Origin of the sequence: Pseudomonas sp. NBRC 111140, from assembly GCF_001320885.1 — a bacterium.
GTDB classification, from domain to species: domain Bacteria; phylum Pseudomonadota; class Gammaproteobacteria; order Pseudomonadales; family Pseudomonadaceae; genus Aquipseudomonas; species Aquipseudomonas putida_P.
Map to the genome: position 1 here is coordinate 1 of NZ_BCBQ01000035.1, position 54,418 is coordinate 54,418.

The following is a 54,418-nucleotide window of genomic DNA, read 5'->3' on the forward strand; positions in this document are numbered from 1 at the left end:
GCTTCATGGGCACCAACGTGGTCAGTGGCCGCGCCCGCGCAGTGGTGGTCGCCACTGGCCCACGCACCTATTTCGGCTCGCTGGCCAAGGCCATTGCCGGCTCGCGCAGCCAGACCGCTTTCGACCGTGGGGTGAACAGCGTCAGCAGCCTGCTGATCCGTTTCATGCTGGTGATGGTCCCGGTGGTGTTCATGCTCAACGGTGTGGTCAAGGGCGACTGGGGCGATGCTTTCCTCTTCGCACTTGCCGTGGCCGTGGGCCTGACCCCGGAAATGCTGCCGATGATCGTCAGCGCCAACCTGGCCAAGGGCGCCGTGGCCATGGCCCGGCGCAAAGTGGTGGTCAAGCGCCTGAACGCCATCCAGAACCTGGGCTCCATGGACGTGCTGTGCACCGACAAGACCGGCACGCTTACCCAGGACCGTATCATCCTCGAACACCACGTGCGCTTTGACGGCCAGCGCGACAGGCACATCCTCGAGCTGGCCTGGCTCAACAGCCATCATCAAAGCGGCATTCGCAACCTGATGGACCAAGCTGTGCTGCATTTCGCAGGGCAGGACCGCCAGTTCCAGGCCCCCTACGCCTATGCAAAGGTCGACGAGCTGCCGTTCGACTTCATCCGCCGTCGCCTGTCCGTGGTGGTGAAGGATGCCCTGGGCGACCACCTGCTGGTAAGCAAAGGGGCGGTCGAGGAAATGCTCGCCATCGCCACCCATGTGCAGGAAGGCGACCGTGTCGTTAGCCTCGATCCGCGCCGCCGCCAACAGCTGCTGGCCAGTGCCGACGCCTTCAACCAGGACGGCTTTCGCGTACTGGTGGTCGCCACCCGCCAGATCCCGGCGGCCGAAGGCAAGGCGCAGTATCACGCCGACGATGAGCGCGATCTGGTGATCCAGGGCTTCCTGACCTTCCTCGACCCGCCCAAGGAAACTGCCGGCCCGGCCATTGCCGCTCTGCGGGACATGGGCGTGCGGGTCAAAGTGCTGACCGGCGACAACCCGGTGGTGACGTGCAAAGTCTGCCGTGAAGTTGGCCTGGAGCCAGGCCTGCCATTGCTCGGCCAGGACATCGAGCGCATGGACGACACCACCCTCACGCTGCAGGTCGAAGAACGCACGGTCTTCGCCAAGCTCACCCCGCTGCAGAAATCACGCGTGCTCAAGGCCCTGCAGGCCAATGGTCACACGGTGGGTTTTCTTGGCGACGGTATCAACGATGCTGCGGCCCTGCGCGATGCCGACGTCGGTATCTCGGTAGACAGCGGTACCGACATCGCCAAGGAATCGGCCGATATCATTCTGCTGGAAAAGAGCCTGATGGTGCTTGAAGAGGGTGTGCTCAAAGGCCGCGAGACCTTCGGCAACATCATGAAGTACCTGTGCATGACTGCCAGCTCCAACTTCGGCAACGTGTTCTCGGTGCTGGTGGCCAGCGCGTTCATCCCATTCCTGCCGATGCTGGCGATTCACCTGCTGCTGCAGAACCTGATGTACGACTTCTCCCAGCTGTCGCTGCCTTGGGACCGCATGGACAAGGAATTTCTCAGCAAGCCACGCAAATGGGATGCGCGCAACATTGGCCGCTTCATGCTGTGGATCGGCCCTACGTCGTCGATCTTCGACATCACCACCTTTGCCCTGATGTGGTACGTGTTCGCGGCCAACAGCGTCGAGATGCAGGCACTGTTCCAGTCCGGCTGGTTCATCGAGGGGTTGCTATCACAGACCTTGGTGGTGCATATGCTGCGCACGCGCAAGGTGCCGTTCTTCCAGAGCACCGCCGCGCTGCCAGTGGTGCTGGCAACGGGGCTGGTGATGGCGTTGGGTGTCTATATCCCGTTCTCGCCGGTGGGGGCGATGGTTGGCCTGGTGCCACTGCCGTGGGCGTACTTCCCTTGGCTGGTTGCCATCCTGCTGGGCTATTGCGTGGTCGCCCAGGCCATGAAGGCCCTCTATATCCGCCGCTTCGGGCAGTGGTTCTGAACCCTGTGCAGCAGCTCAGCCTGGCTGCGTCGCCAGGCTATTGCTGACGTTGCGTCCCAGCACCAGCACGGTGACGAAGCCACAGCCCACCAGCGCCGTGGCCAGGCTCAACAGCACTGCGGTGCCCATATGGTCGACCACTTGCCCGCCGAAGAACGAGCCCACGGCAATGATCACCTGGAACATGGCCACGAACAGCGGCATGCCGCGTTCGACATCCTTGGGCGCCACCACGAACATCCAGATATTGGCGCAGGCCGGGAACGCACCGAAAGCAAAGCCCCACAGTGCGATCAGCATCGCGGCGCCCGTCATGCTGGTGGCGAAGTGCGGGAACAGGGCGGTACTGACTGCGATCATGAGCGCGACCAGCATCAGGGTATGTCGCACGCTGCGGTTGGCGGCAAAACCGGCGAAGATGTTGCCCATGAAACCGGCCACGCCGTACAGCAACAGCAACGAGCCGATGGTCGGCCCGTCGAAGCCGGCATTCTGTTTGAAGAACGGTGCAACATAGGTGTACGCCGCAAAGTGCGCCAGGCCGATCAGCAAAACAGCGATCAAGCCGACCCGTGCTTGCGGGTTGACGAACAGCGCTGGCAGGTCGCTGATGCGAATGGCCTTTTCCGGCATCAGCCGTGGCAACAGCAATACCTGCGCCAGCAGCACGGGTACGCCGACCAGGGCGGTGACCAGGAAGGTCATGCGCCAGCCCATCAGGCCACTCAGCCAGGTGCCCACGGGTACGCCCACTACCGTCGCCAGGGTTACCCCCGCCATGATGATGGAGTTGGCCTTGGCTACGCCCATGCCGTCAGGTGCCAGCCGCCCGCTGAGGGCGATGGCGGTCGCCCAGAAGCCGCCAATACTGACACCCAGCAGCACGCGGCCGACCAACAGCAGGTTGAAGTCACCGGCGTAGGCCACGATGGCGTTGGCGATGATCATGATCAGTGTCAGGCCGATCAGCAGGTAGCGCCGGTCCAGCGCCCCCACACCCACCGAGATCAAAGGCGCGGCCAGCGCGGCCATGATACCGGGCAGGGTCACCATCAGGCCGGCAAGGCCGGCACTGATGCCAAGGTCGCTGGCGACATCGTTGAGTACCCCCACCGGGAGGAACTCACTGGTGACCAGGGCGAAGGCGCCCACGGCGACCGAGAGGATGGCCAGCCACTGCTGCGTGACACTCTGTTGATTATGTTCGGGAAGGCCACGAGAGGCCTGGCGGTTGCTTGGCATGGGGTTCGGTTCCATGAGGGATGTCGCCTGTAGCAGGCGCAGGAGCGGGGGATTTGCAGGCGATTATAGAGACGGCCTGGTCATGCCGACAGGCAGGCCGCTCGATAGTAATCATCAGCGCCATCGATGAAAGGCCTTGCGTAGAGCGCCCGCGCTCAGCGACCACGCCCTACCAGTGCCGCCCCTGCGCAGGCCAAGGCAATGGCTGTTATGCCCAGCCACTGGGTCAGTGCCAGCACTTCACCGAGGATCAACCAGCCTGCTATCGCCCCCGCAGCGGGCGAAGCGCTGAGCAGCACGCCAAAAATACTGGGCGGCAAGTGCCGCATGGCATACATGTCGAGCAGGAAAGGCACCGTGCTGGAAAGCAGCGCTACGCCCAACCCGACCATAAGCACCCATGGCGCCAGCAACTCGGCACCGGCGTGGTTGACACCAAGTGGTACGCCCAGCAGCGCGGCAAACAACATCCCGGTGCCGACTGCCTGTTTGCCGTGAACCGCCACTTTGCTGCCAAGCATCACATACAGCCCCCAGGCCAATGCAGCCGCGAGCGCGTACATCACCCCGCGCGGGTCGAGGCCCTGACTGCCCGTGCCCCATGGCAGCAAGGTAAGCCCGGCGACCGACAGGGCAATCCACAGCAGGTCGATCCGCCGCCGGGAAGACAGCAAGGCCGCGCCCAGTGGGCCGATGACCTCGATGGACACCGCGATGCCCACCGGGATATAGAGGAATGCCCGGTAAATCAGAATATTCATCAGCCCCATCATTACGCCATAACCCAACAAATGAAGCATGTTGGCCTGGCCCCAGATGCGCCAAGGGCGCAGCACCGCCAGCAAGATGACGGCGGACAAGCCCAGCCGCAGGGCGACAACGCCTTCGGGGCCGATCAATGGAAACAAGGTTTTGGCCAAGGCAGCACCGGTTTGCACCGAGACCAGCGCGGCGATGGCTGCGCCGACAGGGGCGAAGGTTCCAGCAGTTTTTGCGTCCACGCGTGGCTCCAGCATCGGTCGAGGCGACATTTTAGTGCTCGGCCTGCGAAGCAATTACTGTGAAAATGGGCCTCTGACGAGTGAACTGCTTTCTTTGGAACCCGAAAATGAGTGACTGCGCCAACCGTCCGCTGGACGGCTTCGATCACGCGATTCTGCGGCTGCTGCAGCAAGACAACAAAACCTCGCAGCGCGCCATTGCCGAGGAAATCGGCCTGTCCACACCGGCTGTACAGCGGCGTATTGCACAGATGGAGGCGAGCGGAGTGGTCACTGCCAACACCGCAGTCATTGCCCCGGAGTGTGTTGGCCAGATGATCACGGCCATCGTCGAATCACGCTTGCGGGACGATCGCTCGCAGGTGATGGACCGCGCCAAGCGTTATTTCGCCAATGTGGCAGAGATACAGCAGTGTTACTTCGTCAACGGCGGGGTGTCGTTCATCATCGTCATGCTTGCCCGTGACGTGGCGCATTTCGAAAAGCTGGTGAGGCTGCATTTTGCCGATAACGAAGACATCCTGACTTACCGCACGTTGATCGTTCTGGACAAGGTCAAGGTCGGGTTGTCTGTGCCGCTTTGAATGTTTCGCGCGACTGAAATCACTCAGCGCGGCAAACCAATGTTCCGGGCGGCGTCCAGTACCAGGCTGCGCAGCCACTTCTGGTCCAGAGGAAATCGCGTGGGGCACGATTTGCAGGTGCTTTGGGGCTCTTCCAACGCATGACGCAGTTAAAGGCCGATGGTGCCCAGCGGCAGCATCCTGGCAGGCAATCGCGGTCGTGGACACGTCAGTTCTCCTTGCTATGGATGCGGCATCGTCGGCGCAAGACCAGGCCTCTACCTGGCATCACGGCAGCACCTGCTTGCTGCCAGGTTGCCGGTCATGCCGGGACGATACCGCCCAACACCATTTGGGTGACCGTTCGGGTGGCGCGGTCAAAGTCAGCCTTGTCAGGTTCGGCTACGCCTCTGAGCTGCGACATTTGCCAGGCCAGATTGGTGTAGGTGCGTGTCGACGACCAGATGAAGATCATCAGGTGCTCAGGATCACAGGGCGCCAGCCGGCCATGGTCGATCCAGTTGCGCAGGCAGGCGACGTTGCGCTGGGCTTCCTCGTGCAGCAGGTTCTTGCATGCCTCTGGCAGATGCTTGCCCCCTGAGAGCAACTCCTGGCTGAACACGGCGGCGCTGAACGGGTGCTCGCGAATGATGCGGATGCGGGCTTTGATATAGGCCCGCAGGCCTACTATCGGGTCGTCGCTTTTGCGCAGCGCTGCCGAGGCCCTCACCAGCGGATCAACGAAGCTCATCAGCACCTGCACGTACAGGTTCTCTTTGGATTGAAAGTAGTAGTAGAGGTTGGCTTTAGGTACCCCGGCACGTTCGGCAATATCATGCGAATGAGTGGCGGTGAAGCCGGTCGTGGCAAACGCTTCGCTGGCAGCCTGCAGAATCAGCTTCTGATTCCTGCGCCGAATGCCGGCATTTCCCACGGTGTGATTGGTTGCGCCGAGCAGAGCGTCAGCGCCGTTGTCGGACTCGTTCAGCATTTCGATTTGCAGGCACATCACGGCTTCATCTGGCTTTACGGGTATCGGTGTATATAAAAGTATATAGCGATTGACGTGCTTTTTCCCGGTCCTTTACGCACGTAGCCATTGAAGTGGTGCGATGCTGTCTTTCTCACTCGCGAGCCTGGATGCTAGAGTTGCCGGCCATGGATCGCTGCACCGGTAATCGGCCCCTCATTGCCTGGGCATTGTATTTCAGTGTCCTGTTCAACGTGCTTTGCTGTGGCCTGGGTCACGGGCAGGCATTGGGCTTGGCGCTCAATGGCTTGGGCGGCGGCTTCTGCAGCCTGGCCAATGACATCTCCACCTCACAGGCCCAGCAACACGGCACATCGTCCACGGCGGACTGGAGCAACCTGTTCGCCTGTCCAACGTGTACGGCGAACTTCCTTACCTTGGTGTTCCTCCTGGGGGTCGCCTGGTTGCTCAGCTGTGCGAACCCAAGGCGGTTTTGCAGCGAGGTGCGCAGCCAGGCGCCTCCACGCTATTGCTGGCCCACGGCCAACCCCCGAGCTTCTCCTTTTTGACGTTGCCGGCGCCTAGGCGCTGATGCGGGCTCGCGCCTGCGTATCGAGCACGATGCCTGGCTGCGCATGCCCGCAGCAGGCGCTGCTATCTGCAACGTCGGTCAAGGATCAACCCTCTCATGACGGTACTGACCTGCGCCAGCCATGCGCCTCGGCATCGCTGGCTTTCGCTTTATCCGCGTGCTCCCCCCTATCTACCTGTCAGAACGGTCCCGAAACGCACACTACCCGCCAGGAATCAAGGCGGGGCCTGTTCAAGGCTATCTGATGCATGGAGCACATGATGTCTCGCCCTTTGGCCACTTCACGCTTTTGCCCCCCGGCTCGCGCTGCACGCTTGAGTGAGTCTCGCTTGCCGTTTCCCGATTACCCCTGCAACGCCCGTACGTTCGTCAAGCTGGACGCGCGACTACTGCCGTACTGGCACACGTTGTTCGACGTGTGCCCAGGCTTGCTCAAGCTAGACCCGCCGGAAGGTCTGGAACTGTTCCGCTGCTTCATGACCTGGGCTTATCGACATCACCCGGCCTTGGATTGGAGCTATTACATCAGCGTCTGCCGTTGGCTGCTGGGCTCACCCTACAAGGCACAGGTAACCGAGACGCACATCGAGGCATTCATGGTCGCGGCGGCTGCCTTATGGATAGCTGCCGACATGTCTGAGGCGCGTGGCCTGGTCCTGGCGTGGCAGCCAATGGCGGATGTGGTGGTGGAATGGAAGCCGGGCATGCGGCCAACCCCCTTCACAGTGGAGCAGACGAACTGCTTGCCCCCTCCGCCCTGGGAGTTTTCCTGGAGCCCACTCAGTGGTAAAGGCCCGGACAGTTTTCGCCGGTGGTTGCCCGTCCCGGGCGCACTAGCGGGGTCAAGGGGGTGATGCGGCTGCGACAATCTACCGCAGCATGGCAGTGGCGCCTGGCATGGCGGACGGCAGCCCTGGGCTTGGTTTTCAGGGTGCGACAGCCTGTCGCAGTTCGGGGGTGCAAGTGGCAAGTGTTAAGTTCAAATCTGGCGTGAAGCGGGTGGCTGAAAAGTTTCAATACAGGCACGCCCCACGACCAAGCCCGGTAACTGCAAGGGCGATATCAATGCATGAAAAGGATATTTTATGCTACAGCAACGAATTACCAGCGATGCCATCGTCACACCCCTGCGCGTTGCAGACGCGCAGGCGGTATCGCAGTATAAAAATGAAGACGTTGTACTGAAGTTTTGCAAGGAGTGGGATGTCACGCGCGAGGAGGCAGAAGAGCTCTTCGAGGAAACCAAGAAATTCCTGTTGCTGGCTGCGCAGTGCCAGCGAGAGTGTTTCAGTGTGTCCATTTACTATCAGTTTCAAGTGATTGATGAAATGTGGCATACCTTTCTTCAGTTCACCGACCACTATTATGCGTTTTGCAATGAATACATGGGTGGGTTTCTTCATCATTTTCCGTTCTCGCGGAACATGCTGAAAGAGGAAATAAAGCACCTGGCCAAGCACAACATGACCTTTGCAACGCAGAAACAACAGGATTTTGCTTTCCAGTTGCGCAAAACCCAGCAAGTGCTGGGCGACGATACGGTCATCAAGTGGTACGGCGAGTATGCGCAGAAGTTTAGCATCGAAAGCCTCAATGCTCGACGTAAGCCGCTGATGCTGGACGACCTGCAAACCGACGAGCAAGGGCGGGTGAACGCAGAGATGCTGAAACTTCCGAAGGAGCAAATTCTCAAGTACATACTGGATCGCAATGTCGTGCTCAACAATGTGTGCGGTTGCTCCGGCAAGGGCTGTGGCGCCGGTTGCATGTGCAATTCCAATCGTAACCATTGATTGACGGGTCGCCCACCCTTGGGTGGGCGATCGACGACAACGAGTGCTACCGTGACCGAAATCGAAAAACGTACACTTAAAACCGGTATTGCCAGGCAGGTGGGGATCGCTGGCCTGACATTGCTCGCCTCGCTGCTGTTCGTGTCATTCGGTTTGATGATGCGCTTTGCAATCGATCATCCTGAATCAGTCGCGAGCCTTGCCGGCCTGGTTGCATTCTGCGCGGGCTTCCTGGCCATTCGCCTGGCGATGCCCTGTAGCTTTGCCCTCGTGGAGTGGTTGTCACACGGCTACTGCATCAGGGTTGAGTCGCTGCTCAGGGCGGCGTACCTCGACAAGCTTGGCCGCATCTACCTTGAACAACTGGAACAGCTCAACAGGAGCGAGATGGTGGCTACCTATGAAGCCGCCATGTCATCGGTCAGTGCTTATATCAGGGTTATCTGGGGTGAGGCGTTGCCCATCTTATTTCAAACCGTGTTCGTCATTGGCTGTGTCATCTTCTATTTTGATGGCGTGATTGCAGGCAGTTTCACTCTGGTGGTTGCCACCTATATGGCGGTGGTCATCAAGATGACCAGTGCACGCTTTCCGTTGATCAAGCGAGTTGCAATCACGCAAAAGTATTTGAATGGCGTGCTCCACAGTGTGATCGCGGCAGGGCTCTGCGAAAAACTGTTCAATGCAGGTGGCAGGTTGAAGCATAGGCATGGGGTGGCCGTAGACCGCTACCTCTCAGCGCAGCAGCGTGTTCGCCAGGTATTCTTCAGGTTCGGCATTGTCACCACCCTCGTATCATTTACCGGGAGTGCAATGGTATTGGCGGGGGCCGCATTCAGATTCAACCAGGGCTACGCCACGATGGGCAGCCTGATCATGCTGGCCACGTTTCTTTTTCAAGTATTTCTGCCCTTGAACCGTATCGGTGTGCTGTGGCGCACACTTAACAAGGCGCGCATCGATTTCGTCGTACTTGAGGAATCGCTTGGCCGTATGGCAATGCACGCCGCCGCGGTGCATCACGATCAGCCCGCCGACCCTGCAAGTATCGACATTTCCCTGCACCAACTTTGCAAGAGCAAAGGCGGCAGGCCCATCCTGCAAGGCGTCAGCGCGAACGTGCCTTGCAAAGCAGGCCTGCCCACTTTCGTGACGGGTACCAACGGCACGGGGAAAACGACGCTTGCGCGCCTTATCGCCGGGGTTGACCGCCCTGACAGCGGGTGCATTCGTTTCAATGGCGTCACCCGGCAGCCTGAGCGTTATGGTTTGACGCCCGACTGGATCGCCATGACCAGCCAAACCATGGTCTTTATCGGTGGTACGGTTGCCGAGAACCTTGAGACCTTTCTGGGCCCCGTAGACCTGGACGCATACGCCGTACTGGCAAGTACCCTGTCATTCGACAAGCCGCTGGCGTATGAGGTGGGTGAGCAAGGGCAGAACTTGTCAGCGGGCGAGCGACAGAAGCTTGGCATTATCCTGGCTTTGTTGAAGAAGCCCGCGTTGCTCGTCATGGACGAGCCCACCACCCACCTTGACCCGGCGTCGGTCACAGGCTTGCAACGCCTGGTTGAACAAAAGGCCTTGATCTCCCGCGTACTGATTGTGACCCATGACAGCCATTTCATGAGGCATTTTGACTGCGCGCCGAGATTCGGCTTGACGCAAGGCACCCGCACCACAGATGCTGAAAAACTGATATAGGGAATATTAATGGACCGCATGGATTTTGCGTTACCTGAAATGGACTTCTTCATTCGCTCGGCCTTTCAGAAGAAACCCTTCGTATTCGAGTCGGTCACGGGCCACCAGCTGGTGGGCTGGGGTGAAATCAACAACCTGCTTGAGAAGGATATTCTCGATTACCCCAGAATACGCCTGGCGAACGATGGCATCCCCTCCGAGCGTGGCTTCAAGGGGTTTGTAACCTATACCCTGACGGTGACAGGTGAGACCTCGCCGCATATCAACCGTTACAACCTTCTGAAGCGTTTGCAAACCGGTAGCACATTGATCATTGATCGCTGCCAGGCATTTTTTGAGCGCGCTCAACAAGCGGCAAGCTACTTGTCTACACACCTGCGTTGCCGGTCCGGGGCAAATCTTTATTGTGCCTGGAGTTCAACGCCAAGTTTTGGTGCGCACTTCGACAACCACGATGTAATTGCAGTGCAGATCGAAGGTGTGAAACGGTGGGAAGTCTATGCGCCCACACGTCCCTATCCACTGTTGAATGACAAGAGTTTCGACCAAACGCCTCCCGCCGGCGAGCCCATGCTGTGCCATACCTTGACGCCAGGCCAGGCCATCTATGTACCTGCCGGTTATTGGCATAATGTGTTCACTGAAACTGAGCGTTCGATGCACATTTCCTTCCCTGTTGTACGGCCCCGTAAGATTGACCTGATCAGGATGGTCCTGGAGCGCCTGGAGGCGTCGGCGGAACTGCGCGAACCCATTGCCCACGGCAGTGATGCTATTGGCAATGCCAGGTTGAGTGGGGTGCTTTACGCCTGCCTTGCGAATATTGACATTGATGAGTGGGAGGCGGCGGTTGTCGAAGACTGTATGCAGGGAAGAGATATAAAATTCAACCTGCCTGATATAAGGACCCGAGATGCCTGAAATTTCACTTTCACCGGAAGCGCGAGCGCTCATGATTGGCAAGTTGAAGGCGTATTGTGCCGATACCTTTGAGTTGCAGTTGGGGCAGTTTGAGGTTGAGTTTTTCCTCGATTTCATCGAAGAGGTCTGCGGTCCGGCGCTTTACAACAGTGGCGTTGAGCAAGCGATAAAAACCTATGCGGCATGGAGCGAGCGGGTTCAGGAAGAAATGGACCTGAAGAGGATACTGTGAAGATCTCATCAAATTTGTCGTTGATGCGCAAAGAGTGGTACAACGCTTTTTATACACTGAATATCGAGCAGTTGGATTACTTGGAAGCGGACTGGTTCTTCTCGACGAACGGCATAAAGTTCATGTACAAGAAAAACCAGTTACATAAACTTTCTGTGCTCCGTGGCCAGGACGCGTCAGCTTTTTCTCAGCACAAACGAACGGAGTCGAATGTCGAAGTGCGAGAGCTGGGTAACCTTGCAGCTGTCAGTGGTGTGGCATTCATTGTCACGCCGCAAGGGAGCAAGCAGATAAATTTCGTCGAGAGCTGGATCAAAATCAACGACAGTTGGAAGTTGCAATTTCAATCATTCGAAGGTGAAGGCTGACGCAACAGATCAGGCCAGCACAGCGTGTTCAAGCCTGTGCTGGCAAGATCGTTGCGCACTACTCCGTCAGCGCAAATACGGCGAGCTAAGGCGTTACCAGCACATCACACTGCGATTCGTCCAGTACATGCTTGGTGACGCTACCCACCAACAGCTCTTCCAGCGCGCTCGTACCCTGCTTGCCGACCACGATCAGGTCGCATTCCAGCTCCTGTTCCTGCTCGGCAATGCGCCAGCCAGGGTCACCGTGCACCACGATCTGCCGGGCATCGGCTACGCCGGCAGCTTCGCTCAATGCGGCCAACTGTGCCACTGCATCCTGGCGGATGACATTGCGGTAGCGGGTGAGGGTGTCCTGGTCGATATGGGCGAAGCGCACGCTGCCTTCGAACGGGGCTTCGTACGCATGCAGCAGGATGATCTCGGCCTGCGGGGCAATGGCCTTGGCCAGTTGGATCGCGCGCAGCGAAACAGGTGAAAAATCGACGGGAACCAGCACGGTGCGGTAGGCGTCACGAGGTGCCGGCTTGACGACCAACAACGGGCAGGGCATGTGGTTGAGCATTTTTTGCACGGTCGAGCCCAGCAGCAGGCGCCGCGCCACGCTCTGGCCCTTGGCTCCGCACACCAGCAGGTTGCTGTGTTTGTCCTGCACTACCCGGGTGATTTCCGTGATCACCGAACCACTGGCAACCTGCACACCCGCAGAAATGTCGTAGCGCTGGAACAACATGGCGGCCAGTGCGCGGGTTTTTTCGCCGGCGCTGTCCAGTACCCGTTTCAACAGGTCGTCATCAGGCGCCACCAGTTGCTTGAGGCGCTCGAAGGGGGCCGGGTTGGCAACGTACAGCAGGTCCAGTGCGGCCTGCTGCGTGTTGCTCAGGTAGGCAGCGCGCTCTGCTGCGTTGCGGGCATGGGGGGACAGGTCGGTGGCGACCAGTATGTGTTTCAGCGGGCTCATGTGGGGCTCCTTTTCCAAGGCCGCGCACAGTGGTCGAAGGCAAACCTTGAACAATGTGCGCCTGGCGGTGCTTGAGTCATTCCTTGCGTGCAGCCATCGTCGCGCGAACCCGGCGCGAGGGCTTGATTTGGGTCAATGGAGTGTAGGTGCAGCGGCGGATCATGCCAGCAACAGCATCCGCAGCACCCCGGTCACGACAATGGCGAACACCACCACCGGCAAGAGCGAAAACCGTGTGGCTGCGTACACCGTGAGCCCCAGCGCAATCAGGTCGGCCGGCTGCCCGGAAACGAACTTGGGAGCGATCACGGCAATCAACACGCAGCCGGGCGCGGCGTTCAGCACCTGGGTCAGCTGTGGCCCCAGGGTGCGCTTGCGCAGCAGCAAAAAGCCCAGCGCACGGGTCAGGTAGGTGGCCACGGCCATGCCCAGGATGGTGACCAGCGTCGAAACGTCCATCATGGCTTGGCCCACAGGTAAGCGCTCACCAGGCCAGCCACGGTACCCGCAAGCACGTACCAACCACCGGGGATCAGCAGGTAGAACAGCGCTGCGGTGAGCAGGCTGAACAGCCATGGCACGGCGGCATGTACGCCTTTCCACATGCCTTTGAGAAGTACCAGGAAGACTGCCGCGAAGGCCATGTCGAAGCCATAGCTGCGAAGGTCGCCGAGCAGCGGCCCGGCCTGCGCGCCCAGGCTGGTGAACGTGACCCAGGTGGCCCACAGGCTCAGCGACACGCCCATGAAATAGCGCAGGCTGAAGCCACCGCGCTGGCGCGCATCGGCCAGGCCCATGGCCCAGCTCTCGTCACACATGAAGAACAGCGCCCCCAGTGCCTTGGGTAATGGCAGGTGGCGCAGGTACGGCGCCAGTGTCGCGCCCATCAGCAGGTGGCGGCTGTTGACCAGCAAGGTCATGGCGACAATCACCAGGATTGCCGGTGGTGAGGTCCACAGCTCGATGGCGGCGAACTCCGAGCCGCCACCGAAGTTGAGGCCGGTCATCAACGCCACTTCGCCGGCTGCCAGCTGGTGCTGGGAAGCTTGCGCGCCCAGTACCAGGGCGAAGGGGATGAAGCCCAGCAGCACCGGCAGGGCGGCAACGGCGCCCCGGCGCAATTCGCTTTGCGGTGTGGTGGCAGGGGGATCGTTCAGTACAGGTTCAAGGGTATTCATGGTCACCTCCAGTAGAGGAAAATTATTCCAATGAATCGCTGAAATTGGCTTGCGTAGTTGCACTGATGCGCAGAGCATTTGGCATCTGCTACCGAATACTTAAAAAAAGAGAACGTTCAATGCCAATCAAGCTCGATGCCATCGACCGCCGCATCCTGCGCGCGCTGCAGCGCGACGGCAGGTTGCAGAATCAGGAACTGGCCAAACAGGTGGGGTTGTCTGCTTCGCCGTGCCTGCGACGGGTGCGGCTGCTGGAGGAGGCTGGGGTGATCGAGCGTTATGTGGCATTGCTGGACCCGGCCAAGGTCGCGCTGGGCCTGACCCTGTTCGTGCGCGTATGGCTGAAGCGTCAGGACCAGGACACCACCGATGAGTTTGTCGAGGCCGTGCGCCAATTGCCCGAAGTGGTGGAGTGCCATGTGATGGCGGGCGACTGCGACTTGTTGTTGCGGGTGGTGGCGGCTGACCTGGAAGCCTATCGGCGTTTTCAGATCAAGCACCTGACCAGCCTGAGCGTGGTGCAGAACGTGAAGACCGAAGTACCGATGGAAAAGATCAAGCTGACCACCGAGCTACCGGTGTAGCTGCGCGGGTGCCAGCCATCACAGCCCCGCGCTGGCGCGCACCATCGCGTAGGCCTGGCGCACCAGCGGGTTGACGGTGTTGGCCCGCACCCACAAGTGGTAGGTGACATCGGGTAGCGCCGGCAGGCCGTCGCTTTGGCCGAGCACACGCATGTCGGGGCCGACCATCTCCTGGCTGCGCGCAGTAATGCCCAGGCCGGCGCGCACCGCTGCCTTGACGCCGATCAAGTTGGACGCCAGGTACGCCTGGCGCCAGGCGATACCGGCCCGTTCCAGGGCCTCCAGGGCCAGTTTGCGGTACAGGCTGGGCTCGTCCACCAGCACCAGCGGCAACGGCTCGCTGGGCAGGTGCTGATACTGCGCCGCGCATATCCACCACACCGGCGAGGTACGCAGCGCAAAGCCTTCCAGGCCCGGTGCGGTGCGGGTTGAAATGACCATGTCGACCTTGCCGCGCTGCAAGTCTTCCATCAGGAACGGGCTGCGGCCAACGTCGATTTCCAGGCGCAGGTTGGGCGCCGAGCGGGCGATGTGGCTGAGCAGTGGCGGCAGGATGGTGTCGGCGATGTCGTGGGGCGAGCCGATCCGCAGCACGCCGCTGGGGCCATCCAGCCGCAGGCCGGCGAGCGCCTCGTCATTGAGCGCGAGCATTTGCCGGGCGTGGCGCAGCAACTGACGGCCAGCGTCGGTCAGCGACTTGTGGCGGCCTTGCTTGCGCAATAGCGGTACACCTACCTGTTGTTCCAGGCGTTGCATGTGTTGGGTGACCGAGGCCTGGGTGCGGCCCAGGTTGCGGCCGGCTTCGGCGAAGCTTGAATGGTCGGCGATGGCGACGAACGTACGAAGCAGGTCGAGGTCGAGGGTGCTCATGGAGTGGGCCAGGCAGAGTTGGGGGAGAGGGGCGCACAGTGCTTTTACATTAATGATGCACGGCTAAAGATAATGAATATTTATCTATTGTTGGGTGCTTGATCAAGAGGCTATCTGTGTGACCCCTATTTTTCGGGGCTTATACCCATTTTGAAAATTTTCCGTTCATTCAGTGTTATAACGATAGGCGATATTTGAATTTCCCCTCATCCCTGCAACTTTCTAGCATGCGCGCTCATTGGCCGGGTGTTCCGGCTGCCGGGACGAGGAACCCCCATCATGTCGCTGTCCACCATTGCCCGTCGCGGGCTGCTCGCATCGTTGCTGGCCACCACCACGGTGGCCGCCAGCGGCCTGGCCCAGGCCGATGCCACCCTGGACAAGGTCCAGCAACGCCACAAGCTGGCCGTGGGCGTGGTTTTGTCCGGTGGCCCGTTCGGGGCCATCGACCCAGCCACCCGCGAACCGGTCGGTTTCAGCGTCGACCTTGCGCGTGACCTGGCGCGCCAGCTGGGCGTGGCGGTCGACCTCGTTGCGGTGCAGCCGGCCAACCGTGTGCAGTTCCTGCAGCAGGGCAAGGTCGACCTGCTGATCGCCAACATGGAATGGACCCCCGAGCGCGACAAGTTTCTGGGCCACGTGCCCACGCCGTTCTACCGCGTGGGCGGTACCGCGGCGCTGGCCAAGGACAGCCCGATCAACACCTGGGCAGGGCTCAAGGGCCAGCCGGTGTGCACTTCGCAGGGCAGCAGCTACACCCAGGCGCTGGTGGAGCTGGGTGCCGACATCAAAGCCTTCAAGACCTCGGCCGAATCGCTGCTGGCCCTGCGTGGCAACAACTGCGTGGCTGCCGTGCACGATGCCACGCTGATCAACCCGCTGCTGGCCAAAGGTGGCGAGTGGAGCGGCTACCGCGCCCTGGCCCCCGAACTCAACCCGGCGCCATCGGTGATCTGGACGCGCCTGGGTGAGACCGACACCCAGCAGCGCCTAGACCCGTTCGTCAAGCAGTGGCACCGCAGCGGCTGGCTGATCGAGCGTGAGCAGGCCAACCACATCACCCCGGCCTCGCCGGCGTTGGTGGAACTGCGTGCCAAGTTGCAGGGCGAAGGCGCCTGATGAGCGAGGTTCTGCACGGGCTGGTCGGGCAGCTCGCCCGGCTTGGCCTGAATTACGGCTTTCTGTTCGACACCTACGCCAGCGGCAAACTGCTCGAGGGCGCGTTGACCACGGTCTACCTGTGCCTGTTCAGCGTGGTCGGCAGCCTTGTGGTTGGCGTCTTGCTGGCGGCGGCGCTTACGTCCGCACGTCGCTGGTTGGCCTGGCCGGCGCGGGCCTTTATCGAGGTCACTCGTAATACGCCGACGCTGGTGCAGTTGTACTGCGCGTTCCTGGTGCTGAACATGCTGATCAACCAGAGCCTGGGCAACGCCAACCCGATGACGCCCTTTGCCTGGGTGGTGCTGGTGATATCCCTGCACAAAGGGGCGTTTCACGCCGAGGCCTTGCGCGCCGGCATCGAGGCGGTGCCGGCAGTGACCCTGGAGGCGGCCAGCTCACTGGCCTTCAGCCGCCGCCAGCAACTGCTGCAGGTACAGCTGCCGCTGGCCGTGCGCTTTGCCTTGCCGGCGCTGGTCAACAACCTTATCGACCTGGTGAAGATGACCGCCGTGGCGTCGGCGATCGCTGCCAACGATATTACCTATGCCTCGATCATGATCTGGACCCAGGGCGACAACGTCATCGAACTGATGATTCTGATCCTGGCGTTCTACGGCCTGCTCAGCTTCGCTGTCAATTGTGCCGGTCGCGCCGTGGAAGCGCGCCTGAGGATGCCGGGTTATGGCCATTGAGAACCTCGCCACACTGTGGCATTGGTCACCGACCCTGGGGGCGGGCCTGTTGCAGAACATCCAGATCAGCGTTGGCGCCATTGGCCTGGGCACGTTGCTGGGCTTGCTGATAGGCGTTCTGTCGCTGTCGCCCTTGGCGCCACTGCGCGGTGTCGCACGGCTGTGGGTGCAGGTGTTCCGTAACGCGCCGTGGCTGGTGCTGATCTACTTCACCTCGTATGTGTTCCCGTTCGAAATACAGGTGGCCGGCACCTGGCTGGCCTTTCCCGACTGGCTCAAGGTCACGATCGGCCTGGCCCTGCCTGCCAGTGCCAACGTTGCCGAGATTTTCCGTGGTGCGGTGGCTTCTATCCCGGCTACCCAGTGGGAGGCTGCGCGTTCGCTGGCCTTCAGCCGCGTGCAGATCTTCCGTTCGATCATTCTGCCGCAGTGCCTGCGGCGCATGTTGCCGCCCTGGATGAACCTGTACGCGGTAGTGACCATGGGCACCGCGCTGGCTTCGCTGGTGGGGGTGCACGACCTGATCGACAGCGCGCAGATTGCCGCCAACACCGTCAACCGCAGCGGCTTCACCGTGCTGGTGTACTTCAGCGTGCTGGCGTTGTTCTTCGCCTACTGCTACCCCATTGCCCGCCTGACCCAACGCCTGGAGCGCCGCTATGCCTTCTGAACCCTTGATCCAGTTGCGCGACGTGCACCTGGCTTTTGCCGACAACCCGGTGTTGCGTGGCATCGACCTTGATGTGCAGGCGGGCCAGGCGGTGTCGATCATCGGCCCGTCCGGCTCGGGGAAGTCGACCATCCTTCGCTGCATGACCGGCCTGCTGCGGCCGCAGCGTGGCAGCATCTGCATTGGTGGTACCCAGGTCGAGCGTTTGCGCGGCGAGGCGGAGCTGATTGCCCTGCGCAAACAGGTGGGCTTCGTCTTCCAGCAATACAACCTGTTTCCCCATTTGAGTGTGCTGGACAATTTGCTGATCGCCCCGACCAAGGTGCTTGGGCGCAACCGCGCCGAGGCCCGCGAGCAGGCCCTGGCGCTGCTCGACAAGGTGCGCCTGGGCCACAAGGCAGCAGCCTTCCCAGGTGAGCTGTCGGGTGGCCAGCAGCAGCGTGTTGCCATTGCCCGTGCCTTGGCGATGCGGCCCAGGTTGATCCTGTTCGATGAAGTGACCTCGGCGCTGGACCCAGAGATGGTTGGCGAAGTGCTGGCGGTGATCCGTGAGCTGACCGAGGAAGGCATGACCTGCGTGCTGGTCACCCATGAAATGCGCTTTGCCGAAGAGATCAGCGACCAGGTGTATTTCACCGAGCATGGCCGGATCGTCGAGCATGGCAGCGCCGAACAACTGTTCCGCGCCCCGCAACACGAGCGTACCCGTGCCTTTCTGCAGCATGCGCTAGGTGAGGGCGGCCAACGCCCGAGCCGCCCGGCGCCCGATGTTTTCAGCAACCTGGGGCGCTACAGCCTCAGCGTGTGACCTCCGCTAGCCAAGAAGAGAAACCGATAATGTCCCGTGAATCCGTGATCCAGCCGTTTCTGGCGCAAGTGCGCGCTATCCATGAGCGTGGTGTCGACCGCGCCGCCCTGCAGCAGATCGTCCGCTTGCTCGAAGGCCTTGCCGAGCGCCGCGAACTGTTCAATTTCGAGCGCTTCCCGGCACCGGACGCGACCACCGGCGAGACCCAGTTCCGCTACCGCCTGAACGATGATGGCGAGTCGCCGACCCTGTACGTCAACTCGCTGCTGCCGGGCAAGGCGACCCTGCCACACAACCATGAGACGTGGGCAATCATCGTTGCCGTCGAGGGGCAGGAACTGAACCGGGTGTATCGCCGCGAAGATGACGGCAGCGACCCGGCCCGTGCACGCCTGGCGCTGGAGCAGGAGATCGTGGTGCAGCCAGGGACCTCCGTGGCGTTCCTGGGTGAAGACCTGCATGGCATTCGTGTGGAGGGAGATCAGCCGACCTTGCACTTTCACCTTTATGGTCGGCCGCTGGAGTCGCTGGAGAACCGTTACGGGGTCAAGGACGACGGCAGCGTGGTGAACTACAACAAATCACAGATGGCGCCTTCGATCGCGGCATACGGCCTTTGATCCGTATTGCCTGAGCTCAACCCTGTAAACGACCACGGACTGCGTCCCATGACTCCCAGCATCACCCCCGCGCTACTGCATGACTGGCTGTTCGACGGCCACGAAATCGCCCTGTTCGACCTGCGCGAGCACGGCCAGTACGGCGAAGCTCACCTGTTCTACGCCGTGAACCTGCCGTACAGCCGGCTGGAAATCGAGGCCCCGCGCCTGGCGCCCAACCCGCTGGTGCGTCTGGTGGTCTACGACGCAACCGGCGGCGAACTGGCGCAGCGCGGCGTGCAGCGCCTGCAGGCGCTGGGCTACAAGGCCGTGCATTGGCTCGAAGGCGGTAGCCAGGGCTGGCAGGCCGCTGGCTTTGAATTGTTCGCCGGTGTGCACCTGCCCTCCAAGGCCTTTGGCGAACTGGTCGAACATGCCTGCCACACCCCACGCATCAGCGCCCAGGAGCTGGCCGAATGGCAACGCCAGGGCAAGCCGCTGGTACTGCTCGATGGCCGGCCACTGGACGAGTTCGCCAAGATGAACATCCCCGGCGCCACCTGCTGCCCCAACGGTGAACTGGGCTACCGCCTGGAGGACCTGGTGCATGACCCCCAAACACCGGTGGTGATCAACTGCGCAGGGCGTACCCGCAGCATCATCGGCGCGCAAACCCTGATCAACCTCGGCATCGACAACCCGGTCTATGCCCTGGAGAACGGCACCCAGGGCTGGTACCTGGTCGACCTGCCACTGGAGCACGGGGGGCGACGCGGGTATCCGCCGCATAGCGGCCAGGCACTGGGGCGGCAACGGGCACGCGCCACGGGGTTGGCGCACAAGGCCGGGGTGCAGTGGGTGGCAGCGGCGCAGGTACAGGCCTGGCAGCAGGATGCACAACGCACGCTGTTCCTGTGCGATGTGCGCACCCCGGAGGAGTTCACCGCTGGCAGCCTGCCCGGCGCGCAGCATTGCCCAGGCGGGCAACTGGTGCAGGGCACCGACTTGTACATTGGCGTGCGCAAGGCGCGCGTGGTGCTGTTCGATGGCGACGGCGTGCGTGCCCCGGTGGTGGCCAGCTGGCTGCGGCAGATGGGGCATGATGCGTACGTCCTCGAAGGCGGCCTGGGCAGTGGCTTGGCATTGCCGGCACAGCCGCCGCTGGCGGTAACCTTGGCCGAAGCCAGCGCTGCAGAACTGGAGGGTGCCTTGCTGCTGGACCTGCGCCCGAGCACGGCCTACCGCCAGCGCCACCTGCGCGGCGCGCAGTGGGCGATCCGCCCAGGGCTGGCCGAGCAGGTGCGTGAGCAGTCTGGGCGCCTGGTGTTCATTGCCGACGACCCTCGCGTCGCCGAGTTGGCTGCCAGCGAACTGCCAGATACACAACGTCGCGCTGCGCGCCTGTTCCCCCAGGCGTTGCTGGCCGAGTGGCCGCAGGCCGCGGACGACACCTCGTTGCCAGACGCCGCCTGCATCGATTTCCTGTTCTTCGTCCATGACCGACACGCCGGCAACAAGGAGGCGGCACGCCGCTACCTGGCCTGGGAGACCGGGCTGATCGCACAGATGAGCGCCGCCGAGGTTGCCAGCTTCACACCCCTGACGCACAGCGACCCGGTCGCTACACGGCTGGTGCATGCCGGGCGTGGCGAATCGGGCCAAGGGGCCCACGGCGTCAACCCACCGGTCAGCCGCCTGAGTACCGTGCTGTTCGACAGCGTCGCCGAACAGCGTGAAGCGCGCAGCCATCGGGACCAGCAACGGGTGCTCAGCTACGGTGCCCGTGGCAACCCCACGGCCTTTGCCCTCGAAGACCTGGTCAGCGAACTGGAAGGCGGCTACCGCTGCAAGTTGTTCGTTACCGGGCTGCAAGCCATCACTCAGGCCTTTCTCGCCTACTTGCGCCCCGGCGACCATGTGCTGCTCAGCGATGGGGTGTATGGCCCGGTGCGGCGCCTGGCGCGCGAGCTGCTGCAGCCGTTCGGTGTGCAAGTCAGCTATTTCGCCGCCGATGGCCACGGCCTGGAGGCCGCGTTGCGCCCGAACACCCGCATGGTCTACAGCGAGAGCCCGAGTTCGTTGCTGTACGAGCTCATTGACCTGCCGGCCATGGCTGCGTTGTGCAAGCCGCGCGGGATCCTGCTGGCGGTCGACAACACCTGGGGTTCGGGTTACTTGTACCAGCCGTTGGCATTGGGCGCAGACATCTCGGTGATGGCCCTGACCAAGTACGTGGGCGGGCACAGCGACGTGATGATGGGCAGCGTGTGCACCACCCAAGAGGCCTTCGCCGCGTTGTCGCGCAGCAGCGATACCTGCGGCTGCACGGTCAGCCCGGACGATGCTTGGTTGGTGCTGCGTGGGGCGCGCAGCCTGGCCAGCCGCATGGCCGTGCACGCGCGCCAGGGCCTGGAGATCGCCCAGTGGCTCCAAGCTCGCGAGGATGTGGCGCGGGTGTATCACCCGGCGTTGCCGGAGCACCCGGGGCATGCCCTGTGGCGCCGCGACTTCAAGGGCAGCAATGGCCTGCTCAGCCTCGAACTGGCCGACGCCAGCCTGGGCCGGGCAGAAGCGTTCATCGATCGCCTGCGCCTGTTCGGCATCGGTGCCTCCTGGGGTGGCTACGAGAGCCTGGTGACCCTGGCCGAGCTGGGTGAGCGCAGCTTCGCAACCCCGGTGCGTGGTGCTTTGGTGCGCCTGCACGTGGGCCTGGAAGAGGTCAGCTCGCTACAGCGCGACCTCGACCAGGCGCTGCGCTGATCAGGCCCAGTCGGCGCGGTCTGCCAGCAACCTGGCCTGGCGCAACAGCTCGTCGTCTGGCGTCGCGCTGGCGATGGCCAGGCGCAGTTGCCCAAGGAACCGCCCCTGGATAGGGGCGATCGTGCCCGAGAACAGGCTCACCCCATCGCCCAGCGCGGCACCGATGGCCGCCAGATCGGGCTTCAGCCCTTTGCCGCCGGTGTAGTGCAGGTCGAGGTAGCGTTTGTCGGCAGCAATGGCCTGTGCTGCAGGCGCGGCCTCGCCGAGCAACGTGCGGCTGACGGCGTGCTGCGGGTTGCCGAACACTTCCCACACCGCGCCCGTTTCGACGATGCGGCCTTGTTCCAGTACGGCTACACGGTCGCACAGATCACGGATTACCTGCATTTCGTGGGTGATCAGGACGATGGTCAGGCCCAGCCGCTGGTTGATGCTGCGCAGCAGGTCGAGGATCGCCTGGGTGCTTTCCGGGTCCAGCGCCGACGTCGCTTCGTCGCACAGCAGAATCTGCGGCTCCAGCACCAGCGCCCGAGCAATGCCGACGCGCTGCTTCTGGCCGCCGGACAGTTGCGCGGGGTAGGCGCCGCCACGGCCGGCCAGGCCAACCAGGCGCAACAGCTCCGCCACCCGGGCGCTGCGCTGTGCTTGCGGCACCCCGGCCATGCGCATTGGCAGCTCGATGTTCTGGGCGACCGTGCTATTGGCCAGCAGGTTGAAGTGCTGGAAGATCATCGCCACCTTGCGCCGCAGCGCGTGCAAGGGCTTGCCTTGCAGCCCGGCGATGTCCTGGCCGTCGATCAGTACCTGGCCGGCGCTGGGTGCTTCCAGGCGGTTGAGCATGCGAAGCAGCGAGGACTTGCCCGCGCCGCTGCGGCCGATGATGCCGAACACCTCGCCCCGGCGCACTTGCAGGTCGATGGCGTCGAGCGCGCTGACGGCGCCATAGCGTTTGTGGATGCCGCGCAGGCACAGGTGCGCGTCGGTTGGCTGGATTTGCTGCTGGTAACGGCTCATGTTCGGGTTCCATGCCCTCCGTCACCAGAGGGCATCAGGGGTCAGAAACCAGGGGCGATCTGGCCTTTGTAGCGGGTCAGGATGAAGTTGCGCACTTCAGGGGAATTGAGTGCCTTGGCCAGCTTCTGGATACCCGGGTCCTGCAGGTTGTCGGGGCGGGCGACCAGGTATTCCACGTACAGGTCCTTGCCTTTTTCAACGATCAGCGCGCTGTTGGTGTCGATGCCGGCCTCCAGTGCGTAGTTGGCGAAAACGAAGGCCAGGTCGACCTGTTTCACCGAGCGGGCCAGCATGGCGCCTTCCAGTTCGCGGATCTTCAGGTGGTGGGGGTTGTCGGTAATGTCGCGCTGAGTGGACTGCGGGTTGGCTGGGTCTTTCAGCGTGAGCAGCCCGGCCTCGGCCAGCAGTACCAGGGCACGGCCAGTGTTCACCGGGTCGTTGGGAATGGCGACGCTGGCGCCATCGGGCAGCTCGGCAAGGGTTTTGTACTTGGCCGAATAGGCGCCGAATGGCTCGATGTGCACGCCTACCACCGGCACCAGGTCGGTGTGCCGGGTCTTGTTGAAGTCGTTGAGGAATGGCCGGTACTGGTAGTAGTTGGCGTCCAGGTTCTTCTGCGCCAGTTGCAGGTTGGGCTGGATGAAGTCGTTGAACACTTTGATGTCCAGGTCGACCCCTTGCTTGGCCAGGGCCGGTTTGACGAACTCGAGGATTTCCGCATGCGGTACCGGCGTGGCGCCAACCACCAGGTGTTCGGCGGCCTGGGCACTGAAGGCGAGGAAAGCGGCGAGGGCGGTGAGGGTCTTTTTCATGGTCAGTACCTGAGAAGAGTCGGGGTTCAGCGGCGGGTGAAGTGTCTTACCAGGCGGTCACCGCTCATCTGCAGCACCTGCACCAGCAGGATCAGCAGCAGCACGGTGACCACCATCACATCGGTCTGGAAGCGTTGGTAGCCGAAGCGGATCGCCAGGTCGCCCAGGCCGCCGCCGCCGATCACACCGGCCATGGCGGTGTAGTCGACCAGCACGATGGCGGTGACGGTGACCGCCGCGATCAGCCCGGTGCGCGCTTCGGGCAGCAAGGTGTAGCGGATGATCTGCGCGATGCTGCCGCCCATGGCCTGGCTGGCTTCGACCAGGCCACGGTCCACTTCGCGCAGCGCGGTTTCTACCAGGCGGGCGAAGAATGGCGTGCAGCCGACCACCAGCGGCGGGATGGTGCCCTTCACGCCCAGCGACGTGCCGGTCAGCAGGGTGGTCAGCGGAATCAGCACGATCAGCAGGATGATGAACGGCAGCGAGCGCAGCACGTTGACCACCACCGACAGGCTTCGGTACAGCGGGCCGTGCGCCAGTAACTGGCGCTGCCCGGTCAGGTACAGCAGTACGCCAAGGGGCAGGCCGAAGAGCACGGTAAAGCCCAGTGCGGCGCCCAGCATGCTGAGCGTTTCCAGGCAGGCCTGGGCGATTTCCGCCCAGTCGACGTTGGTCAGCAGGTCATTCATTGGCGTGGCCTCAGTTCCAGTCATGGCGAGGCGGCTTGACGCCGTTCAGTGCCCAGTTACCGACCAGGTGGTACTTCCAGCGCACCGGGTCGTGCAGGGTGTGCACGCGGGCGTTGCGCCAGTGGCGGTCGAGATTGTGCCGGGTCAGCGACGAGCGCGTGCCGCCCAGTTCGAACAGGCGGTTACTGGCTTCGATGGCGGCCTCGGTGGTCAGTACCTTGGCCTTGGCCACTGCAATCGAAGCCAGGGCCACGTTGTTTTCATCAGGGGCGGGTTTGGCCGCATCCAGGGCCTGGCCTGCACGTTCGAGCAGGGCTTCGGCGGCTTCCTGACGAATCTCCAGCGAGCCGACCTGGATGATGGTCAATGGGTCTTCGCTGGCCTTGTCGACCTGGGCATCGATCCACGGCCGGGCATGCTCACGCACGAACGCGAGGGTGTCGTCCAGCGCTGCGCGGCCGATGCCGGCGTCGATGGCCGCTGTGGTCAACTGAGCGAAGGGGCCGGCGAGGGTCGGGCTTTCGTAGGAGCGGTAGCTGGGGAACAGGTTGAATGCCGGCACCCGCAGGCCGTCGAGCAGCACCGTGCCGCTGGACGTGGTGCGCTGGCCCATGCTGCTCCAGTCATCGACGATCACCAGGCCGGCGCTGCCTCGTTGCACGAAGGCCAGTTGGGCACGGTCCTGCTCGTCCAGGGCCAGCACGCCGAGCCAATGGGCGTACAGCGAGCCGGTGCAGTAGCCTTTGCGCCCGTCGATGCGGTAGCCATCGCCCTCGGCGACCAGGCGTGTGCGAATGTCCTGGACGGTTTTGCCGCCGGTTTCCGACAGGGCGTTGGCAAATCGGTGCCCTTGCAATACCAGGTCGTAGAAGTAGCGTTGCTGCTCTGGCGTGCCTTGCAGGCGTATGTCTTCGAGCAGGCAATAGTGGTTTTGCGGAATTTGCCCAAGGGATGGGTCGGCAGCGGAGACGATGGCGATCACACGGGCAAGCGTGGCGAACGATACTTCGGCGCCACCGTAGGCCCGCGGCACGGTGATGCCCCATAGCCCGCTGTTGGAAAAGGCGTCGACGATGTCGGCCGGTACTTCGCGGTTGCGGTCGCGTTCGGCTGCGCCCTCGCGCAGCAGTTCGGCGACTTGATGGGCGACGGCAAGCGCCTCGGCGTCATCGCGAATGATGTGCGCCGCTGGCGTGCGGATTTCGTAGTTGGCGGATACGGTAGGGGCAGGCATGAGCAACTCGTCGTGTAGGCGGATACCTTCACGTTGCAGCTGCTGTGCCAACCTTTAAAACCAATGAAATCAGGCTTTTAACTTAGGGTTTCGAGGGGTTTCTGCCTGAAAACCCAACTAACTGTTGTTGCACTGTCGGCCCTGCAACAGCAGCAGTTCACTGAGCTTGTCCATGGCCGGTGTCGCCTGGCTGCCTTTACGGGTAACCAGCTCGTAGGGGTCGCTGACCGAGCCCATGCTCAGGGGCAGAATGCTGACCTGTTGATTCATCGCACATTGCCGGGCCACGTCGATCGACACCAGTGCGACGAAGTCAGGGCGGTTTTGCAACAACGACAAGGTTGCCAGGATTGAGGTGGTTTCAACCAGGTGCAGCGGGAAGCGCAGCCCGGCATCGTGGAACTCGCGCTCCAGTTGCACGCGCATCGGCATGTTGGCCCGGTACACGATCCAGCGGCTCTCGGCCAGCTCGGCAAGGCTCAGGCTTGCCGCATGCTTTAACGGGTGGTCGATGTTGGCGATGACCGCCAGCGTCTCATCCTGGACAAAGGTGCTGGCGAACAACTGTGGCGTGTTGCTGACGCTGGTGCGGCACAGGGCGATGTCCAGGCGGCCGCTCTCGATCTGCGCCAGCAATGACTGGCTGGTGTCCTCGATGATTTCGAACGACATCTGCGGCTGGATGCCGGCCAACTGAGACACGGCTTTCATCAGCAACGGCACGGCGCCCATGATCGCCCCCACCGCCAGCCGGCCGCCAACCCCACGCAGGATGGCATCCAGGTCATGCCGCAGGTTGGCGATATCAGTCTGTACCACGCGGGCGTAGCGGATGGCGCAGTGCCCCGCGGCCGTAGGCTCCAGCCCGCGGTTGGTGCGGTTGAACAGCACGGTGCCGAAGGTGGTTTCGATTTCCTGCAATGCCTTGCTGGCACCAGGCTGGGTAAGCCCGACGCTGCCTGCTGCACCGAGCAGCGAGCGGTGCTCGTCCAGCTCGATCAACAAGCGCAGGTGGCGGGCGTGCAGGCGGGACATGATCGAATTGAGCGAGGGGGTCATCGGGTATGCGTCCTGGTTATACCGATATGGATTGTTCTCAATACCATGGCCAGCCGTGCATTCCTATACTGGCGCTGCACAGCGTCGCTTCCCTTGCGGTTGAGACGCCCAGAACAATAAAGCCAGGAGCCTGCCAAGCCTTATGTCCCTGATCAACTACGTCACCCAGATTCAATTCGAAATCGGCGCCATCGCCCGCTTGCCTGCCGAGTGCGAGCGCATTGGTATAACCAGGCCTTTGATCGTGACCGACCGAGGCGTGCGCGCTGCCGGTATTGTCGATACGGCGTTGAACACCTTCGGCGACAGCACCGCGCAACTGCCGATCTATGACGGTACGCCACCCAACCCCAACGAGAATGCCATGCGTGAAGCCGTGGCCATGTTCAAGGAGTGCGGCTGTGACGGCATCATCGCCATTGGCGGCGGCTCGGCGATCGACCTGGCCAAAGGGGTGGCGGTGTGTGCCCGACACGATGGCCCCTTGAAAAGCTTTGCGGTGATCGAGGGCGGCCTGGCCCGCATCACCCCGGCAACCGCGCCTGTGATTGCGGTACCGACCACCGCCGGCACGGGCAGCGAGGTAGGGCGGGGCGCCATCCTGATTCTGGATGACGGGCGCAAGGTGGGGGTGATCTCGCCCCATGTGGTGCCCAAGGCTGCCATCTGTGACCCGGCGTTGACCCTTGGCCTGCCGGCACAGCTCACGGCTGCCACTGGCATGGATGCGATTGCCCACTGCCTGGAAACCTTCATGGCCCCTGTATTCAACCCGCCTGCCGACGGTATTGCCCTTGACGGCCTGTGGCGCGCCTGGCGCTTCATCGAGAGCGCCACCCGCGAACCGGGCAACCTGGACGGGCGCATCAACATGATGAGTGCTTCGCTGCAAGGTGCGCTGGCTTTCCAGAAGGGCCTGGGCTGCGTGCACAGCCTTAGCCATGCGCTGGGCGGGATCAACCCGCGCCTGCATCACGGTACCCTCAATGCGATCTTCCTGCCTGCCGTCATCACCTTCAACCGCCAGGCCGAAACGGTGCTTGACGAGCACAAGATGCAACGCATCGCCCAGGCGATGGGGTTGGCGGACGACAGCCAGATCGAAGAGGCCATCCGCAACATGACCCGCACGCTGGGCCTGCCGACCGGGCTGCGCGAGCTGGGCGTCAGCGAGGACCTGTTCCCGCGGATCATCCAGGGCGCGCTGGCCGACCACAGCCACCGCACCAACCCGCGCGAAGCGTCTGCCGAGGACTACCAGGGGTTGCTTGCAGCGTCCATGTAAGCCGTTACTTGCGGTTCTTCCAATAACAACAAAAGTGAACGCCCATGAATAGCAAATATGCGCAAGCCGAGCTTGCAGGTTCGCCGGAAGCGGTCGCCAGCGCGAACCCCTTCAGAAAGTACCAGGTCATCACCGTTAGCCTGTTGCTGGTGATTGGCATCATCAACTATGTCGACCGCAGTGCGCTGTCGATCGCCAACACGTCGATCCAGCGCGACATGGGTATCACGCCGTCACAGATGGGCATTCTGCTGTCGGCGTTTTCCCTGGCGTATGCCTTTTCGCAACTGCCCCTGGGCATGATCATCGACCGCCTGGGCAGCAAGATCTCGCTGGGGGCGGCCTTGTTGGGCTGGTCGGTGGCGCAGACGGCTTCCGGCCTGATCAACAGTTTCTCAGCGTTTATCGGGCTGCGGGTGGTGCTGGGGATTGGCGAAGCGCCGATGTTCCCGTCGGCGGCCAAGGCGCTGGCAGAATGGTTCGAGGCCGAAAAGCGGGGGACGCCGACCGGCATCGTACTGTCATCGACCTGCATTGGGCCGTGCCTGGCGCCGCCGTTGCTCACGTTGCTGATGGTCACCTGGGGCTGGCGCGGCATGTTCATCGTCACCGGGGTGTTTGGCATCTTGGTCGCCGCCTGCTGGTTCGCCTTCTACAAAAGCAAGGCGCGCTACCTGGCCGAACTGCCTGCCGAAGAGCGTGAGCGGCTGCTGGCGACCCAGGCGTGTAAACAGCCGGAGGCAAGTGCCAGGCCGAGCCTGCGGGCACAACTGGCGGCGTGGGCCGAGTTGTTCCGCCACAAGAGCACCTGGGGCGCTGTATTGGGCTTCATGGGGGTGATCTACATGCTGTGGCTGCACCTGACCTGGTTGCCGGGCTACTTCGAACGTGAGCATGGCTTGAGCCTGTACCAGACGGCCTGGGTGGTTTCGCTGGCCTATGTGTTCGGTGCGCTGGGCACCATTGTCGCGGGACGCATCTGCGACCGCCTGGTGAAAAACGGCGCCAGCGTGCTGGGTAGCCGCAAGCGGGTCGTGGTGACGGCGTTGTTCGCGGCAGCGGCGTTCACCGTTCCGCTGTCGTTCGGTAGCGGTTTCATGCTCAGCGTGGCGCTGCTGTGTTGCGCGCTGTTCTGCGTGAACATGGCCAGCTCCACCGCCTGGATGATTGCCAACACCGTGGTCGACAGCCAGCGTGTGGCCTCGTTTGGCTCGATCCAGAACTTCGGGGGCTACCTGGCGGGCTCGGTGGCACCGATCGTGACCGGGTTCAGCATCCAGCAGACCGGTTCGTTCGCTTCGGCATTTCTGATCAGCGCCGCGGTGGCGGCGGTGGCGGCGATGGCTTACGTACTGCTGCTGAAGCAGCCGGTTTCAACGGATCACTGATTGCCAGGTCGATTCATAACGGCTTGTTATGCCAGGCATCATGACAATATATTTACCCTCATCAATTTCAGGCCCTAGCATCTGTTGCCCGCCATCGCCCATTTCCATGAGGTTTTGATGAACAGTTCGCTCTTCGTACACCAACGCACCGCAGCCCTGTTAATGCAGCACTGGCGCAGTGGTGACCTGCTGACGGAACTGCCCGCCAGCCTCAAGCCTGAGACGTTGAAGCAAGGTTATGACAGCCAGGACCAGTTGTTTGCCGCTGCCGCTGGCCAGCGCGCAGGTTGGAAGCTGGGCGTCGGCAGCCCCGCAGCCATGCGCGCAGCCAACTTGTCGCGGCCATTGATTGGCCAGCTGGAGGCGGGGCGTTGTCATGCGGATGGCGCACACATCCAACTGCCGGCCATTACACCGGTGACCATCGAGTGCGAGATCGCCTTCGTGCTTGACCGTGATATCCCGCCACAAGCTGGGCGGGCCCCGGTCAGTGAGGACATCCGCGCTACCTGCGTCACCTTCGAAGTGGTGCGCTCGCGCTTTGTCGACCGCAAGGCGGTCGGCTGGCCGAGCTTTGTGGCAGACAACGTAGGCTTCGAGGCGCTGGTGGTCGGCAGCAGCCTGGGCGCAGGCATCGCTGTACCGCTGTTGGCCGACCTGGCCGAAACCACCGAGGTGCACGTAGACGGTGAATTGCGGGCGCGTGGCCTGTCGGGCGAAGCGGCGACCGACCCGCTGGTGTCACTGGCCCACCTTTATGCACATGCCGCCGAACGCGGCGAGACCTTGAAGGCAGGTGATGTGGTGACCACGGGGGCCATGTGCCAGCCCTTTGACCTGGATGGAACCGGGTATCGGATAAGCGCCAGGTTCCTTGGCCAGGTGCTGTCGTTCACGCTGTAACGGCCGACCATTGCTCGAACGCCGCCTGCATCCTCTGCCGGGTCTGTGGATCGGCGGGGATCAGGTGTTCGATGCGCAGTGATTCCACCGTGATATCCAGCGGCATGCCGAAGGTGGTGAACGTGGACAGGAACCTCAGCTCGCCATAGGGGCTATGCACACGCGTCAGCAGCACTGGTGTGGCAGCCGTTTCGAGCGGGCTGCCCGGAATCGGCAGTTTGCCCAAGCGCTCTGCCAGCGCCGGGTTGCCTGCCGCCTCCCTGGACGCACGTTGCCAGGCAGCGCTGCGAATTTCTTGCGCATTGGCCAGATGATCGCCCAGGCCGCCGGGGCAGAGCAGTGTCTGCAGCAGGTTGAGGCCTGTGGCAGGCTGTGCTGTAACGCCGGCCATCGCCAACAAGAGCCCGGTACTGGTATTGGCGGCGATGACGTCCCAGTTGCTGTCGATGACGATCGCAGGTGCGGGGTTGTTGACCTGCAGGATGTGTTCAATGGCGGCATGCACCAGCGCCAACTCGGGCGCATCGAGTGGCGAGGCCGCGTAGCGGGGCGCGTAGCCGGCAGCGACGAACACTTCATTGCACAGCTCCAACGGCGCGCCAAGGGCCGAAAGCAGCGCATGCAAGGTGCTCGGGCTGGCCCTGGCGCGGCCGGTCTCCACGCAGCTCAGATGGCGCTGCGACAGCCCCGCCAGCAGCGCCAGGTCCAGCTGGCTGAGGCTGGCCTGCCGACGCAGGTGGCGTAGATGCTGGCCTGCCGAAGTATGTGGGGCAGGGCTATTGCGATGGAACAGGTGCTGATTCATGCGTGGCCTGATCGTCCTTGAGTGCAATGTACATGACCTCACTGGTCATTGAGCGCCAACAACCCTACCACTACTGTGCCCGCAAACCCTACCAAGGAGAACGATATGGGCTTGCGTATCTGCGCGCTGGCAGTGCTGATGCTGTTTTCGCTGTATACCGGCTGGACGATGCTGATTGCCGAGCAATCACTGCTGGCGTTCGGGCTGGCGCAGTTGTCCCGGCCGGACACTGCCCAGGTAGTCATCGACCTGTACCTCATGGCGGGGCTGGCTTGCCTGTGGATGGTCAAAGACAACCGACTACGGGGCAGTGCCGGCGTCGCGGTGCTGCCTTACCTGCTGCTGACCGTTGTCTTCGTTTCGCTGGGGCCGTTGTTGTACCTGGTGATACGAGGCGTTGCCGGAGGGCGACAGCCATGAGCGGTGCCTTGCAGGTGTACGCGTTGTGCGTGGTCGTACTGTTTCTCAAGATGTTGTTGGTTTCCTGTTATCAGGGCTATCACCGCTTGCGTTTCGTGGCCTTCACCAACCCGGAGGACGCCGCTGTATTCAAACGCGCCGCACAGGCCACGGAACGCCCGCAGGTGTTGCGTGCAGCCAAGGCATGGGCCAATGACCTGGAAAATATCCCGTCCTTCTTCGCCCTTGGTGGCTTGGCCATCGCCCTCGACACACCGGCGGCGCTCGGTGCCTGGTTAAGCATCGTGTTCACCTGCGCCAGGGCCCTGCACACTTGGGCCTATCTGGCGGGGGTGCAGCCCTGGCGAACGCTGTTCTATGGCGTCGGGGTGGTCTGCCTGTTGGGCTTGTGCGCAATCATCGTGCTGAAGGTACTGAAGGGTTTGCTTCACTGAGTCTGGCGAAAGAGCAAAGTTTGCATGAGTCAACTTGATGCTTTCCCGCATTGCTACTAATACTTAGGTACTGCCGGGAGAGGGATGATCATGCAGACGCGCTTTGTGGTGGTTCCAGCGGTGCCGCTCAAGAAAGAAATCTATCCACGCAACCTTGGCTTTCCCGCCACATTGGCAGCGGGCTATGACTTGTATGACACGCAAGAAAAGCTGCGTCTGAGCCTGCACTACCCGACACGCGCCGAAGCTGAGTTTCAATGTGCATGCCGCAACCGTTGTCGGGATGCCGACGAGGCGGATATCGCGGGAATTGGTTGAGCCCAGTGCAACATTGATACATGCAGAAAACCAAGGGCCGCCAGGCGGCCCCAATGCGTTGGGCTGACAGGCGTCAGTAAATCTGCGGCACGATGATATCCATCGGCGTCGGGTTGCGAATGTAGTCCTCCTTCCTGACCCGTTGCGGCAGCTCGATCATCGGCACCTCCACTTCTTCATAAGGCATTTGCCCCAGCAGGTGGTGGATGCAGTTGAGCCGGGCTTTTTTCTTGTCGTCGGCCTGTACCACCCACCAGGGTGCCTCGGCGATGTGGGTGCGTTCGAGCATGATTTCCTTGGCCTTGGTGTAGGCCTCCCAGCGCCGGCGTGACTCCAGGTCCATGGGGCTGAGCTTCCATTGCTTGAGCGGGTCGTGCAGGCGGCTGAGAAAGCGCAGGTGTTGTTCCTGGTCGGAAATGGAAAACCAGTACTTGATCAGCTGGATGCCTGAGCGGGCGAGCATGCGTTCGAACTCCGGTACCGTGCGGAAAAACTCCTCGTACTGGTCGTCGTTGCAAAAGCCCATGACCTTTTCCACGCCGGCACGGTTGTACCAGCTGCGGTCGAACAGCACGATTTCGCCTGCCGCCGGCAAATGCGGAACATAACGCTGGAAGTACCATTGCGTGCGTTCCCGATCATTGGGGGCGGGCAGGGCGGCCACCCGACAGACACGGGGGTTGAGGCGCTGGGTGATGCGCTTGATCACGCCACCTTTGCCAGCCGCGTCACGGCCCTCGAACAGGATCACCACCTTGTGGCCGGTCTTGACCACCCAGCTTTGCAGCTTTACCAATTCCCCTTGCAGGCGGAACAGCTCGCGAAAGTAAGTCCTGCGTGCGGCTTTTTCGCTGCCATCCTCGACATGTTCATCAAACAGCGCATTCAGGTCATGGCCGTCTTCGGCCAGTTCCAGTTCCAGTTCTTCATCGCTGTGGTCAAGCAGTTCGCGGTGGATGCGCCGCATCAAGGCGTGTTCTGTGGCGGTCATGGCAAAGGCTCTCGTTAGCGGAAATGGCCAAGTGATAGTCCGCTTCGGTTACCAAGGCATGACATCAAGTTGCCGTCATGGCACAGGTAAAGCGCTCTAACACGCGGATGCCATTCAACAGTCACAAAGCTGTAACACAGCTGATGCAAAGTGTGCCGGCCATCACACGGAGCACTTTTTGATGAAACGCCTGATGAAGTCTGCTGCACTCGCCGTTGCGGTTTCCCTTTGCGCCACTTCGGCAGCCTTTGCTGCAGAAAACGTCCGCCTGACTGGTTCCGGCGCCAGCTTCCCTGCACCGATCTACCTGACCTGGTTCAAGGACTTCAGCAAGAACACCGCTGGCGTCACCGTTGACTACCAGTCCAAAGGGAGCGGGGCGGGTGTTCAGGACTTCCTGAACAAAACCGTCGACTTCGCCGCCAGCGACTCGGCCATGAGCGAAGCAGACATTGCCAAGGTTGGCGAAGGCGTGCAGTTGCTGCCAATGACCGCCGGTGAAATCGTACTGGCTTACAACCTGCCGGGCAACCCGAAAGGGCTGAAGCTGCCACGCGATGTGTACTCCAACATTTTCCTCGGCAAGATCACCCAGTGGAACGACCCGCAAATCGCCGCGGCCAACCCTGAGCTGAAACTGCCTGCCACCCCGATTACCGTGGTCGTGCGTGCCGACTCCAGCGGTACCACTGCGGTCTTCACCAAGCACCTGTCGGCCATCAACGCTGACTTCAAGCAAGGGTTGGGTGAAGGCAACACCGTCAACTGGCCGGCCACCGACAAGTTCATCAAGTCGCCGAAAAACGATGGCGTAACCGCCACCGTCCGCCAGACCCCAGGTGCCATCGGCTACATCGAGTACGGCTTCGCCAAGCTGGCCAAGGTCGACTTCGCCGTGCTGCAGAACAAGGCTGGCCAATACGTCGTGCCGAATGCCGAGAGCGGTGCCGAAGCACTGGCTGCGGTGAACATGCCGGAAAACCTGGTGGCTTGGCTGCCGGACCCGGATGGCGCCAAGTCCTACCCGATCACTTCCTACACCTGGATGATCTTCCGCAAGGACAACGGCAACCCGGAAAAGGCCAAGGCCATGCGTGAAATGGTCGAGTACAGCCTGACCAAAGGCCAGACCATCGCCGACTCGATGGGTTACATCCCGCTGCCTGCGTCGGTCGTCGACCAGGTGCGTAAAGCGTCCGCCAACATCCAGTAATACCCAGGCGCTCCCGGTATTGGCATGACGCCATGCCGGGGGTGTTTGTCCCTTGTCCCGGAACTCGCCAATGAACACACCCTTTGCCATACCGGATAACCCAGACTCCGCGTGCCAGCCACCGTCTGCGAAAGACTTCCTGGTCGATCGCACCTTCCGTGCGCTTGCGCGCATTGGTGTGGTGCTGGTGCTGGCGCTGGTCTTCGCGCTGGTCTACGAAGTGGGCCGCAAGGCACTGCCTGGCATCGAAAAGCACGGCTTTGACGTGCTGTTTGGCAGCGTCTGGGACGTCAACCAAGGCAAGTACGGTATTCTGCCAGCGATCTGGGGTACGCTTTACAGCGCCTTGATCGCCCTGTTGATCGCCGGTTTCTTCGGCGTCAGCATGGCCATTTTCCTTACCCAGGATTTTCTTCCAGCCAAGCTCGCCGCGGTGTTTCGCACCATCGTCGAGCTGCTCGCCGCCATCCCCAGCGTGGTCTATGGCCTGTGGGGCATCTATGTGGTCATCCCGGCAATTCGCCCGCTGACCGCCTGGTTGAACAGCGAGCTGGGCTGGATCCCGTTTTTCGGTACCTCCCTCAGTGGCCCCGGCCTGCTGCCAGCGGCGCTGGTACTGGCGATCATGATCCTGCCGACCATCGCTGCGGTTTCCCAGGATGCGCTGACCAGCGTGCCGATGAAAACCAAGCAGGCTGCCTATGGCATGGGGACTACCCATTGGGAAGCCATCCTCAAGGTGATGGTGCCATCGGCCGCTACCGGCATCTTCGGATCGCTGGTGCTGGGCCTGGGCCGTGCGCTGGGTGAAACCATGGCGCTGGCCATGCTGGTCGGCAACGCCAACACCATTTCCCTTTCCTTGTTCGCCCCGGCCAATACCCTGGCGGCGCTGTTGGCGCTGAACTTCCCGGAGGCCGGCCCCAACGAGGTCGAAGTGCTGATGTACGCGGCACTGGTGCTGATGTTCATCACGCTGCTGGTGAACGTGCTCGGCTCGATGATCATGCTCTACGCCCAGCGGGGTAACAAACAATGACTGACTTGACGACCCCTGTGGCCGCGTTGCCCAGCCTGCAGCGCAAGCTGGAAGGCCGTGCCCTGCGCAGCCTGGTATTGACCACCCTGGCCTGGCTGGCGGCGCTGGTGGCCAGCGTGCCGCTGATTTCCGTGCTGTACATGCTGATCACTCGTGGTGGTGCACGCCTTAACCTGGAAGTGTTCACCGAGTTGCCGCCCACCGGCTTCGAGATGGGTGGCGGTTTTGGCAACGCCATGGCCGGCACGTTCGTCATGGTCGGTATTGCCGCCGCCATCGCGGTACCGGTCGGTATCCTGGCCGCGGTGTTCCTGGCCGAGCTAGGCCCGGACAGCAAGCTGGCCAACGCCGCGCGCTTTGCCGCCAAGATGCTCACCGGCCTGCCGTCGATCCTGGCCGGCGTGTTTGCCTACGCCCTGGTGGTGATGACCACCGGTACCTACTCGGCACCGGCAGGCGGTGTGGCCCTGGCGGTGCTGATGCTGCCGATCGTGGTGCTGACCGCCGAAGAGTCGATGAAGATGGTGCCCAAGATCATGAAGGACGCTGCCTACGGCATGGGCTGCACCCGCGCCCAGGTGATCTGGAAGATTGTTTTGCCCACCGGCCTGCCGGCCATCCTCACCGGCGTGATGCTGGCCGTGGCCCGCGCCGCTGGTGAAACCGCGCCACTGCTGTTCACCGCACTGTTCAGTAACTACTGGATCTACCACGACGGTAGCCTGGCGGTCATGAACCCTACGGCCTCGCTCGCCGTGCTGATCTACAACTTCTCCGGCATGCCGTTCGACAACCAGCTCGAGCTCGCCTGGGCGGCCTCGCTGGTGCTGGTAATGATCGTGCTGGTCATCAACATTCTGAGCCGAGTCTTCGGCAAGCCCAAGTATTGAGAAAGGGAGCATCCAACTTGAACGTATCCACTGCGCAAAGAGCCGCTCCCATGGTCAGTGAAGCTACCCCGATCGTCATGGACTGCAAGCTGGACAAGATTTTCTACGGCAATTTCATGGCCGTGCGTGACAGCCATGTACCGATCCGCAAGAACGAGATCACCGGCTTCATCGGGCCGTCGGGCTGCGGCAAGAGTACCGTGCTGCGTAGCCTGAACCGCATGAACGACCTGGTGAAGGGCTTCCGCTTCGAAGGCCATGTGCACTTCCTGGGCCAGGACGTTTATGGCAAGGGCGTTGACCCGGTGGTGGTACGCCGCTACATCGGCATGGTGTTCCAGCAGCCCAACCCGTTCTCGATGAGCATCTTCGACAACGTCGCCTTCGGCCTGCGCCTGAACCGCTACAAAGGCGACTTGGGTGACCGCGTGAAGCACGCCTTGCAAGGCGCCGCGCTGTGGGACGAAGTGAAGGACAAGCTCAAGGTCAGCGGCCTGTCGCTGTCCGGTGGCCAGCAACAGCGCCTGTGCATTGCCCGTGCCATTGCCACCGAGCCAGAAGTGCTGTTGCTGGACGAGCCGTGCTCGGCGCTCGACCCGATCGCTACCCGCCGGGTGGAAGAGCTGATGGTCGAGCTGAAGAAGGACTACACCATCGCGCTGGTGACCCACAATATGCAGCAGGCGATTCGTGTGGCCGACACCACGGCGTTCTTCTCGGTCGATATCTCCCAGGGCACGCGCACCGGCTACCTGGTCGAGATGGGCCCTACCGCGCAGATTTTCCAGAACCCGCGCGAACAACTGACCAGCGACTACATCAGCGGCAAATTCAGCTGAGCCATGCATGCCCAAGGTGGCCGGGTGTCGCAGCCAGGGAGGTTGCAACACCTGGCCGCGTTACCTTCCGTTAAAGTGTTACCCAGGATTTCCAATGCGAGCGATGCGTCGTCTTGATCTGTCAGCGGTAGAGCGCGCACTGCGCGAGGTGCAGGGCCGCTTTGCAGAACTCAGCCAGCATTTCACCGAACCGCGCGACCCGTTCACCGACGAGGTGCTGCTGAATGTGCTTGAAGGCTATGCCCTGATTGACGACTATGTCGCTCGCGGTATCGACCTTTTCGACCTGCAACAGCTGAACCTGATGCTGGAAATCAATGCCACCGTGCTGTGCGGCAGCGACCCGGCCCGCCGCCTGGAGTTCGCCCCGCACCTTGCCGCAACCGAGGCGCACTTTTTCAACAACGTGGAAGGTGGCATCAAGGATTTGTACAACTGGTACTGCTCGTACCGCAGCGATTCGATCTGGAAGCGGGCAGCCGGTGTGTATGTACGTATCCTCAGCAAACCGCAGCTGTTCATCGAAGGCAACAACCGCACCGGTTCGCTCATCGTCAGCTACTTGCTGATGCGTGCCGGGCTGCCGCCATTCGTGCTGTCGCTGGATAACGCCGAGGGTTACTTCAACCCGTCCTCGGTCATACGCAACTCCGCTAAACACGGTGTCAAGGCTTTGTACGAACTCCCCAAGATCAAGAAAAAGTACGCCGCTTTCCTTGAAGCGAAGGCGCCTGAGCCCGGCAAGTTCTTCCTGAGCGGCACACCCGTGCCCGCCTGTGAGGGGCGCCGCTGATGCAACGGTCATCCATGTTCGCACGCGGGCGCCAAGCTATCGAACGCAAGCTCAAGCGTGGCCAGGTGCGCATTTCGTTCGATATCGACGACACGCTCGCCTGCCTGCCCGAGCACGCCGCCGCCGAAGACAGCAAGCTGCCAACCTTCGTCCACCGCTGGCTCGGCGAGCCCCTGCGCAGCGGCACCCGTTCGCTGATTCGCGACCTGCGCCGCCAAGGCTGCAGCATCTGGATCTACACCTCGTCGGGGCGCACCCCGGCTTACATCCGCCGCTGGCTGATGCTGTACGGCATCCATGTCGATGGCGTGGTCAACAGTGACCGGCACCAGCACATCCTGGCGCAGAAAGGCCTGGAAAATTCGCCGTCCAAGCTGCCATCGGCGTTCGACATCGACCTGCATGTCGATGATTCCGAAGGTGTGCGGCTGGAGGGCGTCGACCACGGTTTTCGCGTGGTGGTGGTGTGCCCGAAGGATGAAAACTGGGCGCAGAAGGTGATGGACGCGGCGGCCGATGTGCAGGCGCGGCTGGCCTGGCAACAACCGCACCGTTATGAGATGCCCGTGCGCCAACGCTCGCAGGCGCTGGCTTCCTGAAGTAACGCGATAAGGGGGCCGCAAGGCGGCCCCCAGTTCGTTCAGGCGTATTGATACCCGCCTGCTACTGATGTGTACACCCTAAGTCTTGCGTCCCGGCCCAGGCAGGTACTGGGTCCGAATCATCACGCCATACCCGCCGCTCCAAAGCACCCACCCAATCGCGCCAAAGCAGCGTATCTGGCAATTTGCCCACTTCTGATAATCGCCTCCGACATCCAGTCCCCGTTTGGAGCGCGCCATGCACAACAACAATAAGCACCTGCCGCCTCGTTTCCTCGCCGCCGCCATTGCCAGTGTTTCTGCCCTGGGCCTGAGCGGTGTCGCCGAGGCCGAGATCATGCTGTACGACAAGGACCAGACGACGTTTTCCACCGATGGCTATATCAACGCCTTCTACGTCAACAGCAAGGTCGACCGTGAGGGCGAACAGTTCGACCGCCGCCAATCGCGGGTGAAAATGGGTTTCTTGCCCAACTACCTGGGTTTCAACATGGGCAAGCAGGTGGATGACCTCAAGCTCGGTGCGCGTGCCTCGTTCTGGGTAACCATCAACGACAGTGAAACCAACGGCACCGACACCGCCATCGACGTGCGTCAGTTCTACGGCACGGTGGCCAACCCCGAATGGGGCGAGGTGCTGATCGGCAAGGACTTCGGGCTGTTCGCTCGTTCCAACATCCTGCTCGACGAACTGCTGGCCGGTTATGGCCAGGTCAGCGACACGCTAGGGCTGGTGGATGGCGGCGGGGTTTCGTTCGGCAACATCGGCAGCGGCTACCCGTACCCGTTCCCCACCTCGCAGATCACCTACCGCACCCCGGTGATGGACGGCCTGCGGGTGGCGGTGGGCATCATGGACCCGGTGGACACCAACGACAGCAGCCCCACCGGCAAGGCCTACCAGGAAAACCCCCGCACCGAGAGCGAGATCACCTACCAGTTCGACCTGGGTGGCGCGCAGATCTACAGCTGGGTCAACGGCAGTTACCAGACCTCTGACAACACGGACTCGACAGTAGAGACGATCACCTCCAAAGGGGTGGGGTACGGGGTGCAGGCGAAAATGGGCGGCTGGTCGCTGACCGGCTCTGGGTTCCAGGCCAAGGGCATCAACCCATTCTTCACCAACAATGCTGGCGAACCGGTGTTGCGCAATGTCGACAGTGACGGCTACCTGCTGCAGGGCTCGTACAAGTTCGGCAAGAACCGCGTGGCGCTGTCCTATGGCAAGACCAAGGACGATGGCAATGGCGCGGTGGGCAGCGGGGCAGACTACGAAACCCGCGGCGTGGCGTTGTTCCACGACATCAACGACAACCTCAAACTGGTGGCCGAGTACAACCAGTTCTCCATTGACGGGCATGACACCAGTGCCCAGAACGAAGACACCGATACCTTTGCGGTGGGCGCGGTGCTGACCTGGTGAGTGGTGGGGGCCGCGAAGCGGCCCCTGCAATGACAGGCTGACAACAGTACTCCCATGGAACCGCCCACCCGCTACCCAAGTAGCATTCGTCCCCCGTACCCACCTTCGTACACTGATCCCTCAGCCACCCCGCGCCGGAGACCACGATGCAGCAGGCCCAAAACGACGGTGTGGTCAGCGCCATGTCTCAGGCAACCGACGCACGGCTGGCAGCTCAGGACCTGGCGCGGCAGTTGCTGCACCCGCACTTGGGTTTCGTGTTGTTCTTCTGTTCCGCCGAATACGACTTGCAGGCCTTGGGCGAAGCGTTGGAGCAGGATTTTGGCGGTATTCGACTGGTCGGTTGCACCAGCGCTGGCGAAATCACCCCGCAAGGCTACGGCCGTAATTGCGTGACGGCGGTGGGCTTCGATCACCGGCACTTTTCCATCGCCACCGAGTTGATCGATGAAATGGAGCGCTTCAGCCTGATCGATGCGCAGCAGATGGTCGAGCGCCTGGTCGGCACCTGCCGCAGCAATACCCTGTCGCCCATCAAGGGCCACAGCTTTGCCCTGACCCTGCTCGATGGATTGTCCAGCCGCGAGGAGATGGTGCTCGCGGCCCTTAGCGCAGCACTGGGGGAAATCCCGCACTTCGGTGGATCGGCCGGTGATGACAACTACCTGAACCGCACCCATGTGTACTACGCCGGAGCATTCCACAACGGCGCAGCGGTGGTGGTGCTGGTCAACACCTGGCTGGACTTTGAAGTGTTCACCACGCACCACATTCTGCCGCGCCAGGAAAAACTGGTGGTCACCGGAGCCGACAGTGCTCAGCGCCGGGTTTTCGAACTGAATGCCGAGCCCGCTGCCGAGGAGTACGCCCGCCATATCGGCGTGCCGGTGGCCGCGCTTGATCACCGGGTGTTCGCCGCCCACCCGCTGGCGGTACGCATTCACGATCAGTACTACGTGCGGGCGATTCAGCAGGTGCACCCGGACCTGAGCCTGAGCTTCTACTGCGCGGTGGAGAACGGCATCGTGCTGACGGCCATGACCCCAGGCCCGTTGTTGCCGAACCTGCACCAGCTATTCGACGGTTTGCACCAGCGGCTCGGCCCGTTGCTGCTGACCATCGGTTGTGATTGCTTCCTGCGGCGCCTGGAACTGGAGGCCCGGCACGGCCTGGAGCCAGTCGGTGCGTTCCTGCGCGAGCAACGGGTGATTGGCTTCAACACCTACGGAGAACAGTTCAATGGCATGCACATCAACCAGACCTTTACCGGGGTCGCCATTGCCCGCAACCGGCCGCCTGTCGGTCGCTGAACTGCAGGCCGAGGTTACCCGGCTGCATCATCAGAACCACAAGCTGCAGCGCATCAACGGCGCGCTGATCGAACGCATCGAGTCCGGGGTAACCCGTGGCAACGACCCTTACGCCGCTTTCCAGCATTCGGTGGTGCTGGCCGAGCAGGTGCGTGAACGCACCGATGCGCTGAACCAGGCCATGGCGGAACTCAAGGCCGTCAACCGCTTGCTCAGCGAGGCCCGGCAGCGTGCCGAGACTGCCCACCAGCACCAGATTCGCCTGATCACCGACAACGTCCCGGCACTGATCGCTTACCTGAACGCTGATCTGGTCTATGAGTTCACCAACAAGGTTTACGAAGAATGGTATTGCTGGCCGCACGGCGTGATGCTTGGCCAGAGCCTGCGTGAGGCCCACAGCGAGCAGCATTACCAGCGCCTGGAAGCCTATGTGGCACGTGCGCTGGCGGGGGAGAGCGTAACCTTCGAGTTTGCCGAAACCAATATCAACGGCCAGGAGCGCTACATGCTGCGCTCCTACGTGCCTAACCGCCTGGCCAGCGGCGAAGTGGTGGGTATTTTCGTGCTGATCCGCGACATCACCGAACGCCGCAACACCGCCCAGGCGCTGCACCAGGCCTATCAGCACCTTGAGCAACGGGTGCGCGAACGCACCGCCGAGCTGACCAGCCTCAACGACCAGTTGCTGCGCGAAATCGAAGAGCGCAGCCAGGCAGAATCGCGCCTGCGCGAGGCCAAGCGCGAAGCTGAACAGGCCAACCTGTCGAAAACCAAGTTTTTGGCCGCGGTCAGCCATGACCTGCTGCAACCGCTGAACGCGGCGCGGTTGTTCACCAGTGCGCTGCTCGAACGCCGTGAGCCGCAGAACGCTGGCCACCTGGTGCGCAATGTCAGCAATTCGCTGCAGGATGTGGAGAACCTGCTCGGCACCCTGGTGGATATATCCAAGCTCGATGCCGGCGTGATCAAAGCCGATGTCGCCCCGTTCGCCCTCAGCGAGTTGATGGACAACCTAGCCGCCGAATACGCCCAGGTGGCGCGCAGCGAAGGGCTGGCGCTGCACTTCGTGGGCTGTTCTGCCGTGGTGCGCAGCGACATCCAGTTGCTGGCGCGCATTCTGCGCAACCTGCTCAGCAATGCCATCCGTTATACCCGCAGCGGGCGTGTGGTGCTGGGGTGTCGGCGCCTGCGTGGTGGCCTGCGGATCGAGGTATGGGACAGTGGCATCGGCATTGCCGAGGAGCACCTGGAAGACATGTTCCTGGAATTCAAGCGCGGTGATGTGCAACGCCCGGACCAGGACCGTGGGTTGGGCCTGGGCCTGGCGATCGTGGAGAAGATCGCCGGCATCCTCGGCCACCGGATCCGCGTGCGTTCGTGGCTTGGCAAAGGTTCTGTGTTCGCGGTCGAAGTGCCGCTGAGCGCCACGGCACCCAAGGCCCAACCGGCCCAGGCGATGTGCGAGCCGATGCTCGAGCGCCTGCGTGGTGCACGGGTGTGGGTGCTGGATAACGATGCGGCGATTTGCGCCGGCATGCGCACCTTGCTGGAGGGTTGGGGTTGCCAGGTGGTCACCGCGTTGTCGGAGGAAGACCTGGCGCGCCAGGTGGACAACTACCACGCCGAGGCCGACCTGTTGATTGCCGACTACCACCTGGACAACGATTGCAATGGTGTCGATGCGGTGGCGCGGATCAATGCCCGCCGCGCCCAGCCGCTACCGGCACTGATGATCACCGCCAACTACAGCAACGACCTCAAGCAACAGATCCGTGAGCTAGGCCACACCCTGATGCACAAGCCGGTGCGGCCGATGAAGCTCAAGACAGCGATGAGCCATTTGCTGGCCGGTGCAGGTCAACGCCGTAGGTAATCGGCGAAATCGATATCGCCGGCACTCAGGATCGCCTGCACCCGGTTGTGCACATTGAGTTTGCGCAATATCGCCGAAACGTGGGCCTTGACCGTGGTTTCGGCGATATCCAGGGTGTAGGCAATCTGTTTGTTCGATTCGCCTTTGGTCATGCGCTCGAGCACCAGCAGCTGCTTGCGGGTCAGGGCCTGGAGCATTTCCGGCGGGAAGCTCGGGGCGTCGTTGTGGCGCCGGCTGGTGCTGCTTTTCTGGGCGCGGATGATGTCGGGCGGCAGGTACACATTGCCATTGAGGATTTGTTCGATCGCTTCGATCATCTGTGAGCGTGGCGAGGACTTGGTGATGAAACCCACGGCGCCGTAGGTAATGGCCTGCAGCACGATTTGCTTTTCCTGCTCGGCCGAAACGATCACCACCGGCGTGGTCGGTGCCTCGTTGCGCAGGGTGATCAGGCCGTTGAGGCCATGCATGCCGGGCATGTTCAGGTCGAGCAGGATCAGGTCGAGGTCGTCGTGTGCCTGAGTCAGTGCCAAGGCGCTGTCCAGGTCGGCGGTTTCCATGACTTCACTGCCCTGGAAACCATCGCTGATGACGTTGTGGATGGCTTCGCGAAACAGGGGGTGATCGTCGGCAATCAAAATTTTGTACATGGCCTTTTCACCTTGTTTTTATTGGATGGAGCGGGGCACGCATGCGCAGGCAGGCAATTCAGGGGAAGGGCACTGGTTGCGCCGGCTGCAATGGCAGGTTGGCTTGCTGCCAGGCATCCACGCCGTCGCGGTACCAATACAGGTTGTTATAGCCCAGGGCTTTCGCGCGTTTTACCGCGTTCCAGCTTAACCAGCAATCGGAGCGGCAGTAAAACACCAGTGGTTGCTCCGGGTGACCGGCGCTGGCTTTGTGCAGGTTACGCACGAAGTAGTCCTGCCAGGCCTGGGTCAGTTCGCCGTCGCCGGTGTTGGCCAGCCATAGGCTGCCGGGGAGGTTGGCGTGCGGCTCGTCTTCGATGAAGCGCCCTTGCAGCCATTGGCGGCGATAGACGTCGATCAGCACCGGCCTGGGGGTTTGGCCCAGCAGGTGCTGCAGCGTGGCGGTGTCGATGACCTGGCCGCCTTCGACCTGTTGCGGGGTCGGGCTGCGGTAAAGGGTGGCGCGATAGCCCTCGGCGGTAAACAACGGCGCGGTGTCGGCGTGGGCGATACCCAGTGACAGACACAGCGTAAGGGCAGCCAGCAGGGGGCGCGGGGCACGTGGCATGGTTTTATCCTTTTTGTTATAGGCCCATTACATGCCAGTGGTGGTGCGTTGTGAATGCGACGATCAGACAGCAAAGGCAGTACTAAAGTAGTAGGTGGCCGCCGCCACAAGAAAGGTGCACTCACAGGCCTGGTTGATCAGCGGGGCTTGCGCAGCGCCGCATGCTGGGGGTTGAAGGTGAGTATCGCCAGCAGCGTGAACAATGCGGTCAACCCAAGGCACACCACCAGTGCCAGCAGGTTCAGGCGCTCATAGAGCGCATACCGCACCAGCTCCACGGCATGGCTGAACGGGTTCACAGCGCACAGCCAATACAGCCACTGGCTGGCCTCGCGCATCTTCCACAGCGGATACAACGCTGAAGACAGGAAAAACAGCGGGAAAATCACGAAATTCATCACCCCGGCAAAGTTCTCCAGTTGGCGAATCGCGTTCGACAGCAACAGCCCCAGGGCGCTGAGCATGAAGGCCACCAGCAACAAGGCCGGCAACGCCAGCAGCAAGCCCGCAGCCGGTGGCTGCACGCCGTACAGCCAGGCGATGGCGAGGAAGGCATAGACTTGCAGCAGGGAAATCAACGAGGTCGCCAACAGCTTGCTGGCCAGCAGAAACGGCCGGGGTAACGGGCTGGTCAGCAATACGCGCATGCTGCCCATCTCGCGGTCATACACCATCGACAGTGAGCCCTGCATGCCGTTGAACAACAGAATCATGCCGGCCAGGCCCGGAATGATGTACACCTCGTAGGGGATGTAGGTGTCGTAAGGCTCGATGATGGCAATGCCCAGCGCCGCGCGAAAGCCGGCTGCGAACACCAGCAACCACAGCAGTGGGCGCACCAGGGCGCTGAGCAGGCGCGTGCGCTGCAACACGAAGCGCAGCCATTCGCGCAGCATGATGCCGTTGAAACATTGCCAGTAGGCGTTCATTGGGCGTCGGCTCCTGAAGGGGTGCTGGTCAGGCGGGCAAAGGCGTTGTCGAGGTCGCCGCCGTGCTCCAGGCTCAGCGCATCGGCCGTGCCACTGGCCACCAGGCGCCCCTGATGCAGTATCAACAGGTCATCGCTGGGCTGCACTTCGTCCAGCAGGTGGGTGGCCCACACCACACTCAGTTGCTGCTCGCGGCACAGCCGACGCAGGTGCTGGTTGAGCGCCAGGCGGCTGGCCGGGTCGAGGCCCACACTGGCCTCGTCGAGCAGTAGCAGGCGTGGTTCATGCAGCAGCGCGCGGGCAATTTCCACCCGGCGGCGATGGCCGATGTTCAGCTCGCGCACTCGATCGCGCCGGCGTTCGCCAAGGCCTTGGCGGGCCAGTTCGGCTTCGACGCGCTGGTCGCTCTGGCGCCGCGACAGGCCATGCAACGCGGCGTGGTAGCGCAGGTTTTGTTCAACGCTCAGGTCCAGGTCCAGGGTGCTTTGTTGAAACACCACGCCCAACTGGCGCAATGCCGGGCGTGCAGCGTTGCGCAGCGAGCAGCCGCACACGCGGATGTCGCCGTGCTGCAGGTCGTACAGCCGGGTAAGCAGGGCGATCAAGGTCGATTTGCCGGCACCATTGGGGCCCAGCAACGTGGCAAAACGCCCGGGCGCCAGGCTGAAACCGACCTGCCGGAGTGCCTCGCGCGCGCCATAGGCAAAGCTCACGTCACTTACATCGAGGGCGTTCATGGTGTCACCACCACACCCCAGGGGTAGCGCCCGACCTTAACCGACTTGAGCACCTTGAGGTTCTTCACATCGATGACCGAAACGTCGCCGCTGACACCGTTGGTGGCCAGCAACTGGCTTTGGTCCGGAGTAAAGGCCAACTGCCAGACACGCCGCCCGACCAGCAGGTAGTCGAGTACCTCGTAGGTCTTGGCATCGATCACCGCCACATGATTGGCCGGGCCCAGGGCGACGAAGGCGTACTTGCCATCGGCGCTGAGCTTGATGCCCACCGGCTGGACCTTGTCCGGGTGCACGCCCTTGATCTGGAAGTTCAGGGTTTTCAGCACCTGGCGCGTGGCCACGTCGAGGATGGTCACCGTGCCGCCGATTTCCGCCGAGGCCCACAGTTTCGAGCCGTCCTTGTCGAACTCGACGAAGCGCGGGCGTTGATCGACCAGGGTGCTGTCGGCCAGGGTCTGGGTGCTGGTGTCGATCCAGTGCAGCATGTTGGTGGTTTCGCTGGTGTTGACCGCCCATTTGCCGTCGGGGCTGACCGCCATGCCTTCAGGTTCGATGCCGACGTCGATCTGCCCGAGCACCTTGTCGGTCACGGTGTCGATCACCGTCACCAGCGCATCGTCTTCGTTGGACACATACAGCCAGCGGTCATTGGGGTGCAGGGCGAACTGCTCGGGGTCCTTGCCGGAGGGCAGCTCCTTGATGATCTTGCGGGTGGCCACGTCCATCACTTGCACCCGGTCCGAATCGCTTGCGCAGATGTACAGCAGCTTGTTGTCGTGGGACAGCAGCAGGCCGCGCGGGCGCTGGCCCACCGGCAGGGTTTCGGTGACTTGCAGTGTTTGCATGTCGATCAGGCTGAGGCTGTTGTCCTTTTCGTTGGAGACCCAGGCGGTGGCCGCCGTGGCGTGCCCGCAGGCCAGCGCCAGGGCGCCCGACAGCAGGCTGGGGTAGAGCAGGGCCCGGTGGAAGAAGGGGCGGCGCATGGCGAATTCCTTGTTGTTGTGGTTGTTGGGTCAGGGGTAGCTGCACGTCACTTCGGGCTTGTCGTAGCCCAGGCTGTCCATTTCATTGAAGGGATGCAGGAAGCCCTCCTGCGGCGAGGTGCTGACCAGGGCCCGCGGCTGCACCAGCGCAATCGGCTGGCGCAGTTCACCGTTCCATGGGCGGTAACTGAGCTTGCGGCCCTTGAAGCCGTCCAACGGCAACTGCTCGCTGAGCAGCAGTTGCTGCAGCGCGCGTGGTTCGGCCTGGCGCAGCTTGCTGGCCGCGCTGGCGACGCTGCGCACAGCCATCCAGGCGGCGAAGTCGCGGTCGTTCATCCAGCGCCCGGCCTGGGCCTCGAAGCGCTTTTGCAGCTGGGCCGCACCGAAGGTTTCCACGGTCTTGTGCCAGCCCGTGGGGGTCAGGCCCTGGGTGCCGGCCACCGGGCGCGGGTACCAGGTCTGGTAGGGCAGGTATTCGCCGAAGTCGCCGCGTTCGTCAGCCACCAGCACCACGTCGTATTCGGCGGTTTGGGTGAACAACGGCATGTCGGCCTGGGCGCTGCGGCGCTGGTCGTTGTCGAAGGTCCAGGTTTTTTCCGCGACCAGTTGCACACCAAAACGCTTCAGTGCGCGGCGCAGGGCGTCGGCGTAGGCTTTGTCGTCCTCGGTCTGGCCGACCACCAGCAGCGCCCGCTGCCACTTGCGCAGCACCAGGAACTGCACCAGGGCATCGGCCAGCATGGCCCGGCCCGGCAGGCTGTGCAGCACATTGCCCAGGCACTGGCTGCTGCGCAGGCTGTCGTCAGGGCTGCCGGCATTGAACAGCAGGCTGTCGGGCAGGGCGGCGGACAGCGCGCGCAGGCTGGCTGCTGGGGCGTTCACCACGAACAGGCGCAGGCCTTGGTCATGTTGGGCGTTGGCGGCCTGCAGCAGGGCCTCGGGGCTGTCGACCGTGGCGCTGGTCAGCTGGAAGTGCTGTTTCAGGAAGCGCCCGGTGCTGTTGCTGTCGACAATCGCCAGTTCCGCCCCTTGCAGGCCGGCGTCGGCAGGCTCGGGGATGATGTTGGACAGCAGTGGGCCGGGGTCGGGGCGATAGCCCAGGTAGCCGATGCGCACCTGCAACGGTTCTGCAGCGCACACCAAGGGCGCCGACAACGTCGCGGCCAGGGCCAGCAGGCAGGTCAAGGCAAGTTGGGCAGGCTGGCGCATAACACACTCCACGGCAGATGGCGCCAGCATAGGAACCCCGCTGGGAGGGGGAAATATGCAGAAAGTAGCGCTCGGCCGGTACCAAGGTAGTAATTCACCGCGCAGGCCACGGTTTTACGATGGGCCGCAGCGCCCCGAGGAGAACCGCCCATGCGCCTCATCAACCTGTCTGCCCTGTGGCGTATCAACCTTTGGGTCACCTTCTGCTTTGCCCTGGTGACGCTGGCGTGCGCCGGGGTGCTGTTGCACCAGGCGGTGGCGGACGTCGAGCGTGAGTTGCAGTCCGCCGAAGCCGTGGTGGCGTACCTTGGCGACACTGCCGAGCGTGACCCGGCGAGCCTGCAACCCGGCCTGACCGAGCGCTTGCGCCATGTGCGGGTGCACTGGCTGGCGCCGGGTGAAGCTGCACAGCTTCCACACCAAGGCGGTGTCGATGCCTGGCTGGGGCGTCAGCTGTTCGGCGAGCGCGATCACAGCAGTCGGCTGCTGGCGCTGAGTGACGGGCGCCGAGTGTTGATAGCCGTGGATGCGCGGGATGAAATCGACGAAGTCTGGGATTCGCTGCAGCAACTGGTGAGCCTGTGCGGCCTGGCCCTGTTGTTGAGCCTGTTGACCATCCGCTGGGCGGTGCGGCGTGCCATGGGCCTGCTGGAGGAATTGCTGGGTGCCTTGCGCCAGGTTTCAGGCGGGCAATTGACAGCACGCCTGCGCGAAGCCGGCCTGCCGGAAGCGCGCCAGTTGGCGGAACACTTCAACCGCATGGCTGCCACGCTGGAGCAGGCCCAGGCTGACAATGCCCACCTGACCCAAGCCCTGTTGGCGGTGCAGGAACAAGAGCGTACCCAGCTGGCGCAGACCCTGCACGATGACCTGGGGCAGTACCTGGCCGGCATGCGTGCTCAGCTCTGCCTGTTGCGCATGGTGGCCGATCAGCCTGCGGTGGTGACGCAGACGGCGCACGCCCTCGAATTCAATTGCGAGCGCTTGCAGCAGGGTTTTCGCGCGCTGGTGCACAACCTGTACCCCGTGGCGCTGCACTACATGCCGCTGGCCGAGGCTTTCGGCCTGCTGGTGAGCCAGTGGCAGGCCAGCCAGGGCATCGAATGCCGGCTACGGGTTGGCGAGCACTTGCCGGCGCTGCCTGGGCCGAGCAGAACGCACTTGTACCGCTTGCTGCAGGAGGCGCTGACCAACGTCGCCCGGCATGCCGGCGCCAGCCAGGTGCGGGTACGTCTGCTGCGCAGTGCCAAGGGTTTGCGCCTGTTCATTCGCGACAATGGCTGCGGCGCACGCCCGCCCCAGCGCCCAGGGCTAGGTTTGCACTCGATGGCCGAGCGCGCCCGTAGCCTGGGCGGGGAGCTGCGTATTTTCAGCCGCCCGGGTGGCGGCTGGGCGCTGGCCCTGAACATTCCCAAGGAGGTGTGATGAATATCGTGTTGGTCGATGACCATGCCGTGGTCCGCCAGGGCTACGCCAGCCTGCTGCGGGCGGTGCTGCCGTTGATGCAGGTGCGTGAGGCTGCCAGTGGTGAAGAGGCGCTGGCCCGGGTGCAGGAGCAAGTCCCCAACCTGGTGATCATGGACTTTGGCCTGCCCGGTATCAGTGGCCTGGAAACCACCCGTCGCCTGCGCCAGCGCCTGCCGCAACTGCGGGTACTGTTTTTCAGCATGCACGACGAGCTGCCGCTGGTGCGTCAGGCGCTGGACGCGGGGGCCTCGGGCTACCTGACGAAGAACTCGGCGCCCGAGGTGTTGATCGAGGCGGTGCAGCGGGTGATGGCCGGGCATGCCTACATCGAGCAGCCTCTGGCCACCCAGTTGGCGTGCACGTCACAGCAGAGCGCCAGTGATCCACGGTTGCAGCGCATGACCCAGCGCGAGCTGGAGATTTTCACGATGCTGGCCAAGGGGACGCCGATGCGGGTAATTGCCGAGCAGTTGTGTATCAGTGCCAAGACCGTGTCCAACCACCTGACCTTGCTCAAGAGCAAATTGCAGGTCAGCTCGCATGCCGAGCTGGTGCACCTGGGGATCGACCTTGGGGTGGTACGGGTGGCGGGGTGATGGCCGACATGACAGAAGTGGCGCTCGGTCTCCCAGGCGCCACACATCCCACGTCGAACCCTGCGCTCACTTGTCCCAAGTCTCAGGGCACCCTTTGCACCCTTCCATGTTGGCCTCCTGAAAATTCCCGTAATGCTGCCGCGCCCCGCGCAAATCGGCGCGGGCCAGGTTGCTCTGGCCAAATTTTGCTTCCTGCAGGTTGGCATCGCCCAGGTTGGCCCCTTGTAGATCAGCCTTGCTCAACCAGGCCATCTCCAGGTCCGCCGCCTGCAAGTTGGCCTGCTGCAGCTTCGCCCCGGACAGCCTGGCGAACTGCAGGTAGGCCGCACTGAGGTCGGCCTTGGCAAACTGTGCCCCTTGGGCGAACAGCCCCCAGCCCTGAATGGCCACCAGCCTGCTATTGCTCAGGTCGGCCAAGCGCAGGTTGCTCTGTTGCAGGCTGGCGCGGGTCAGGTTGGCGCCTTGCAGGCGGGCCCTTTCCAGGTTGGCCAGGTCCAACTGGGCATGGCGCAGGTCGGCATCGCGCAGGTCGGCGCCGGCCAGGTTCATCTTGCGCAGGTCCTGGTTGGCCAGCTTGGCGCCGCGCAGGTTGGCCCCCGGGCACTGGCTGGCTTCGGCAATCACGCAGCCGTTGATGGTCAAAGGGGCATCGTTGCCAGCATCGTCGGCATTCTCGGCCATGGCAGGGGACAGCACCAACAGCAAGGCAAAGGGTAAGTAGTTCATGGCGAAAGGCTCTATGCAGAAGAAGGGCTGATGCGGGGAGGGGCACAGGCCCGCTCCCCGCTGCAGGTCAACGCTGTGCAGTCTTGGTGTCCCAACTAGGGATCTTGAACACCCAGAACGAGCCGCCCTGCGCCACGGGTTTGGTCAGCTCGGCCATGTCGCCGCCCCACAGCGGCACCGCGCCGCCATAGCCCACGGTCACGCCGATGTACTGCTCGCCATCCTGCTCCCAGGTGATGGGCGGCGAAACGATGCCGCTGCCGGTCTGGAACTTCCACAGCTCCTTGCCCGTCTTGGCGTCGAACGCCTTGAAGAAACCGTCACCCGTGCCGGTGAATACCAGGTTGCCCTTGGTGGCCAGCACGCCTGCCCACAGCGGCAGGTGCTCCTTGTGTTCCCACACCAGCTTGCCGGTAGTCGGGTCCATGGCGCGCAAGGTGCCGACGTGGTCGTCGTACATGCGCTTGATACGGAAGCCCATGCCCAGGTAGGCCGAGCCTTTCTTGTAGTTCACTTCCTCGGTCCAGTATTCCTCTTTCCACTGGTTGCCGGGGATGTAGAACAGGCCAGTGTCTTGGCTGTAGGCCATGGGGTTCCAGTTTTTGCCGCCAAGGAACGGTGGCGAGACTTCCACCGGCTTGCCCTTGGTTTCACCCGGCAACGGCTTGGCCGGGCGTTGGCCGGGGTTTTCCACCGGGCGCCCGGTCTTCAGGTCGATGTGGCTGGCCCAGGTGATGTTGTCGACGAAGGGGAAGGCGTTCTGCAGCTTGCCGTTGTTGCGGTCTACCACGTAGAAGAAGCCGTTGCGGTCGGCGTGGGCGGTGGCCTTGACCACTTTGCCGTCCTTGTCTTTGTAGTCGAACAGCACCAGCTCGTTGTTGCCGGAGAAGTCCCAGGCATCGTTGGGGGTGTGCTGGTAGAACCATTTGACCTCGCCGGTGCTCGGGTCGACGCCGACCTGGCCGGAGGTGTACAGGCTGTCGAAGTCATGCGGGTTGCCGTCCTTCGACGTGCGCGCCCAGGTATTCCACGGGCCGGGGTTACCCGCGCCAACGATGATGGTGTTGGTCTCGGGGTCGAAGCTGGCGCTTTGCCAAGGGGCGCCGCCGCCGTGGCTCCAGGCCTCGACCTTGCCGGTTTCGGTGGTGGGGTCGTCTGGCCAGGACGGCGCCTTGACATCGCCGGTCGGGGTGCTGTCCTTGCCGTTCAGGCGGCCCATGTGGCCTTCGACGAAAGGCCGCATCCACACCTCTTCGCCGGTGTCTGGGTCGCGCGCGAACAGCTGGCCGACCACGCCGAATTCATCGCCGGAGCTGCCGTGGATCAGCAGAACCTTGCCGCTGGTCTTGTCCTTGATCAGCACCGGTGCGCCGGTCATGGTGTAGCCGGCGCTGTGGTCGCCGAACTTCTTGTTCCACACCACTTTGCCGGTGTTTTTGTCCAGGGCGATGACCCGCGCGTCCAGGGTGCCGAAGTAAATCTTGTCGCCGTAGATCGCTGCCCCGCGGTTGACCACGTCGCAGCACGGGCGAATGTTGTCGGGCAGGCGATGGTTGTAGGTCCACAGGCGTTTGCCGGTCTTGGCATCGAGGGCGAATACCCGTGAGTAGGAGCCTGTGACGTAGACCACGCCGTCGCTGACGATGGCCTGGGACTCCTGGCCGCGCTGCTTCTCGTCGCCGAAGGAGTAGGACCAGGCCGGCGTGAGCTTGAACACGTTCTGGTCGTTGACCTGGGCCAGCGGGCTCCAGCGCTGGGCGTTGGTACCCATGCCGTACTGCAGCACGTCCTGGGTGGTCAGGTGGTCATTGGCGATGTCTTCCCAGGTGACGTGCTTGCCGGCAGGTGCAGCAGAGGGGGTGGCCGCTGTTGCCACAGTGCCCAGGGCCAGGCTACCGGCCATCAGCAGGACGCGCACGCTCAAGGCCAGAGGGGAAAGGGCGGGTAGCGATCTTATTGTCATGGTTGCAGTTCCCAGTGGAGGTTTTGGCCTGCACAGGGTGGGGTGGGGCGGTGGTTGCGGGATACGGAAAAATTCCCGCCCTTGCCGGGAAGAGTTCCCGCACGGCACCTCAATTGGCCCTTCGCCACAAGCCCTACTACCAAGGGAGTAAGGCCCGGCCACCAAAGCAGCATTCGGCCGCCTGCGGGCTGTTTCTAAGATGGCGGCACGGCCTCTGTGGTTGAGGCTTTGCGTGCAATGGTGAGGGCATAACAATGACAAAAAAACGCGATGTGTTGCTTGCTGCAGGGTTGCTGGCCGGGGCTGTGCTGACCGGCACGGCCTGGGCCCATGGCAACGTGGTGCCCCAGGCCGTGGAGACCAAGGGCTTGACCCCGATCAAGGACGCTGGCGTTAGCCTGGACGGCGACGGTTGGGCGGCAGTGAACCCTTACCGCAGCTCACCCGAGCACGACAAGGCCGTGGAAATCGGCGCCTCGGCCTACAACCAGAACTGCGCGGCCTGCCATGGGCTGGAGGCCAAGTCCGGCGGTATCGCCCCGGACCTGCGCATGCTCGATGCCGGTGATGCCGGCGATGAGTGGTTCGTTGAGCGGGTGCGCCACGGTGCGGTGCGCGACGGCCGCGTGTACATGCCTAAGATGGCCGATTACCTGAGCCAGGAAGCGCTGTGGGCGGTGCGCACCTACCTGGACAGCGTGCACGTCGAGGAGTGACGGCCATGCGCCTGTGGACGGTGCTGTTGAGTGGCCTGCTGCTGTGTTGCGCGGTGGCTCAGGCGCAGGTGCGCAACTACGACGCGATCATCGCCGCCGGCGAGTTGAAAGTGGCGGTGTACAAGGATTTCGCACCCTACAGTTTCCAGGACCACGGCCAGCCGCGAGGCGTCGATGTGGAGCTGGCACAGGCCCTCGCCACGGCCTTGGGGGTGCGCCTGCAACTGATTTGGGCACCGCCTGGAGAAAAGCTCGACGATGACCTGCGCGACTACATCTGGCGCGGCAGCCCGCTGCGCCACCAGCAATTGGCCGACCTGATGATGCGGGTGCCATACGATCACGATTACGCGCAGAAGCGCAACGAACTGGGCGAGCTGGAAAACGCCCAGGTGGTGATGTTCGGCCCCTATCAGCAAGAGCGCTGGCAGGTGGCCTATGACCAGCGCCGGCTGGCCTCGGTGGCCAGTGTGGCGGTGTTCCAGCAGCACCCGATCGGGGTCGAGGTCGACAGCGTGCCGTCGTTCTACCTGACCTCGGTGTTCAACGGCATGCTCAGCGCCAAGACCCACCATTACCCCAACGTGCAGCAGGCATTTGCCGCGATGCAGGCCGGCCAGGTGGACGCGGTGATGGCGATGCGCGGCGAGGTCGACTGGCAACTGCACCAAGCCGCCGACCCGCAACTGGCCCTGGCGGAAAACGCCTACCCGAACCTTGGCAAGCAAGCCTGGGAAATCGGCATGGCTGTGCACGAAAGCAACCGGCAGTTGGCCTATGCGGTGGAGGAGGCCCTCGAGGGCATGATCCGTGATGGCCGGCTCAAGGCGAT

The 54,418-nt window shown here is 62.6% G+C and carries 57 protein-coding genes (1 of these 57 cut by a window edge); 35 read left to right on the forward strand and 22 right to left on the reverse strand.

Annotation, left to right across the window (positions count from 1 at the left end; translation table 11 throughout):
• A partial coding sequence (gene mgtA / locus APH42_RS13510; protein WP_060493497.1) for a magnesium-translocating P-type ATPase occupies positions 1 to 1,985 on the forward strand: 1,985 nt, incomplete at its 5' end.
• Between the two features lie 15 nt (positions 1,986 to 2,000).
• On the opposite strand, the gene APH42_RS13515 is transcribed toward mgtA, so the two are convergent.
• Entirely contained in the window at positions 2,001 to 3,227 is a 1,227-nt protein-coding gene (locus APH42_RS13515) for an MFS transporter (protein WP_041166730.1), read from the reverse strand.
• A gap of 155 nt (positions 3,228 to 3,382) precedes the next feature.
• Positions 3,383 to 4,228, reverse strand: coding sequence for a DMT family transporter (locus APH42_RS13520; protein ID WP_012272802.1), 846 nt, complete (start codon positions 4,226 to 4,228; stop codon positions 3,383 to 3,385).
• Between the two features lie 107 nt (positions 4,229 to 4,335).
• Between APH42_RS13520 and APH42_RS13525 the strand changes: the two genes are divergently transcribed.
• Positions 4,336 to 4,812, forward strand: coding sequence for an Lrp/AsnC family transcriptional regulator (locus APH42_RS13525; protein ID WP_012272801.1), 477 nt, complete (start codon positions 4,336 to 4,338; stop codon positions 4,810 to 4,812).
• 301 nt (positions 4,813 to 5,113) lie between these two features.
• On the opposite strand, the gene APH42_RS13530 is transcribed toward APH42_RS13525, so the two are convergent.
• Positions 5,114 to 5,800: a TetR/AcrR family transcriptional regulator gene (locus APH42_RS13530; RefSeq protein WP_082421394.1), complete on the reverse strand. Its 687-nt coding sequence runs from the start codon at positions 5,798 to 5,800 to the stop codon at positions 5,114 to 5,116.
• Positions 5,801 to 5,949: 149 nt separating this feature from the next.
• Here APH42_RS13530 and APH42_RS29195 point away from each other — a divergent pair, with 149 nt between their 5' ends.
• The 7 genes from APH42_RS29195 (at position 5,950) to APH42_RS13560 (ending at position 11,374) form a co-directional block, all read left to right on the forward strand.
• On the forward strand, positions 5,950 to 6,330 hold the full coding sequence (locus APH42_RS29195) for a DUF2946 family protein (protein WP_306303438.1): 381 nt from the start codon (positions 5,950 to 5,952) through the stop codon (positions 6,328 to 6,330).
• 283 nt (positions 6,331 to 6,613) lie between these two features.
• Positions 6,614 to 7,207 (forward strand): putative natural product biosynthesis protein, encoded by a 594-nt coding sequence (locus APH42_RS13535; RefSeq protein ID WP_012272798.1) that lies wholly within the window; start codon positions 6,614 to 6,616, stop codon positions 7,205 to 7,207.
• Positions 7,208 to 7,438: 231 nt separating this feature from the next.
• Entirely contained in the window at positions 7,439 to 8,146 is a 708-nt protein-coding gene (locus tag APH42_RS13540) for a hypothetical protein (RefSeq protein WP_012272797.1), read from the forward strand.
• Between the two features lie 51 nt (positions 8,147 to 8,197).
• Complete coding sequence (locus APH42_RS13545; RefSeq protein ID WP_060493498.1) at positions 8,198 to 9,853, forward strand: ABC transporter ATP-binding protein; 1,656 nt, start codon at positions 8,198 to 8,200, stop codon at positions 9,851 to 9,853.
• A 9-nt stretch (positions 9,854 to 9,862) separates the two neighbouring features.
• On the forward strand, positions 9,863 to 10,774 hold the full coding sequence (locus APH42_RS13550; RefSeq protein ID WP_012272795.1) for a JmjC domain-containing protein: 912 nt from the start codon (positions 9,863 to 9,865) through the stop codon (positions 10,772 to 10,774).
• Positions 10,767 to 11,006: a DUF2164 domain-containing protein gene (locus APH42_RS13555; RefSeq protein WP_060493499.1), complete on the forward strand. Its 240-nt coding sequence runs from the start codon at positions 10,767 to 10,769 to the stop codon at positions 11,004 to 11,006. The genes APH42_RS13550 and APH42_RS13555 overlap by 8 nt, the downstream gene beginning before the upstream one ends.
• Entirely contained in the window at positions 11,003 to 11,374 is a 372-nt protein-coding gene (locus APH42_RS13560; protein ID WP_081336931.1) for a DUF4440 domain-containing protein, read from the forward strand. The genes APH42_RS13555 and APH42_RS13560 overlap by 4 nt, the downstream gene beginning before the upstream one ends.
• 85 nt (positions 11,375 to 11,459) lie before the next feature.
• Here APH42_RS13560 and APH42_RS13565 read toward each other — a convergent pair whose 3' ends face one another.
• The 3 genes from APH42_RS13565 to APH42_RS13575 form a co-directional block, all read right to left on the reverse strand.
• Positions 11,460 to 12,335, reverse strand: coding sequence for a universal stress protein (locus APH42_RS13565; RefSeq protein WP_060493501.1), 876 nt, complete (start codon positions 12,333 to 12,335; stop codon positions 11,460 to 11,462).
• Positions 12,336 to 12,494: 159 nt separating this feature from the next.
• Entirely contained in the window at positions 12,495 to 12,797 is a 303-nt protein-coding gene (locus tag APH42_RS13570; RefSeq protein WP_012272791.1) for an AzlD family protein, read from the reverse strand.
• Positions 12,794 to 13,513 (reverse strand): AzlC family ABC transporter permease, encoded by a 720-nt coding sequence (locus APH42_RS13575; protein WP_012272790.1) that lies wholly within the window; start codon positions 13,511 to 13,513, stop codon positions 12,794 to 12,796. Before APH42_RS13575 ends, APH42_RS13570 begins: the two co-directional genes overlap by 4 nt.
• 119 nt (positions 13,514 to 13,632) lie before the next feature.
• Between APH42_RS13575 and APH42_RS13580 the strand changes: the two genes are divergently transcribed.
• Positions 13,633 to 14,097 carry an Lrp/AsnC family transcriptional regulator gene (locus APH42_RS13580; protein WP_012272789.1) on the forward strand — a complete coding sequence of 155 codons (465 nt, stop codon included), beginning with the start codon at positions 13,633 to 13,635 and terminating at the stop codon, positions 14,095 to 14,097.
• 18 nt (positions 14,098 to 14,115) lie between these two features.
• Here APH42_RS13580 and APH42_RS13585 read toward each other — a convergent pair whose 3' ends face one another.
• On the reverse strand, positions 14,116 to 14,967 hold the full coding sequence (locus APH42_RS13585) for a LysR substrate-binding domain-containing protein (protein ID WP_012272788.1): 852 nt from the start codon (positions 14,965 to 14,967) through the stop codon (positions 14,116 to 14,118).
• A 279-nt stretch (positions 14,968 to 15,246) separates the two neighbouring features.
• On the opposite strand from APH42_RS13585, the gene APH42_RS13590 reads away from it, so the two are divergent.
• The 6 genes from APH42_RS13590 to metC are packed head-to-tail and all read left to right on the forward strand — an operon-like array spanning position 15,247 to position 21,657.
• A complete protein-coding gene (locus APH42_RS13590; RefSeq protein ID WP_060493502.1) occupies positions 15,247 to 16,086 on the forward strand; it encodes a transporter substrate-binding domain-containing protein in 840 nt (279 codons plus the stop codon).
• Positions 16,086 to 16,820, forward strand: coding sequence for an ABC transporter permease subunit (locus tag APH42_RS13595; protein ID WP_060493503.1), 735 nt, complete (start codon positions 16,086 to 16,088; stop codon positions 16,818 to 16,820). Before APH42_RS13590 ends, APH42_RS13595 begins: the two co-directional genes overlap by 1 nt.
• On the forward strand, positions 16,810 to 17,490 hold the full coding sequence (locus APH42_RS13600) for an amino acid ABC transporter permease (protein WP_012272785.1): 681 nt from the start codon (positions 16,810 to 16,812) through the stop codon (positions 17,488 to 17,490). Before APH42_RS13595 ends, APH42_RS13600 begins: the two co-directional genes overlap by 11 nt.
• On the forward strand, positions 17,480 to 18,298 hold the full coding sequence (locus APH42_RS13605; protein ID WP_012272784.1) for an amino acid ABC transporter ATP-binding protein: 819 nt from the start codon (positions 17,480 to 17,482) through the stop codon (positions 18,296 to 18,298). Before APH42_RS13600 ends, APH42_RS13605 begins: the two co-directional genes overlap by 11 nt.
• 29 nt (positions 18,299 to 18,327) lie before the next feature.
• A complete protein-coding gene (locus APH42_RS13610) occupies positions 18,328 to 18,918 on the forward strand; it encodes a cysteine dioxygenase family protein (RefSeq protein ID WP_060493504.1) in 591 nt (196 codons plus the stop codon).
• Between the two features lie 48 nt (positions 18,919 to 18,966).
• Positions 18,967 to 21,657 carry a cystathionine beta-lyase gene (gene metC / locus APH42_RS13615; RefSeq protein WP_060493505.1) on the forward strand — a complete coding sequence of 897 codons (2,691 nt, stop codon included), beginning with the start codon at positions 18,967 to 18,969 and terminating at the stop codon, positions 21,655 to 21,657.
• Here metC and APH42_RS13620 read toward each other — a convergent pair whose 3' ends face one another.
• The 5 genes from APH42_RS13620 to APH42_RS13640 form a co-directional block, all read right to left on the reverse strand.
• Complete coding sequence (locus tag APH42_RS13620; protein WP_060493506.1) at positions 21,658 to 22,671, reverse strand: methionine ABC transporter ATP-binding protein; 1,014 nt, start codon at positions 22,669 to 22,671, stop codon at positions 21,658 to 21,660. It lies immediately after the preceding gene.
• A 41-nt stretch (positions 22,672 to 22,712) separates the two neighbouring features.
• Positions 22,713 to 23,483, reverse strand: a complete 771-nt coding sequence (locus APH42_RS13625; protein ID WP_012272780.1) for a MetQ/NlpA family ABC transporter substrate-binding protein — start codon at positions 23,481 to 23,483, stop codon at positions 22,713 to 22,715.
• A 26-nt stretch (positions 23,484 to 23,509) separates the two neighbouring features.
• The gene (locus APH42_RS13630) at positions 23,510 to 24,175 is read right to left on the reverse strand and encodes a methionine ABC transporter permease (protein WP_060493507.1); all 666 of its coding nucleotides are present in this window, start codon (positions 24,173 to 24,175) and stop codon (positions 23,510 to 23,512) included.
• A 10-nt stretch (positions 24,176 to 24,185) separates the two neighbouring features.
• Entirely contained in the window at positions 24,186 to 25,409 is a 1,224-nt protein-coding gene (locus tag APH42_RS13635) for an SfnB family sulfur acquisition oxidoreductase (protein ID WP_060493520.1), read from the reverse strand.
• 117 nt (positions 25,410 to 25,526) lie between these two features.
• Positions 25,527 to 26,468 (reverse strand): LysR family transcriptional regulator, encoded by a 942-nt coding sequence (locus APH42_RS13640; RefSeq protein WP_012272777.1) that lies wholly within the window; start codon positions 26,466 to 26,468, stop codon positions 25,527 to 25,529.
• 142 nt (positions 26,469 to 26,610) lie between these two features.
• On the opposite strand from APH42_RS13640, the gene APH42_RS13645 reads away from it, so the two are divergent.
• From APH42_RS13645 to APH42_RS13655, 3 genes are all read left to right on the forward strand, one after another.
• Positions 26,611 to 27,753 (forward strand): iron-containing alcohol dehydrogenase, encoded by a 1,143-nt coding sequence (locus APH42_RS13645; protein ID WP_060493508.1) that lies wholly within the window; start codon positions 26,611 to 26,613, stop codon positions 27,751 to 27,753.
• A gap of 44 nt (positions 27,754 to 27,797) precedes the next feature.
• Complete coding sequence (locus APH42_RS13650; protein ID WP_060493509.1) at positions 27,798 to 29,141, forward strand: MFS transporter; 1,344 nt, start codon at positions 27,798 to 27,800, stop codon at positions 29,139 to 29,141.
• A gap of 117 nt (positions 29,142 to 29,258) precedes the next feature.
• A complete protein-coding gene (locus APH42_RS13655) occupies positions 29,259 to 30,044 on the forward strand; it encodes a 2-keto-4-pentenoate hydratase (RefSeq protein WP_012272774.1) in 786 nt (261 codons plus the stop codon).
• Here the strand turns inward: APH42_RS13655 and APH42_RS13660 are convergent.
• On the reverse strand, positions 30,034 to 30,849 hold the full coding sequence (locus tag APH42_RS13660) for a helix-turn-helix domain-containing protein (RefSeq protein WP_012272773.1): 816 nt from the start codon (positions 30,847 to 30,849) through the stop codon (positions 30,034 to 30,036). The two genes, APH42_RS13655 and APH42_RS13660, sit on opposite strands and share 11 nt — an antisense overlap.
• Positions 30,850 to 30,954: 105 nt before the next feature.
• On the opposite strand from APH42_RS13660, the gene APH42_RS13665 reads away from it, so the two are divergent.
• The 3 genes from APH42_RS13665 to APH42_RS13675 all read left to right on the forward strand — a co-directional run bounded on the left by APH42_RS13665 (position 30,955) and on the right by APH42_RS13675 (position 32,021).
• The gene (locus APH42_RS13665) at positions 30,955 to 31,269 is read left to right on the forward strand and encodes a hypothetical protein (RefSeq protein WP_060493510.1); all 315 of its coding nucleotides are present in this window, start codon (positions 30,955 to 30,957) and stop codon (positions 31,267 to 31,269) included.
• Positions 31,266 to 31,703, forward strand: a complete 438-nt coding sequence (locus APH42_RS13670; RefSeq protein ID WP_060493511.1) for an MAPEG family protein — start codon at positions 31,266 to 31,268, stop codon at positions 31,701 to 31,703. Before APH42_RS13665 ends, APH42_RS13670 begins: the two co-directional genes overlap by 4 nt.
• Before the next feature lie 84 nt (positions 31,704 to 31,787).
• On the forward strand, positions 31,788 to 32,021 hold the full coding sequence (locus tag APH42_RS13675; protein ID WP_012272770.1) for a hypothetical protein: 234 nt from the start codon (positions 31,788 to 31,790) through the stop codon (positions 32,019 to 32,021).
• Between the two features lie 73 nt (positions 32,022 to 32,094).
• On the opposite strand, the gene ppk2 is transcribed toward APH42_RS13675, so the two are convergent.
• On the reverse strand, positions 32,095 to 33,012 hold the full coding sequence (gene ppk2 / locus APH42_RS13680; protein WP_012272769.1) for a polyphosphate kinase 2: 918 nt from the start codon (positions 33,010 to 33,012) through the stop codon (positions 32,095 to 32,097).
• 181 nt (positions 33,013 to 33,193) lie between these two features.
• Here ppk2 and pstS point away from each other — a divergent pair, with 181 nt between their 5' ends.
• From pstS to APH42_RS13725, 9 genes are all read left to right on the forward strand, one after another.
• Positions 33,194 to 34,225 carry a phosphate ABC transporter substrate-binding protein PstS gene (gene pstS / locus APH42_RS13685; RefSeq protein WP_012272768.1) on the forward strand — a complete coding sequence of 344 codons (1,032 nt, stop codon included), beginning with the start codon at positions 33,194 to 33,196 and terminating at the stop codon, positions 34,223 to 34,225.
• Positions 34,226 to 34,295: 70 nt separating this feature from the next.
• Positions 34,296 to 35,264 (forward strand): phosphate ABC transporter permease subunit PstC, encoded by a 969-nt coding sequence (gene pstC, locus APH42_RS13690; protein ID WP_004574212.1) that lies wholly within the window; start codon positions 34,296 to 34,298, stop codon positions 35,262 to 35,264.
• Positions 35,261 to 36,154, forward strand: a complete 894-nt coding sequence (gene pstA / locus APH42_RS13695) for a phosphate ABC transporter permease PstA (RefSeq protein ID WP_012272767.1) — start codon at positions 35,261 to 35,263, stop codon at positions 36,152 to 36,154. The genes pstC and pstA overlap by 4 nt, the downstream gene beginning before the upstream one ends.
• Before the next feature lie 50 nt (positions 36,155 to 36,204).
• Positions 36,205 to 36,993, forward strand: a complete 789-nt coding sequence (gene pstB / locus APH42_RS13700; RefSeq protein ID WP_012272766.1) for a phosphate ABC transporter ATP-binding protein PstB — start codon at positions 36,205 to 36,207, stop codon at positions 36,991 to 36,993.
• Between the two features lie 94 nt (positions 36,994 to 37,087).
• Positions 37,088 to 37,786, forward strand: coding sequence for a hypothetical protein (locus tag APH42_RS13705; RefSeq protein WP_012272765.1), 699 nt, complete (start codon positions 37,088 to 37,090; stop codon positions 37,784 to 37,786).
• On the forward strand, positions 37,786 to 38,385 hold the full coding sequence (locus APH42_RS13710; protein WP_012272764.1) for a hypothetical protein: 600 nt from the start codon (positions 37,786 to 37,788) through the stop codon (positions 38,383 to 38,385). The genes APH42_RS13705 and APH42_RS13710 overlap by 1 nt, the downstream gene beginning before the upstream one ends.
• Positions 38,386 to 38,626: 241 nt before the next feature.
• Complete coding sequence (locus tag APH42_RS13715) at positions 38,627 to 39,814, forward strand: porin (RefSeq protein WP_012272763.1); 1,188 nt, start codon at positions 38,627 to 38,629, stop codon at positions 39,812 to 39,814.
• Between the two features lie 146 nt (positions 39,815 to 39,960).
• Positions 39,961 to 41,124, forward strand: coding sequence for a nitric oxide-sensing protein NosP (gene nosP / locus APH42_RS13720; RefSeq protein ID WP_060493512.1), 1,164 nt, complete (start codon positions 39,961 to 39,963; stop codon positions 41,122 to 41,124).
• Positions 41,093 to 43,000, forward strand: a complete 1,908-nt coding sequence (locus tag APH42_RS13725) for a NahK/ErcS family hybrid sensor histidine kinase/response regulator (RefSeq protein ID WP_060493513.1) — start codon at positions 41,093 to 41,095, stop codon at positions 42,998 to 43,000. Before nosP ends, APH42_RS13725 begins: the two co-directional genes overlap by 32 nt.
• Here APH42_RS13725 and APH42_RS13730 read toward each other — a convergent pair.
• The 6 genes from APH42_RS13730 to APH42_RS13755 form a co-directional block, all read right to left on the reverse strand.
• Positions 42,985 to 43,650, reverse strand: a complete 666-nt coding sequence (locus APH42_RS13730) for a response regulator transcription factor (protein ID WP_012272760.1) — start codon at positions 43,648 to 43,650, stop codon at positions 42,985 to 42,987. The two genes, APH42_RS13725 and APH42_RS13730, sit on opposite strands and share 16 nt — an antisense overlap.
• 58 nt (positions 43,651 to 43,708) lie before the next feature.
• The gene (locus APH42_RS13735; protein WP_012272759.1) at positions 43,709 to 44,257 is read right to left on the reverse strand and encodes a PQQ-dependent catabolism-associated CXXCW motif protein; all 549 of its coding nucleotides are present in this window, start codon (positions 44,255 to 44,257) and stop codon (positions 43,709 to 43,711) included.
• Between the two features lie 137 nt (positions 44,258 to 44,394).
• The gene (locus APH42_RS13740; RefSeq protein ID WP_012272758.1) at positions 44,395 to 45,186 is read right to left on the reverse strand and encodes an ABC transporter permease; all 792 of its coding nucleotides are present in this window, start codon (positions 45,184 to 45,186) and stop codon (positions 44,395 to 44,397) included.
• Positions 45,183 to 45,923 (reverse strand): ABC transporter ATP-binding protein, encoded by a 741-nt coding sequence (locus APH42_RS13745; RefSeq protein WP_060493514.1) that lies wholly within the window; start codon positions 45,921 to 45,923, stop codon positions 45,183 to 45,185. Before APH42_RS13745 ends, APH42_RS13740 begins: the two co-directional genes overlap by 4 nt.
• On the reverse strand, positions 45,920 to 46,909 hold the full coding sequence (locus tag APH42_RS13750) for a YVTN family beta-propeller repeat protein (RefSeq protein ID WP_012272756.1): 990 nt from the start codon (positions 46,907 to 46,909) through the stop codon (positions 45,920 to 45,922). The genes APH42_RS13745 and APH42_RS13750 overlap by 4 nt, the downstream gene beginning before the upstream one ends.
• 30 nt (positions 46,910 to 46,939) lie before the next feature.
• Positions 46,940 to 48,118, reverse strand: a complete 1,179-nt coding sequence (locus tag APH42_RS13755) for an ABC transporter substrate-binding protein (RefSeq protein WP_060493515.1) — start codon at positions 48,116 to 48,118, stop codon at positions 46,940 to 46,942.
• 150 nt (positions 48,119 to 48,268) lie between these two features.
• Between APH42_RS13755 and APH42_RS13760 the strand changes: the two genes are divergently transcribed.
• Positions 48,269 to 49,543 carry a histidine kinase gene (locus APH42_RS13760; RefSeq protein ID WP_060493516.1) on the forward strand — a complete coding sequence of 425 codons (1,275 nt, stop codon included), beginning with the start codon at positions 48,269 to 48,271 and terminating at the stop codon, positions 49,541 to 49,543.
• The gene (locus APH42_RS13765; protein WP_012272753.1) at positions 49,543 to 50,181 is read left to right on the forward strand and encodes a response regulator transcription factor; all 639 of its coding nucleotides are present in this window, start codon (positions 49,543 to 49,545) and stop codon (positions 50,179 to 50,181) included. The genes APH42_RS13760 and APH42_RS13765 overlap by 1 nt, the downstream gene beginning before the upstream one ends.
• A gap of 66 nt (positions 50,182 to 50,247) precedes the next feature.
• Here the strand turns inward: APH42_RS13765 and APH42_RS13770 are convergent, their stop codons facing one another.
• Positions 50,248 to 50,907, reverse strand: a complete 660-nt coding sequence (locus tag APH42_RS13770; RefSeq protein WP_060493517.1) for a pentapeptide repeat-containing protein — start codon at positions 50,905 to 50,907, stop codon at positions 50,248 to 50,250.
• A 67-nt stretch (positions 50,908 to 50,974) separates the two neighbouring features.
• Complete coding sequence (gene exaA / locus APH42_RS13775) at positions 50,975 to 52,870, reverse strand: quinoprotein ethanol dehydrogenase (protein WP_012272751.1); 1,896 nt, start codon at positions 52,868 to 52,870, stop codon at positions 50,975 to 50,977.
• 254 nt (positions 52,871 to 53,124) lie between these two features.
• Between exaA and pedF the strand changes: the two genes are divergently transcribed.
• A complete protein-coding gene (pedF, locus tag APH42_RS13780; protein WP_012272750.1) occupies positions 53,125 to 53,586 on the forward strand; it encodes a cytochrome c-550 PedF in 462 nt (153 codons plus the stop codon).
• Between the two features lie 5 nt (positions 53,587 to 53,591).
• Positions 53,592 to 54,418, forward strand: partial view of an ABC transporter substrate-binding protein gene (locus APH42_RS13785; protein ID WP_012272749.1) — the 5' portion only. Its footprint extends 49 nt past the window's final position; the window shows 827 of its 876 coding nt (coding positions 1–827); its start codon is at positions 53,592 to 53,594; the stop codon falls past the right edge of the window.

Excerpts from the sequence above, each read along its gene's own strand:
- APH42_RS13515 (WP_041166730.1), bottom strand. The coding sequence starts at position 3,227 with ATGCCAAGCAACCGCCAGGCCTCTCGTGGCCTTCCCGAACATAATCAA.
- APH42_RS13525 (WP_012272801.1), top strand. The coding sequence starts at position 4,336 with ATGAGTGACTGCGCCAACCGTCCGCTGGACGGCTTCGATCACGCGATT.
- APH42_RS13530 (WP_082421394.1), bottom strand. The coding sequence starts at position 5,800 with ATGTGCCTGCAAATCGAAATGCTGAACGAGTCCGACAACGGCGCTGAC.
- APH42_RS29195 (WP_306303438.1), top strand. The coding sequence starts at position 5,950 with ATGGATCGCTGCACCGGTAATCGGCCCCTCATTGCCTGGGCATTGTAT.
- APH42_RS13535 (WP_012272798.1), top strand. The coding sequence starts at position 6,614 with ATGTCTCGCCCTTTGGCCACTTCACGCTTTTGCCCCCCGGCTCGCGCT.
- APH42_RS13540 (WP_012272797.1), top strand. The coding sequence starts at position 7,439 with ATGCTACAGCAACGAATTACCAGCGATGCCATCGTCACACCCCTGCGC.
- APH42_RS13550 (WP_012272795.1), top strand. The coding sequence starts at position 9,863 with ATGGACCGCATGGATTTTGCGTTACCTGAAATGGACTTCTTCATTCGC.
- APH42_RS13555 (WP_060493499.1), top strand. The coding sequence starts at position 10,767 with ATGCCTGAAATTTCACTTTCACCGGAAGCGCGAGCGCTCATGATTGGC.
- APH42_RS13565 (WP_060493501.1), bottom strand. The coding sequence starts at position 12,335 with ATGAGCCCGCTGAAACACATACTGGTCGCCACCGACCTGTCCCCCCAT.
- APH42_RS13570 (WP_012272791.1), bottom strand. The coding sequence starts at position 12,797 with ATGATGGACGTTTCGACGCTGGTCACCATCCTGGGCATGGCCGTGGCC.
- APH42_RS13575 (WP_012272790.1), bottom strand. The coding sequence starts at position 13,513 with ATGAATACCCTTGAACCTGTACTGAACGATCCCCCTGCCACCACACCG.
- APH42_RS13580 (WP_012272789.1), top strand. The coding sequence starts at position 13,633 with ATGCCAATCAAGCTCGATGCCATCGACCGCCGCATCCTGCGCGCGCTG.
- APH42_RS13585 (WP_012272788.1), bottom strand. The coding sequence starts at position 14,967 with ATGAGCACCCTCGACCTCGACCTGCTTCGTACGTTCGTCGCCATCGCC.
- APH42_RS13590 (WP_060493502.1), top strand. The coding sequence starts at position 15,247 with ATGTCGCTGTCCACCATTGCCCGTCGCGGGCTGCTCGCATCGTTGCTG.
- APH42_RS13595 (WP_060493503.1), top strand. The coding sequence starts at position 16,086 with ATGAGCGAGGTTCTGCACGGGCTGGTCGGGCAGCTCGCCCGGCTTGGC.
- APH42_RS13600 (WP_012272785.1), top strand. The coding sequence starts at position 16,810 with ATGGCCATTGAGAACCTCGCCACACTGTGGCATTGGTCACCGACCCTG.
- APH42_RS13605 (WP_012272784.1), top strand. The coding sequence starts at position 17,480 with ATGCCTTCTGAACCCTTGATCCAGTTGCGCGACGTGCACCTGGCTTTT.
- APH42_RS13610 (WP_060493504.1), top strand. The coding sequence starts at position 18,328 with ATGTCCCGTGAATCCGTGATCCAGCCGTTTCTGGCGCAAGTGCGCGCT.
- metC (WP_060493505.1), top strand. The coding sequence starts at position 18,967 with ATGACTCCCAGCATCACCCCCGCGCTACTGCATGACTGGCTGTTCGAC.
- APH42_RS13620 (WP_060493506.1), bottom strand. The coding sequence starts at position 22,671 with ATGAGCCGTTACCAGCAGCAAATCCAGCCAACCGACGCGCACCTGTGC.
- APH42_RS13625 (WP_012272780.1), bottom strand. The coding sequence starts at position 23,483 with ATGAAAAAGACCCTCACCGCCCTCGCCGCTTTCCTCGCCTTCAGTGCC.
- APH42_RS13630 (WP_060493507.1), bottom strand. The coding sequence starts at position 24,175 with ATGAATGACCTGCTGACCAACGTCGACTGGGCGGAAATCGCCCAGGCC.
- APH42_RS13635 (WP_060493520.1), bottom strand. The coding sequence starts at position 25,409 with ATGCCTGCCCCTACCGTATCCGCCAACTACGAAATCCGCACGCCAGCG.
- APH42_RS13640 (WP_012272777.1), bottom strand. The coding sequence starts at position 26,468 with ATGACCCCCTCGCTCAATTCGATCATGTCCCGCCTGCACGCCCGCCAC.
- APH42_RS13645 (WP_060493508.1), top strand. The coding sequence starts at position 26,611 with ATGTCCCTGATCAACTACGTCACCCAGATTCAATTCGAAATCGGCGCC.
- APH42_RS13650 (WP_060493509.1), top strand. The coding sequence starts at position 27,798 with ATGAATAGCAAATATGCGCAAGCCGAGCTTGCAGGTTCGCCGGAAGCG.
- APH42_RS13655 (WP_012272774.1), top strand. The coding sequence starts at position 29,259 with ATGAACAGTTCGCTCTTCGTACACCAACGCACCGCAGCCCTGTTAATG.
- APH42_RS13660 (WP_012272773.1), bottom strand. The coding sequence starts at position 30,849 with ATGAATCAGCACCTGTTCCATCGCAATAGCCCTGCCCCACATACTTCG.
- APH42_RS13665 (WP_060493510.1), top strand. The coding sequence starts at position 30,955 with ATGGGCTTGCGTATCTGCGCGCTGGCAGTGCTGATGCTGTTTTCGCTG.
- APH42_RS13670 (WP_060493511.1), top strand. The coding sequence starts at position 31,266 with ATGAGCGGTGCCTTGCAGGTGTACGCGTTGTGCGTGGTCGTACTGTTT.
- APH42_RS13675 (WP_012272770.1), top strand. The coding sequence starts at position 31,788 with ATGATCATGCAGACGCGCTTTGTGGTGGTTCCAGCGGTGCCGCTCAAG.
- ppk2 (WP_012272769.1), bottom strand. The coding sequence starts at position 33,012 with ATGACCGCCACAGAACACGCCTTGATGCGGCGCATCCACCGCGAACTG.
- pstS (WP_012272768.1), top strand. The coding sequence starts at position 33,194 with ATGAAACGCCTGATGAAGTCTGCTGCACTCGCCGTTGCGGTTTCCCTT.
- pstC (WP_004574212.1), top strand. The coding sequence starts at position 34,296 with ATGAACACACCCTTTGCCATACCGGATAACCCAGACTCCGCGTGCCAG.
- pstA (WP_012272767.1), top strand. The coding sequence starts at position 35,261 with ATGACTGACTTGACGACCCCTGTGGCCGCGTTGCCCAGCCTGCAGCGC.
- pstB (WP_012272766.1), top strand. The coding sequence starts at position 36,205 with ATGGTCAGTGAAGCTACCCCGATCGTCATGGACTGCAAGCTGGACAAG.
- APH42_RS13705 (WP_012272765.1), top strand. The coding sequence starts at position 37,088 with ATGCGAGCGATGCGTCGTCTTGATCTGTCAGCGGTAGAGCGCGCACTG.
- APH42_RS13710 (WP_012272764.1), top strand. The coding sequence starts at position 37,786 with ATGCAACGGTCATCCATGTTCGCACGCGGGCGCCAAGCTATCGAACGC.
- APH42_RS13715 (WP_012272763.1), top strand. The coding sequence starts at position 38,627 with ATGCACAACAACAATAAGCACCTGCCGCCTCGTTTCCTCGCCGCCGCC.
- nosP (WP_060493512.1), top strand. The coding sequence starts at position 39,961 with ATGCAGCAGGCCCAAAACGACGGTGTGGTCAGCGCCATGTCTCAGGCA.
- APH42_RS13730 (WP_012272760.1), bottom strand. The coding sequence starts at position 43,650 with ATGTACAAAATTTTGATTGCCGACGATCACCCCCTGTTTCGCGAAGCC.
- APH42_RS13735 (WP_012272759.1), bottom strand. The coding sequence starts at position 44,257 with ATGCCACGTGCCCCGCGCCCCCTGCTGGCTGCCCTTACGCTGTGTCTG.
- APH42_RS13740 (WP_012272758.1), bottom strand. The coding sequence starts at position 45,186 with ATGAACGCCTACTGGCAATGTTTCAACGGCATCATGCTGCGCGAATGG.
- APH42_RS13745 (WP_060493514.1), bottom strand. The coding sequence starts at position 45,923 with ATGAACGCCCTCGATGTAAGTGACGTGAGCTTTGCCTATGGCGCGCGC.
- APH42_RS13750 (WP_012272756.1), bottom strand. The coding sequence starts at position 46,909 with ATGCGCCGCCCCTTCTTCCACCGGGCCCTGCTCTACCCCAGCCTGCTG.
- APH42_RS13755 (WP_060493515.1), bottom strand. The coding sequence starts at position 48,118 with ATGCGCCAGCCTGCCCAACTTGCCTTGACCTGCCTGCTGGCCCTGGCC.
- APH42_RS13760 (WP_060493516.1), top strand. The coding sequence starts at position 48,269 with ATGCGCCTCATCAACCTGTCTGCCCTGTGGCGTATCAACCTTTGGGTC.
- APH42_RS13765 (WP_012272753.1), top strand. The coding sequence starts at position 49,543 with ATGAATATCGTGTTGGTCGATGACCATGCCGTGGTCCGCCAGGGCTAC.
- APH42_RS13770 (WP_060493517.1), bottom strand. The coding sequence starts at position 50,907 with ATGAACTACTTACCCTTTGCCTTGCTGTTGGTGCTGTCCCCTGCCATG.
- exaA (WP_012272751.1), bottom strand. The coding sequence starts at position 52,870 with ATGACAATAAGATCGCTACCCGCCCTTTCCCCTCTGGCCTTGAGCGTG.
- pedF (WP_012272750.1), top strand. The coding sequence starts at position 53,125 with ATGACAAAAAAACGCGATGTGTTGCTTGCTGCAGGGTTGCTGGCCGGG.